The organism is Stutzerimonas stutzeri (assembly GCF_038561965.1).
In the GTDB taxonomy this organism is placed as follows: domain Bacteria; phylum Pseudomonadota; class Gammaproteobacteria; order Pseudomonadales; family Pseudomonadaceae; genus Stutzerimonas; species Stutzerimonas stutzeri_AA.
In genome coordinates this window covers 575,467-632,323 of record NZ_CP139348.1, presented here as the reverse complement: position 1 = coordinate 632,323, position 56,857 = coordinate 575,467, and the positions used below count along the sequence as shown (strand labels likewise).

The window sequence follows — 56,857 nt, the reverse complement described above, 5'->3', positions numbered from 1 at the left end:
GCGCGCGGCCGATGCCGGCGCAGCCACCGGTAATCACCACCAGCTTGCGGTTGAACACCTTTCGATCAAACACCTTGCGCTGCATACCCTCACTCCTTCATGCCGCACGCTCGTTTTGAGCATAGGTCGATATATGCGGACATTCCTCACGTCGCAGCACTATGGCACATGGACAAGCCGGCATTGCCTGCGCATCCTTGCTGGAACAGCGCAAGGCAGCGAACGATCCGTTGAAAGCACTTCTCTATCTGGCTCTGGCCACACTTCTGGGCGCACCTGCCGAGGCCATGGCCGAGGCCGCGCCGCAGCGAATTCTCAATGTCGGTTATTACGAATTCGCCCCTGCCATCTATACCGATGCCCAGGGCACCGCGCGCGGCGACTTGGCCGAATTGACGCGGCGCGTTGCCCGCCAGGCCGGCTATGACGTGCATTTCCGAGGGCTCCCAGGGGCGCGACTCTATGCGGCGCTGGAAAACGGTAGCATCGATCTCTGGCCTGGCGCCCAGGGCAAGCCGGAACTGGCGGCACATACATTGGAAGGCCGGCATACCCTCAGTCAGATCAATCTGAACCTGTATCACCGTACCGGCACACCGGCGCCACGAATTCCGCAAGACCTCGCAGGCAAGTCGCTGATTCTGATCGGTGGCTACAGCTACTGGCCGAACGTCAATGCACTGCTCGACGATCCCGAACTCGGCCTGCGCCTGCTGCGCACCAGCAATCATCTTTCTGCCCTGGAAATGCTGCGACGCGAGCGCGGTGACTACCTGCTGGATTATCAGATCCCGGTGGAGCAGGCCCGCCAGCGGCTGCAAATGGAGGAGCTGCCCTACCTGCGCCTGACTCAGATACCGATCCACTTCATTGTTTCGCGACATGCCCGCGATGCCGAGGCCGTCGTAGCCGCCCTGGACGAAGCCTACGAAGCACTGCGCGCAGCGGGCGAGGACATCAGCCTGCCATCGGACTGAGCTACTGCCCGCGTGGCTTGGCGCGTGCCGTGGGCTCGGCAATCAGCGGGTTGTCCGGCCAGTAGTGCTTGGGGTAGCGACCCTTCAAGTCCTTTTTCACGTCGATGTAGGTGTTGGCCCAGAAACTCGCAAGGTCCTGGGTGACCTGCACCGGACGGCGCGCCGGCGAAAGCAGGTGCAACTTGACGACCTGCCGGCCACCGGCGATGCGTGGCGTATCCGCCAGACCGAACAGCTCCTGCAAGCGCACCGCCAGCACCGGTGGCTGCTCGCTGTAGTCCAGCCGAATGCGTGAGCCCGACGGCACCGTGACGGCGACCGGTGCCTGCTCCTCCAGCCGCTGCGGCAACGGCCAGGGCAGCAGTGTGGCGAGCATTCCGGCAAGGTCGAGCTGCGCGAAGTGCGCCAGCCGCGTGACCTTGCCCAGATAGGGCAGCAACCAGTCTTCCAGACGTTCCAACAGTGAGGCATCGCTGACGTCTGGCCATTCGCTGCCGTTGCCGAGCGTCAGATCGAGCTGACGCAGTAGCCCGATGCGCGCCTGCCATTGACGCAGCTCCGGCGTCCAGGGCAACAGCTCCAGCCCCTTGCGCCGCACCAGACCGAGCAGTGCGCGGCCGCGAGCCTCTTGATCCAGTGAAGGCAGCGGCTCGCTGCTCAGCACCAGCTCGCCAACCCGCCGTTGCCGCTCGGCGCGCAGCACACCCTCACGCTCGTCCCATTCCAACTCGTCACGCAAGGCAACCTGCTCGGCCAGCGGGCCATCGAACAGCGCTGGGTCCAGCGCGACAGCGCGATAGATTCGCTCCTCGCGCTGGCCCTGGTGGCTGCCCAGCTCGGCGATTACCAGCCAGGACTCCTTCATCAAGGCGTCCGCCTCGCCGAACAGCGCCGCCCGCCCGTTGGCCAGACGGTAGCCACCACCGCCTTCACGACGCTGCCGGGCGACCCGGTCCGGATAGGCGAAGGCCAGCAGCGCAGCAACGGCGTGCTGCTCGTCGAGCTCGACAGAGCGCGTCGCTGATGCACCACGCAGCAGGCCGCGGAATTGCCGAGCCAACTGACGCACCCGCTGTACGCCTGCGCCGCGGCCATCCTGCAGCTGATGCAGGCGCAGCGCGAGATCGGCACCGCCGCCGCGCTGCCCGCCGGATTGAATGTCACGCTCGACCAGCAACGCCGCCACGTCGGCCGCCAGCGCAGCCATCCCCATGGCCTGCCCGCGCAACAGCATATGTGCCAAACGCGGATGTGCCGGCAGCTGCGCCATGGCCTGGCCGTGGCTAGTCAACTGCCAGCCGCCACGCTCGTTGCACAGCAGTGCACCGAGACGTTCGAGCAGCAACTGGGACTGGGCATAGGCCGCTGCCGGCGGGCGGTCGAGCCAGGCCAGCTCGTCCGGCTCGACGCCCCAGCGTGCCAGTTGCAGGGCGAGGCCAGCCAGGTCGGCCTGAAGAATCTCCGCCTCTCCATAGGCAGCCAGCTGCGCGTGCTGCTCCTCGGACCACAACCGATAGCAGACACCCGGCTCCAAACGTCCAGCGCGACCGGCGCGCTGCGTGGCCGAGGCGCGGGAAATGCGCCGGGTCTCCAGACGCGTCATGCCGGTCCCGGGATCGAAGCGCGGCACCCGCGCCAGCCCTGCATCCACCACCACGCGCACGCCTTCGATGGTCAGGCTGGTTTCGGCGATATTGGTCGCCAGCACCACCTTGCGTTTCCCGGCCGGGGCCGGCTCGATGGCAGCGCGCTGTTGCGCCAGTTCCAGCTCGCCATGCAATGGGCAGAGCAGGATGTCGCTGCGTCCTGACAACTGATCGGCAAGCGCTTCGTTGACCCGGCGGATCTCGCCCTGCCCCGGCAGGAACACCAGTACGCTGCCCGGCTCGTCCTCCAGCGCCTGCAGCACCGTTTGCACCACGCGCGGCTCGACGCGCTCGCCGGGAGGGAGCGCCCGTCCCCAGCGCTGCGCGACCGGGTGCATGCGCCCCTCGCTGCGCACCACCGGCGCATCGTCGAGCAGTGCCGAGAGGCGCTGACCCTCCAGCGTCGCCGACATCAGCAGCAGTTTCAGCGGCTCGTCGCGCAGCAGCTGCCGCGCATTGAGCGTCAGCGCCAACGCCAGGTCGGCATCCAGGCTGCGTTCGTGGAATTCGTCGAAGATCACCAGGCCAACGCCTTCGAGCGCCGGATCGTCCTGCAGGCGTCGTGCAAGGATGCCTTCGGTGACCACCTCGATGCGGGTGTTCGGGCCGACCTTGCTATCCAGGCGGATACGGTAACCGACGGTTTCACCGACCCGCTCGCCGAGTTCACTGGCCAACCGTTCCGCCGCTGCCCGGGCTGCCAGGCGGCGCGGCTCGAGCATGATGATGGTCTGCCCAGCCAGCCAGGCTTCGCCGAGCAGAGCCAGCGGTACGCGGGTGGTCTTGCCGGCACCGGGTGGCGCTTCGAGCACGGCTTCGTCGCGCTGCTGCAGGGCCTGGCGCAACGCCGGCAGGGCTTCATCGATAGGTAGGCTGATCATGTCGGCTCCGATTGCGGCGGACGATTATATCGAGGCGACCGCATTGAAAGCGGACCGGCGAGTTTTTGCGAACAGTGGCGCGGCTCGGGCGGTCTGATGTCGAGAAAACATCATCCAGCCCTTGTATAGTTGCGCCACTTTTCCAGGAGGTCCTTATGCGTACTCGTAACCGAATCATCGGCGGCGTGTTGGCCGTTTCCCTGTTCACCCAGCTGACCGCGTGCGGCACGCTGTTCTACCCGGATCGCCGCGGGCAGATCGAAGGCCGCATCGACCCGGCCGTCGCCGTGCTCAACGCCGTCGGCCTGCTGTTCTACGTCATTCCCGGGCTGATCGCCTTCGGTATCGACTTCGCCACCGGCGCGATCTATCTGCCCGACAACCAGTACTCCATGGCTCCGGAAAAACTGCAGGAAGCCATCGGTGCAGACGGCCAGATCGATCAGGCGCGCCTGAAAGCCATCATCGAGGCGGAGACCGGCCGCAGCCTGCCGCTGGACGACCCACGTCTGATCCAGCACAACGGCAGCATGGAGCAGCTGGCCGCCTTCGGTCTGCGTCCCGCAGCCTGATGACTCGCGAGGATAGCGGTCAACGATGAGCATCAACCGCGACCACGCCCGGCTCATGCGCCGGGCCACTGCCGCAGCGTTGGCGACGGCCATCGTGCTGGCGCTGAGCAAGGCGGTGGCGTGGTGGCTGAGCGGTTCGGTGAGTCTGCTCGCCGGCCTCACCGACTCGCTACTGGACGGCGCTGCCTCGCTGCTCAACCTGCTGGCGGTGCACTACTCATTGCGCCCGGCCGACGACGACCATCGCTATGGCCACGGCAAGGCCGAAGCGCTGGCCGGACTCGGCCAGGCCGCATTCATCTGCGTCAGTGCGATTCTGGTCGGTGTGCAAGGCGTCGACCGCCTGCTGCATCCGCAACCGCTGGGTGCGCAGGACGTGGGCATCGTGGTGATGATCTTTTCACTTCTGATGACCGCCATCCTGCTGAGTTACCAGCACCATGTGGTCAAGCTCACCGGCTCCACGGCCATCCGTGCCGACTCGCTGCACTACCGTTCCGACCTGCTGCTCAACAGCAGCATTCTCGTCGCGCTGATACTTGCCGGGTTTGGCTGGGAGCGCACCGATGCGCTGTTCGGTATCGGCATCGCCTTCTATATCTTCTGGAGCGCCATCACCATCGTCCGCGAGGCCGGTGCGGTGCTGATGGATACCGAGCTGTCGCCGGAAATCAGCGAGCAGATGCAGCAACTGGTCTGCGAGGTGCCCGGTGTGCACGGTTGTCATGACTTCCGCACGCGCATTTCCGGCACCCGCTGGTTCGTCCAGATGCATCTGGAGCTGCCAGGTGAGTTGCCGCTCTCCCAGGCGCATGATCTGTGCGTGGCGGTAGAGAACGCGATTCATGACCGCTATCCGAATGCAGAGGTGCTGGTGCATGCCGATCCGTTGGAGGTGGCGCCGCCGAAGCGGTGAGCACTTCGACTGGTGTTTGGCGTCAGCGTCAGGGCGATAGAGCCCTACCTGTATCGCTTGTAGGGTTTAGTAGGTCCGGCCTCGCCAAAGTTGGTTTTCCAGCACGGATTGCCGCCCTGTAAGTCTGCTTAGGTTCTTCGTCCTATCAGGCGACACCCAACGCCCCTTCAGGAGGGTGAACGGAGCCGTCGCGGAGTAACAGCCGCAGGCTGGCCCGAAGGGCGAGCGAAGCGAGTAACGAACCCGGAGCGAAGCGCAGGGCCGGATGCAGGAGCAAAGCGTTTTTGGTTACTTTTGAGGGGCCGGCCATCCGGGCGCCTGGAAAAAGTGACTCGCCCAGCAGGGCGAAACCAAGCCATCAGCCAACTCGACAACCGGCTTTGGCTCGACACCCAAACCACCACGACACCCAAAACGAAAAAGACCACGCCTGGGCGTGGTCTCTTCGATTCGTCGGGCCGATGGTAACGGCTTCTTCGCGCGGCGCCTCGTGAGCGCCGGAGGCCCGGACCGTCGACCTTGGTAAGGTCTTCGGTGGTCACGGCGGGGATCATGTGCCGTGTCCGTTTCTGCCGGGGGCTGAAGTTGAGATAAAGCTTACGCCGCCGCGTCCGACAGGGGATTGCGAAGATTGCTTAAATGACCATCACTTGCGCAACAGCAAGCCATTAATCCATCATCAAGCGCAATCATTACCCTTAAGAGTCGCAAGATGAGCAAACTCGACCGCTACGACCTGCGAATCCTTGCCGAATTGCAGCACGATGCCCGCATCTCCAACCAGGACCTGGCCGAGCGCATCGGCCTGTCGCCCTCGCCCTGTTCGCGACGGGTCAAACAGCTCGAGGACGATGGCTACATTGCCCGCCAGGTCGCCCTGCTCGACCGCAAGAAGCTCGGCCTGACCCTCACCGCCTACGTGCTGATCGGCATGGATCGCCATACACCAGAGCGTTTCGAGCACTTCGAGGGGGTGATCGGAAAATGCCCGGAAGTGCTCGAATGCAGCCTGGTCACCGGCATGGATGCCGACTATCAACTGAAGGTGGTGGTGCCCGACATGGAGCATTACCAGCAGTTCCTACTCGGCACCCTGACCCGTATCGAAGGCGTCTCCAGCGTGCGTTCCAGCTTCGTGTTGCGCCAGGTGTCGTCGAGCACTGAGCTGCCGTTGGAGCATTTGCGCAGCTGAGACACCGCTCACAGCTTTCACCCGCACAGTTAGCAGGGTTACTGCTTATAATCCGCCCCCTTCTGCACCGCCCTGCACACGGACGATCCCGGCCAGGGCGGACAGCCTAACCGCCTGCTACCCGCGGGCTTCGCTGTAAATGCCCTCGTGCAAGGGAACACCCATGAAAGACACCAACCGCGTCATGCAGAGCTACGGTCGCTGCTGCGCAAGCCCCGAATTCTTCGATGACTTCTACGCCTCCTTCCTCGCCAGCTCACCGGTGATAAAGGAAAAATTCGTGCGCACCGACATGACGGCACAGAAGCAGCTGCTGCGCGCCGGGATCCTCAATCTGGTGCTGTTCGCTCGGGGCATGCCGGATACCAAACTCCGCGCGTTGGGCAAGAGCCATTCACGCGAGCATCTGGACATCCGTCCGGAACTCTATGACCTGTGGATCGCGGCGCTGCTGAAAACCATCAGCCAGCATGACGGGGAACTGCAACAGCAGGACCTGCAGGCGTGGCGCGCCGTACTGAACAAGGGCATCGACGTAATCAAGGCGGGCTACTGAGCACAGGCGTGACATTTCGCCGCAGCATTGCCCGGCCTGGTCGATCCGAACGCTTTCTGAGCACTGCCGTCCAACCAGCCGTGGCACACGCGCCGTTTATTGGCGGCGTATACTGCGCCGCTTTCGCGCCCGGCCTGCCACGGGCGCCTTCGTAGATGTCAGTCAGGAGAGCCCTGTGGATCCAGAAGTTTTCGAAAAGTGGATGATGATCATCCTGGTCGGCGGGCTGATGGCCTTCATGGCGTTCATCATCTGGGACCTGGCCAAGAAGTCGAAAGCCGGACGTCTCGGTACCGCTATTCTTTTTCTCGGCCTTGGCCTATGCCTGTTCGCCTTCCTCGCCAAGCCGATCATCGGCTACGTCATCGAAGTGACCCAGGGCATCCCGCACTAAGCCGATACCACGGCCGGCATCACATTTGCGCCGGCACTTCCCGCCATTCCCCGGGCTGCAGACCGTCCAGTGTCCACGGCCCGATCCGCACGCGCACCAGCCGCAGCGTCGGCAACCCGACCGCCGCGGTCATGCGCCGCACCTGGCGGTTGCGCCCTTCGCGAATCACCAGCTCCAGCCAACTGGTCGGCACGCTTTTGCGAAAGCGCACAGGCGGGGTGCGCGGCCACAACTCAGGCTCGTCGAGCTGCCGGGCTTCGGCAGGCAGGGTCATGCCATCGTTGAGTTCAACGCCTGCACGCAACCGCTGCAGCTGCTCGGCAGTCACCTCCCCTTCCACCTGCACCCAATACGTCTTAGGCAGCTTGTGCTTCGGATCGGCGATGCGCGCCTGCAGCTGGCCGTCGTTGGTCAAGAGCAACAAGCCCTCGCTGTCACGATCGAGTCGCCCCGCCGGGTAGACGCCCGGCACCTGGACGAAGTCCTTCAGCGTGGCGCGGCCATCGGCATCGTTGAATTGCGTGAGCACGTCGAACGGCTTGTTCAGCACCAGTAAGCGCGGCTCGGCCGGCGGCGCTTTGGCGACTCGGCGGGGTGGTGTGCGCCCCGCGACGGCGCGCGGTGGGCGGGGACGAGAAGTGCGCGGCATGAAGGCTCCCAGAACAGGCCGGCCATGCTAGGGCGAGGCGGTGATGCTCGCAAGCGCGCCCGCCTTGGCACATCACTCAGCCACAGCCAATCCCCAGCGCGCGTTTCGCACCACAAACGTGCATTGCGCTGCCCCATGGTGTTTTGGCCGCCCCGTTTTCGCACCACGTCAACGCAGCGCCCCGTTAAAGCGCACAGGGCGCAATGCCAGCAAACCCCGAAGGCAGAGGGCTCCAACGAAACTGGCACGGATGCTGCGATAGCACTCCCAGTCCCGATGGACCAACCCCACAGTTGCGCATGGACAGCCAAGGAGCCGCCCACAATGAAACGCCGTCCCCTACTGAAGTCCACCCTCGCCGCCAGTGCCCTGATGCTCAGCGGTCTGTTCCCGTTCACCCTGCAGGCTGCCGAGACCATCAAGGTCGGCATCCTGCATTCGCTGTCCGGCACCATGGCCATTTCGGAAACATCGCTGAAAGACATGGCGCTGATGACCATCGACGAGATCAACGCAAAGGGCGGCGTGCTCGGCAAGCAGCTCGAGCCGGTGGTGGTCGACCCTGCGTCCAATTGGCCACTGTTCGCGGAAAAGGGCCGTCAGCTGCTGACCCAGGATAAGGTCGCCGTGACCTTCGGCTGCTGGACATCCGTTTCGCGCAAATCCGTACTGCCGGTCTATGAAGAACTCGACGGCCTATTGTTCTACCCCGTGCAGTACGAAGGCGAAGAACTGTCGCCCAACGTCTTCTACACCGGCGCCGCGCCAAACCAGCAGGCCATCCCGGCTGTCGAGTACCTGATGAGCGAAGACGGCGGCAGCGCCGAACGCTTCTTCCTGCTGGGCACCGACTACGTCTACCCGCGCACCACCAACAAGATCCTGCGCGCCTTCCTGATCAGCAAGGGCGTGCCGGAATCGAGCATCGAAGAGGTCTACACCCCCTTCGGTCACAGCGATTACCAGACCATCGTCGCCAACATCAAGAAATTCTCCGCTGGCGGCAAGACAGCCGTTGTGTCGACCATCAACGGCGACTCCAACGTGCCGTTCTACAAGGAACTGGCCAACCAGGGCCTGGAAGCCACCGACGTACCGGTCGTGGCCTTCTCGGTCGGCGAGGAAGAACTGCGCGGCATCGACACCAAGCCGCTGGTCGGTCACCTGGCCGCCTGGAACTACTTCCAGTCCGTGGAAAACCCGGTCAACGAAGCGTTCGTCAGCAAGTGGAAAGCCTATGCCAAGACCAAGAACCTGCCGGGCGCCGACAAGGCGGTAACCAACGACCCGATGGAAGCCACCTACGTCGGCATCCACATGTGGGCGCAGGCGGTCGAGAAAGCCGGCACCACCGATGTCGGCAAAGTCCGCGATGCGCTGGCAGGCCAGACCTTCAAGGCCCCAAGCGGCTACACCCTGACCATGGACGAGAAGAACCACCACCTGCACAAGCCGGTGATGATCGGCGAAGTCCAGGACGACGGTCAGTTCTCCGTGGTCTGGGAAACCGAAAGCCCGGTCCGCGCCCAGCCGTGGAGCCCGTACATCCCAGGCAACGACAAGAAGCCGGATTACGCGGTGAAGTCGAACTGACCACCGCCGTTGTGGTGGATGAATGAAGCGTCATCCACCTGCCGAGCACCGCCGTATGGCCCTGGATCCGTAGGGTGGTTCCGCTTCAGCCCACCATCTTCCCTCGGTGGGCTGAAGCCCACCCTACGCCCGGCTCACCTTTCGGCGCTGTAACGACGGATGGATGACGCCGTTTCATCTGTCCGTTGACCATCGCAAGCTCCACCAAGAGAGCAGGCGGGTCCCTAGGGAACGTAAATATGAACACTGCCCTGTACCGCATTTTCCTGCTGCTCCTGCTAGCCCTGCCCTGCGCAGCCCACGCCGGAGACGCGGCCGACTACGCCAAGGCGAGCCCGGCCAAACAGGCCAAGCTGCTGGAAGACTGGGCCAACGCGCCAGCCCCTGAGCGGCTTGAACTGATCGAAGCCCTACGCGCCAACCGCATCGCGATCGACGATAAAAAGACGCCCTTTATCGAAGAAAGCGGCGCCTACCGTGCCCTCGAAGGCGACGCCGAGCCCGTCGGCACGCCGAAGAAATTACGGTTGAACAACCGCCTGCGCGGCCTGCTCAACACAGCGCTGGCCACCCACCAGTTGTTTGCCGAAGACCCTTCCCAGCGCCTGAGCGCCGCCAAGCGACTGCAGCGAAGCGGGAAGCCGGAACAGCTGCCCCTGCTCGAACAGCGGCTGGAAGCCGAGGAAGATCCGGCTGTACGCGAAGCCCTGACACTCACCCTGGCGAACCTGCAACTGAGCGCCGAAGACCCGGCCGTGCGTCTGGCCGCGGTGCGCCTGCTTGGCGAAACCGGCGCGCCACTGGCGCGCGTCCGGCTGGAAAACCTGCTGACCGATGAAGCCGAGACTGATGGCGCCGTGCGCAAGGCGGCGGAGACCAGCCTGGTCCAGGTCAAACGCAAGCTGCTGATCGGCGAACTGCTCGGTCAGGCCTTCAGCGGCCTGTCGCTGGGTTCGATCCTGCTGCTCGCCGCGCTGGGACTGGCTATCACCTTCGGCCTGCTCGGCGTAATCAACATGGCCCACGGCGAAATGCTGATGCTCGGCGCCTATTCGACCTACATGGTGCAGGTGCTGATGGCGCGTCTCGCGCCCGAGGCCCTGGCGTTCTATCCATTGGTGGCGCTGCCGGTGTCGTTCTTCGTCACCGCTGTGATCGGCATGGCACTGGAACGCACCGTGATTCGCCACCTCTACGGCCGCCCGCTGGAAACCCTGCTGGCAACCTGGGGTATCAGCCTGATCCTGATCCAACTGGTGCGTGTGCTGTTCGGTGCGCAGAACGTCGAGGTCGCCAACCCGGCCTGGCTGTCTGGTGGGTTGCAGGTGTTGCCGAACCTGGTGCTGCCCTACAACCGCATGGTGATCATCGGCTTCGCACTGTTCGTGGTGCTCTTGACCTGGCTGCTGCTGAACAAGACCCGCCTGGGGCTCAACGTGCGCGCCGTGACGCAGAACCGCAACATGGCTGCCTGCTGCGGCGTGCCGACCGGGCGCATCGACATGATGGCGTTCGGCCTCGGCTCAGGCATCGCCGGGCTTGGCGGTGTGGCGCTGAGCCAGATCGGCAACGTCGGCCCGGACCTCGGCCAGAGCTACATCATCGACTCCTTTCTGGTGGTCGTGCTCGGCGGCGTCGGTCAGCTGGCCGGTAGTATCTTCGCCGCCTTCGGCCTCGGCATCGCCAACAAGATTCTCGAACCGCAGATCGGTGCAGTACTGGGCAAGATCCTCATCCTCGCGCTGATCATTCTGTTCATCCAGAAGCGGCCACAAGGGTTGTTCGCGCTGAAAGGGAGGGTGATCGATTGAACGCCATCCTCGTCCTTACAGCTCCCGCGGGAGCGGCCCTGGCCACAAATGTCGCCGCAGTGTCACGCCCCCTTTCGCGAGCAAGCTCGCTCCAGATCAATGAGGCTCGGCCATGAACCAGCCACTCACGCTCACGGCCGCGCAGAAAGCCGGTCCGAAAGTCACCGCCGTCGCGCTCGTCATCGTACTTGTCGTCCTGCTGGCCATGCCGCTGCTGCACCTGCTGCCCGCGGACAATGCCTTCCACGTCTCGGCCTACACGCTCACATTGGTCGGCAAGATTCTCTGCTACGCCATCGTCGCCTTGGCGCTGGATCTGGTATGGGGTTACGCGGGGCTGCTGTCCCTCGGCCACGGGCTGTTCTTCGCTCTCGGCGGCTACGCCATGGGCATGTACCTGATGCGCCAGAGCGCCGGCGAGGGTCTGCCGGCGTTCATGAGCTTTCTCGCCTGGAACGAGCTGCCCTGGTACTGGTACGGCACCTCGAGTTTCCTCTGGGCGATGTGCCTGGTGGTGCTGGTTCCGGGCGTACTGGCCTTCGTGTTCGGTTTCTTCGCCTTTCGCTCGCGGATCAAGGGCGTGTACTTCTCGATCATGACCCAGGCGCTGACCTTCGCCGGGATGCTGTTGTTCTTCCGCAACGAGACCGGTTTCGGTGGCAACAACGGCTTCACCGACTTCAAGACCATTCTCGGCTTTTCGATTTCGGCCCCGGCGACCCGCGCCACGCTGTTTTTCGCCACAGTGGTCCTGCTTGTCGGCAGCCTGTATCTCGGCTGGCGCCTGGCGCGCAGCAAGTTCGGCCGGGTGCTGACGGCGCTGCGTGATGCGGAAAACCGGCTGATGTTCTGCGGCTACGATCCGCGCGGCTACAAGCTGTTCATCTGGACCCTGTCCGCTGTGCTCTGCGGCTTGGCCGGGGCGCTCTATGTGCCGCAGGTCGGCATCATCAACCCCAGCGAAATGGCGCCGACGCAATCCATCGAGGCGGCCGTCTGGGTCGCCCTCGGTGGGCGCGGCACGCTGATCGGCCCGCTGCTCGGCGCCGGCATCGTCAACGGCATGAAGAGCTGGTTCACCGTGGCCTTCCCCGAATACTGGCTGTTCGCCCTCGGCGCGCTGTTCATCGTGGTCACCCTGTACCTGCCCAAGGGCGTCATCGGCCTTATCAAGCGGAGGGGCGAAGGATGAAAACCGTACCTTGCAGCGCCGTCATCGACGGCAGCGCCGTCATCGACGGCTTCGACCCCACCGGCGGCGGCCTGACCCGCGATGCCATCGGCCTTGGCCGAGTGGCCGAGAAAGGCCTGGACGTGCGCCACGGCACCATCCTCAGCCTGGAAGACATCAGCGTCAGCTTCGACGGCTTCAAGGCGCTGACGGACCTCAGCCTGTACATCGGCGTCGGCGAACTGCGCTGCATCATCGGCCCCAACGGCGCCGGCAAGACCACCATGATGGATGTCATCACCGGCAAGACGCGCCCGGTCAGCGGCAGCGCCTGGTTCGGCGAAACTCTGGACCTGACCCGCATGAGCGAGGTGGACATCGCCCAGGCCGGCATCGGCCGCAAGTTCCAGAAACCTACAGTGTTCGAGGCGCTCAGCGTGTTCGAGAACCTCGAGCTGGCGCAGAAAACCGACAAGTCGGTGTGGGCGAGTTTGCGAGCCAAACTCTCCGGCGAGCAGAAGGACCGCATCGACGAAGTACTCGAGACTATCCGCCTCAACCAGTCGCGCCATCGCCCGGCCGGGTTGCTGTCGCATGGGCAGAAGCAGTTCCTCGAGATCGGCATGCTCTTGATGCAATCGCCCCAGCTGTTGCTGCTCGACGAGCCGGTGGCGGGCATGACCGACGCCGAAACCGAATTCACCGCCGAGCTGTTCAAGTCGCTAGCACGTAAGCACTCGCTGATGGTGGTCGAGCACGACATGGGCTTCGTCGAAACCATCGCTGATCACGTCACCGTGTTGCATCAGGGCCAGGTGCTGGCCGAGGGTTCGCTGCAACAGGTGCAGGCGGATGAGCGGGTGATCGAGGTGTATCTGGGACGGTGATTGATCAGGAGGGTCGATAACGCGTTTTTTCCGCCTGTGGCAGTCCACGGTGGATGGGTAAAGCGTCATCCACCCTACGCCCGCCGAACGCCCATGCCCGCATCAACGCAAACCTAATCGTAGGGTGGATAACGCCAGCGGCTTATCCACCAAAGTGAAGGAGTCGCACATGCTGCAAGTCCAGCAACTGCATCAATACTACGGCGGCAGCCATATCCTGCGCGGGCTGTCGTTCGAGGCGAAGGTCGGCGAAGTGACCTGCCTGCTCGGGCGCAACGGCGTCGGCAAGACCACCCTGCTCAAGTGCCTGATGGGCCTGATTCCGGCCAAGGAAGGCGCGGTGAGCTGGGAAGGCAAGCCGATCACCGGCTTCAAACCGCACCAACGCGTGCATGCCGGCATCGCCTATGTGCCGCAGGGGCGGGAGATATTCGGCCGCCTCACCGTCGAGGAAAACCTGCTGATGGGCTTATCCCGCTTCAGCGCCAAAGAAGCCAAGGAAGTGCCCGAGTTTATCTACGAGCTGTTTCCGGTGCTCAAGGAAATGAAGCACCGCCGCGGCGGCGACCTCTCCGGTGGCCAGCAGCAACAATTGGCCATCGGCCGCGCCCTCGCCAGCAAGCCGCGCCTGCTGATCCTCGACGAGCCCACCGAAGGCATCCAGCCCTCGGTGATCAAGGAGATCGGCATGGTGATCAAGAAGCTCGCTGCCCGTGGTGACATGGCGATCCTTTTGGTCGAACAGTTCTACGACTTCGCCGCCGAGCTGGCTGATCAATATCTGGTGATGAGCCGCGGCGAAATCGTCCAGCAGGGCCGCGGCGAGACCATGGAAGCCGAAGGTGTGCGGGGATTGGTAGCGATTTAACACGGCCGTTCTGAGCGCAGCCTCGCTGCAGCCATAAAAAGCCCCGCACAAGGCGGGGCTGCTGCGTGCGGAGCACTGACCCAAGCGGCGCATATGCCGCGGACCGTACCTGATCAGCGACTCATACCAGCCAATCGTTGCGAAATTGCCTGCATGCCCTGGCCAAGCTCGCGCAGCGTGGCAGCGTCACGCGCGCCCTCCTCGCTGGCGGTGTGGATGCGTACGGCCAGCTCGTTGATTTCCTGGGTTACATGGCTTTGCTGCTGCGCAGCCACGGCAATCTGCTGCGCCCGTTGAACAATATCGTCGAAGCTGGTCACTGTATTGCCCAGCGTGCCTGCGACGCTATCGGCTTGCTGCACGGCCTCGTGCGTACGCTGGGCGCCGGCCTGCATGGTCGATACCGCTTGAGCGGACGCCTGGCGCAGCTGGGTGATCATCTGCTGGATTTCGTTGGCAGAACTCTGGGTTCGGCCCGCCAGGGTCCGCACCTCGTCGGCGACCACTGCAAAACCGCGGCCCTGCTCGCCCGCTCGCGCCGCTTCGATGGCCGCATTGAGGGCCAGCAGGTTGGTCTGTTCGGAGATGGATTTGATGACGTCCAGTACGCTACCGACCCGCTCGATGTCCGAGCCCAACTGAGTGATCGCCGAGGCGGCCTGGTTGATTTCGCCAGCCAGCCCCCCGATCACTTCGCTGTTGCGCTGCACCTGCCCCTGCCCCTGCTCAGCGGTCGCCAGCGAATGACGGGCCGTATCCGAGCAATCGGTAGTGTTATGCGCAACCTCCGCCGCGCTGGCGGACATTTCAGTGATAGCAGTTGCCAGCAAGGTGTTGTCCTGTCGCTGCGCCTCAGCTCGATCAGCCAGGCCGATCGACAGCCGCGCCAGATCATCGGCCTGCCGTTCGAGGCTCGCCGACTCGTCGCCAATGCGCCGCAGCATTTCGCGCAGCGAGCCCGCGTAGCGGTTGACCGCGGCCCGGAGCGCACCGAGCTCATCAGCGCGACGTACCTCGAGCTGCGCATCATCGCGTCCACCGCCCTGCCCGAGCCGCTCGATCTGGCCGGTAGTTTCGTCAAGCTGCGCCAGCAGGCGCCTGCCTGCCAACCAGGCGACGCCCAGCAGCACGGCCAGCAATGGAAGCAGGAGCAGCAGCATCTGCGTGGTCAGCTCGTCAGCAAGGCCGGTAACGTTCGCCTCAGGGGTGACCAGGCCAACGCGCCAACCCGTGCCCTCCATGGTTTCCAGCGTCACGTAGGCCGGGCCATTCACCAGGCCGTCGTGCTCGAGATACAGCGTGATATCCCCGGCACCGCGGGCGGCAATGGCGTCGGCAATGGGCCTTAGCCAAGGCTGCTCACGCACGCGATCGCCGATTGTCGGCAGGCCGCCGCTTGCCTTTACACCAGGAAAGAACAGCAGGTTGCCGGCCTGATCGAGTGCGAAGGCATAGCCTCCAGTCACGCCACCATTTGCTTCGAGGAAACTGGCCAGGCCATCCAGCTTGAGGTCGAGGGTGGCAACACCGGCAAAAGAACCCCCGCGCTTGTAAGGGACGCTGCAGGTGGTCATTGCCACGCCGCTGACCGTGTCCAGATAACCGTCAGACCAAACACAGCGTCCGGACGTTGCCGAGCGAGCATCGCTGTACCACGACTCGGCGTGGTAGGCCGGTGTCTGTAGCGCGTTGTATTCATTCGAATAGTCCAGCCCACCGCGGTCGTTACGTGCCCAGAAAAAACTGCGCCGCTCGACACCGGGGGTAAACGCATTGGGCTCCGGCCACAAACCGCCGCCTGCAATCGCCTCATCACCTTTGCCGTCAATGAGGTTCGGCAACACCGACATCGCCAGCGACGCTTCATTGGGCATTGTCTCAGCCAGGTGCGCTATGGCCGCGGTGGTCCCTTCGATACGGCTGAGTTGCACGGTCAGCTGCCGGGCCAGGGCACTGACCGACTGCTCGGCTGCGGCCGTTCCCGTGGCGACGAGCCGTGGTTTACCGCCCAATGTCATGACCGCGAAAATGGCCAGTGCCGTGAACAGCAGCAGAACGAGAACACCAAGCGTCATTCGCGAGGCGATACGGGTGGGAATAAAGGACATGCAACAACTCCGCGAGAACCTACGTTATGCAGGGTTACGGCCGGTCGCCCACAGCATTGAGTAGCAGAAGGAATGGTGCGACGGGCGGTCGGGCATCGAAGCGACCCGGCGCACCATAACTGGGCAAAACATCCACCACTGCGATGTGGCGCGCCAACCTGGTGCACGTCGCTGCGCACCAAGCACAGGTCAGCCTGCGGATCACATCGTTGATACCCGAAGGCCCGACGACTCTTCTGCACCGCAATGGCGCAGGAGGCACGACTATTGCTGAAGTCCAACCAACATCATCCAACGCGTGCCGATCATGACTGCAGCGAATTCGTCGTTCTCCCCATGCTGGGAAGCGGAGCTTAGCCTCCGCTACGCCGCGTTCGGGCAAACAACGCGTCCCGTGCTGCGTCGCCACAGCGGGCCGCTACGGGTGCAGAAACACCTTTACCCCGAAGGGCCGCAAGTCTGTCAGCACATCATCGTGCATCCGCCGGGCGGCATCGCCGGCGGTGATCGGCTGGATATCAGTGCCCATGTCGCAGCCGGTGCCTGGGCGCAGCTGACCAGCCCCGGCGCGGCCAAGTGGTATCGCGCGGCAGGCCCGGCATTTCAGGACGTGCACCTGCGCGTCGAAGCCGGTGCCACGCTGGAATGGCTGCCGCAGGAAACGATTGTTTACTCCGCGGCGCAGGCCGAATTGAATACCCGCATCGAGTTGGAAGGCGATGCGCGGCTGTTCTATTGGGATATGGTCGCGCTGGGGCGACCGGCCGCAGGCGAGCGCTTCGACGCCGGGCATTTCCAGGCGCGCCTGGATATCCGCCGCGACGAACAGCTGATCTGGCACGAACGCCAGCGCATCGCCGGCGCTGACGGCCTGCTGGATTCGCCGATCGGCCTCGACGGGCGTTCGGTGTTTGCGACCCTGATCGTCAGCGGCGAGATCGATGCCGAGCTGATGGAACGCTGCCGCGAGTTGCCCAGCCGCGTGCGCGGCGACCTGACCCAGCTACCCGGCCTGGTGGTGGCGCGCTGCCTGGCCGACGAAGCGCTGCATGCCCGCGCCTGGCTGATCGCACTGTGGCGGCTGTTGCGGCCGGCACTGCTGGGGCGCGAGGCCGTACCGCCACGAATCTGGAGTACTTGAACAATCGGTGGGCAAGGCTTGCGCCGTTGCCCACCCTACGCGGGCGCGCCTATGTGCACGCTGCCCTGAATAAAACGCTGCGTGGTTTGCCGCCACGAGCCGGTGGATGTGAAAGCGACATCCACCCTACGACTGGAGTTGTTATGGATTTGTCGCCAAGAGAGAAAGACAAGCTACTGATCTTCACCGCCGGCCTGGTGGCCGAACGCCGCCTGGCGCGCGGGGTGAAGCTCAATTACCCGGAAGCCATGGCCTATATCTCCGCCGCGCTGCTCGAAGGCGCACGCGACGGCCGGACGGTCGCCGATCTCATGCACTTCGGCACCACGCTGCTGACCCGTGAGCAGGTCATGGAAGGCGTGCCGGAAATGATTCCGGAAATTCAGGTCGAAGCCACGTTCCCGGACGGCACCAAGCTGGTCACCGTGCATCAACCAATCGCCTGAAATGTCGGTCAATGTCTACTGCGAAGACCCCAGACCCGCTTTGAAGGAACTCAACGTGCAGATACGTGACGCCATGGATGCCGACCTCGAAGGCATCCTGCATATCTATAACGACGCGGTGCTGAACAGCACGGCGATCTGGAACGACCACACCGTCGACCTCGACAACCGCCGCGCCTGGCTGGCCGAGCGCCACGAACAGAATTACCCGGTGCTGGTGGCCATTGACGAGCTAGGCCAGGTGGCCGGCTATGCCTCGTTCGGCCCCTGGCGTCCGCACGACGGCTTCCGCCACACCGTGGAGAACTCGGTGTACGTCAGCCCCGACCACCGCGGCAGCGGCATCGGCCGCAGCCTGATGAAGGCGCTGATCGAGCGCGCGCGGCAACTGCAAAAGCACGTGATGGTCGCCTTCATCGAAAGCGAGAACCGCGCCTCGGTGCACATGCACCAGCAGCTCGGCTTTATCCACGTCGGCCAGATGCGCCAGGTCGGCTGCAAGTTCGGTCGCTGGCTGGACCTGACCATGATGCAACTGACCCTGAACAGGACGTCCAACCCATGATTCCCGGCGAATACCAGATCAAGGACGGCGAGATCGAGCTCAACGCCGGCCGCCGCACGCTGCAACTCAGCGTTGCCAACAGCGGTGACCGGCCGATTCAGGTCGGCTCGCACTACCACTTCTTCGAAACCAACGATGCGCTGGCCTTCGACCGCGCTGCTGCCCGCGGCATGCGTCTGAACATCCCCGCCGGTACCGCGGTGCGCTTCGAACCGGGACAGAGCCGCGACGTCGAGTTGGTCGACCTCGCTGGAGATAGGCGCGTGTTCGGCTTTGCCGGCCGGGTGATGGGCGGGCTCTAGAAGCCCCTCACTCCAGCCCTCTCCCAGGGGGAGAGGGAGAAAAGCAGCCCGCTGCGACGGGATGGACAAACGCCGATCAGCCCCCTCTCCCTCCGGGAGAGGGTTGGGGTGAGGGCAGAGCCAATACAGGGACCGAACAGGGAGCCCCGATGAAGATCAGCAGACAAGCCTACGCCGACATGTTCGGCCCCACCGTCGGCGACAAGGTGCGCCTAGCCGACACCGAGCTGTGGATCGAGGTCGAGAAAGACTTCACCACCTACGGCGAGGAGGTGAAGTTCGGCGGCGGCAAGGTGATCCGTGACGGCATGGGCCAAGGTCAGCTGTGTGCCGCAGACGTGGTCGACACGCTGATCACCAACGCGCTGATCCTCGATCACTGGGGCATCGTCAAGGCCGACGTCGGGCTTAAAGACGGTCGCATCGCCGCCATCGGCAAAGCCGGCAACCCGGACATCCAGCCGGACGTGACCATCGCCATCGGTGCCGCAACCGAAGTCATCGCCGGCGAAGGCATGATCCTCACTGCCGGCGGCATCGATTCGCACATCCACTTCATCTGCCCGCAGCAGATCGAAGAGGCCCTGATGAGCGGCGTCACCACCATGATCGGCGGCGGCACCGGACCGGCTACCGGCACCAACGCCACCACGGTGACACCCGGCCCCTGGCACATGGCGATGATGCTCAAGGCCGCCGACGCCTTCCCGATGAACATCGGTTTCACCGGCAAGGGCAACGCCTCGCTGCCAGAGCCGTTGATCGAGCAGGTCAAGGCCGGCGCCATCGGCCTCAAGCTGCACGAAGACTGGGGCACCACGCCCGCCGCCATCGACAACTGCCTGAACGTGGCCGACCAGTACGACGTGCAGGTGGCTATCCACACCGACACGCTGAACGAGTCCGGCTTCGTCGAGACGACGCTGGGCGCCTTCAAGGGCCGCACCATCCACACCTACCACACCGAGGGAGCCGGTGGCGGCCATGCGCCGGACATCATCAAGGCCTGCGGTTTGCCCAACGTACTGCCCAGCTCGACCAATCCGACCCGGCCCTTCACCCGCAACACCATCGACGAGCACCTGGACATGCTCATGGTCTGCCACCACCTCGACCCGAGCATTGCCGAGGACGTGGCCTTCGCCGAAAGCCGTATCCGCCGCGAAACGATTGCCGCCGAAGACATCCTGCATGACCTCGGCGCGTTCTCGATGATCAGCTCCGACAGCCAGGCCATGGGCCGCGTCGGTGAGGTGATCACGCGCACCTGGCAGACCGCCGACAAGATGAAGAAGCAGCGCGGCGCCCTGCCCGGCGATGGCGCCGGCAACGACAACTTCCGCGCCAAACGCTACATCGCCAAGTACACCATCAACCCGGCGATCACCCACGGCGTCAGCCACGAGGTGGGCTCCATCGAAGTCGGCAAGTGGGCGGATCTGGTGCTCTGGCGCCCGGCGTTCTTTGGCGTGAAGCCGACGCTGATCCTCAAGGGCGGCGCCATCGCAGCGAGCCTGATGGGCGACGCCAACGCCTCGATCCCGACACCGCAACCGGTGCACTACCGGCCGATGTTCGCCAGCTACGGCGGCTCGCTGCACGCCTCGAGTTTCACCTTCATCAGCCAGGCCGCCTTCGAGGCCGGCGTGCCCGAACAGTTGGGGCTGAAGAAGAAGATCGGTGTGGTGAAGGGCTGCCGCGCCGTGCAGAAGAAAGACCTGATCCACAACGACTACACGCCGGACATCCAGGTCGACCCGCAGAACTATCAGGTCCGCGCCGACGGCCAGCTGCTCTGGTGCGAGCCGGCCGACGTGTTGCCGATGGCGCAGCGCTACTTTCTGTTCTGATTCGTAGACGCGGTGCTGCAGCCATGCCTGCGGCACAGTCATACGACATGCGCCTTCGCGGGCGCATTCAGCCTATCCGAGCGCCTTGGAAACAAGGCGTTCGAGCATCTCCTCACGACGAACCATCGCGGTGCACTTCGTCGGTTCACGAATGAATCAACCGTTCGACGGATTGGGAATACGAGGCAGGTCATTACCTTCTGCGTACCCCAAGCGCGACGCCCTGCTCAAGGACGCACGGATGCGAAGCGGCCACCGGCGCCAAAGCTCAAGGTAGGCATTGCTGGTACCGCTCTCGGGAGGGTGTGCGTTGTCGGGTAACCGCGCTAGCTGACACGGCTGTGCGACTGACTGAATCCTACGGAGAAACATCGATGTTCAAAATCAACGCGCTTTTCGCTGCTGTACTCGCTGTATCCGCTACCCAGGCTTTTGCGGCCAGCAGTGAAGCGGTTATCGAACAAAATGGTTTTGACCAGATCGCCGACGTCTATCAGGAAGGTGTCGGCCAGGCTTCGTACATTTACCAGACCGGTGCATCGCAGCAGAACGCTGCCAACACCACCCAAACGGGCCAGGACAACTTTGCCGAGGTGACGCAGCAGGGCGCACTGCACCAGGCGGACGTCATCCAGACCGGTGTGGAAGGCCGGGTGATCATTAGCCAGTACGACGTCAACAACAGCGCTATCGTCGAACAGGCTGGCTTTGCGAACACTGCCGACATCACGCAGGACGGGATGAACAACGATGTCGTGCTGATCCAGGACAACGCGTTCAACGACACCATCGTCGATCAGTTCGGCGAAGGCAACGAGGCGCTGATCACCCAGACCGGCCAAGAGGGCATCATCGACGTGAGCCAGGTCGGCAACATGAACGTGGCCGATATCGCTCAAGGTGGTCTGGGCAACTCGGTTGACCTGGTGCAGCAGGGCGACGGCAACCTCGCACTGGTCGACCAGATCGGTGAATCGAGCCAGGCCGTCGTTCTGCAGAGCGGCATGGACAACTTTGCCAACGTTAGCCAGGCGGGCTTCGCCGATTACGCCAATGTCAGCCAGACCGGCAGCAACAACATGGCGATCATCACGCAGCAGTAAGCCGTACCCGGTCGCCAAGACCGCAACAACCTGGGCCGCCACGCACGGCCCGGGTTGCTACCGATGGGCTTGTCGCCGCCGCGGGGCCGAACGACTGGCCAGATTTCTCGCAGCCTCGTTACCTCAATATGTCGAATTCCCTCCCCCCACGCACCTGATACAGCGCAGCACCTGCTGTGTCCTTCCACTTGGTCATTCTGACCGACGCGCAGAGCACCTTGTCGGTGCACCGGATCCCTGAGTGCATACAAGTGATGCATCAGGAAAGCTGAACAGCCAGCACTTAATGATCATAATTACCGATCAATTATGTATACAAAATTCCAGGCATGAGGCACCAAGCCGCCTAAACTCCAGGCTTCGGTGGTGAGACCAACATGGCTCACGGCCAGAATATCGCGAGCCCTGTCGTACGCGGAACAAGAACTGCATACAAAAATCCACAGTCTTGCTCAGAGCGCACTCCAATGAAACACGACGACTACAAGATCAAGCGGATCGATCCCAGCCTGTACAACGCCGACCTCGCGCCCCTCGCACCTGCCGAGCGCAAATGGGGCTGGTTCGAGATATTCAATGTGTGGTCCAACGACATCCAGAGCCTGTTCGGCTACACACTGGCCGCCACGCTGTTCATCAGTTATGGCCTCAACGGTTGGGCGGTACTGGCCGGCATCGTCGTCGCCGGCTTCATTGTCATGGGCCTGGTGCATCTCACGGGGAAACCCAGCGTCAAATACGGTATCCCGTTTCCGGTGATGGCCCGGGCGAGCATGGGCGTGCGCGGCGCGAACTTCCCGGCCGTGGTACGCGGCATCGTCGCGATCTTCTGGTACGGCGTGCAGACCTACTTCGCCTCGACGGCGGTGGCGCTGCTGATTCGTGCACTCATGGGCAGCGATCCACAAGCGGCGACCCTGCTCGGTCTGACTGCCATTGACTGGGTTGCCTATGTGATCGTCTGCGTGTTTCAGGTGGCGCTGTTCGTCCGCGGCGTCGACTGGGTGACGCGCTTTCTCAACTGGGCCGGCCCGCTGGTGTATCTGGTGATGATCGTGCTGATGATCGCCATCTGGTATCAGGCGGGGCCAAGCCTGCTCGGCGCCCTGGGCAGCATCTTCAGCGGCAGCGGTGAGCATGCCGGCGGGCCAATTGCCGCATTCGCGGCGGTGGTCGGCACCATGGTGGCCTACTTCGCCGCGGTGGTGATCAACTACGGCGACTTCGCCCGTTTCGTGAAGAGCGAACGGCAGATGCGCATCGGCAATTTCCTCGGCCTGCCGGTAAGCCTGGCGATCTTCTCGCTGATCGCGCTGGTGATCACCGCCGGAACCGTTGTGGTATTCGGGGAAACACTGACCAACCCCACCGACATCGTTGCGCGTATCGACAACGTCACCCTGACGGTAGTCGCTGCCATCACCTTCTTTGCGGCCACGGTCGGCATCAATCTGGTCGCCAACTTCATCCCGCCGGCCTATGACATCGCCAACCTGGCGCCTGCCAAGATCAGCGCGCGCACCGGCGGCTTCATCACCGCGGCCATCGCGTTCTTCATCGGCGCGCTGTGGGTGGCCTTCATCAGCGAAGTGGGTATCGCCGCCTTCGTCGATACGCTCGGTGCGGTGCTGGCGCCGCTCTACGGCATCATCGTTGCCGACTATTACCTGGTACGCCGTCAGCACCTCGATCTGCAACAGCTGTTCTCCGCCGAGCGCACCGGGATCTACAACTTCAATGCCGGCTGGAACCGTAAGGCGATGATTGCCTTCGGCGTCAGCGCGGTGTTCTCGGTGGCCTCGGTCTGGATGCCTGGGCTGGAAAACCTGTCCGGTTTCGCCTGGCTGCTGGGTGCACTGTTCGGTGGGGTACTGCACTACATACTGATGCGTAACCAGCACCTGGCGGCCAGCCCGGTGCAACCCGCTCCGCTGGGCTGACGGAGCCTTCGCAAGAGGTCGGACATGTTAGAGTGTCCGGCCTTTTTTCATTGTTCAGAGCCTGTAGATGGTGCAATCCATCCTCGACGACCTGCTCACCGTCCAGCGCATCAGCGCCGTCCCGGCCATCCTGCAAGTCGTCAGCGAAACGACCGGCTTGCGTTTCGCTGCGGTCGCCCGGGTTACCGAAACCTCCTGGACAGCCTGCGCCGTGCTCGATCGCATCGAGTTCGGCCTGAAGGTTGGCGGCGAACTCGACGTCACTACCACGCTATGCAGCGAAATCCACACCTCGCAGCAGCCGATCATCATCAGTCAGGTCAGCGCCGATCCCGACTACTGTGATCATCACACGCCACGGATGTACGGCTTCGAAAGCTATATCTCGGTGCCGGTGCTGCGCGTCGACGGCAGTTTCTTCGGCACGCTCTGCGCGCTCGATCCCCTGCCGTGCGATCTTTCCAGCCCGACGACACGGGCGATGTTCGAATCCTTTGCACGCCTGCTGACATTGCAGATCGATGCCGAGGAGCAGCAGCAGGCCACGCGCGCGGCACTTTCCAACGAGCGCACCACCGGCCACCAACGCGAACAGTTCATCGCCCTGCTCGGTCACGATCTACGCACGCCCCTGGCTTCGATCCTGGCCGCCAGCGATCTGTTGGTACGCCGCTCCAGCGAACCGGGCACGCAGCAGCTCGCCGAGCATGTGCGTGCGTCCAGCCAGCGCGCTTCGCGGATGGTCGACGACCTGCTGGATTTCGCACGCGGGCAACTGGGCAACGGCATACCACTGAACTGGACGGCCGCAGCCAACCTGCACCTCACGCTGTTGCAGGTGGTCAACGAGCTGCGTACCGCCCACCCGCGCCGGGTGCTGCTCGAACGTCTGCCCGAACTGGAACTGTTTGACTGCGACCCGGACCGCATTGCCCAGCTGCTGGCGAACCTGATCACCAATGCACTGCACCATGGCGCCAGCACGGGACCGGTGATAGTGACCGCGCAGACCCACGACAGCCGATTCGAACTGACGGTGCACAACTGCGGTACGCCGATACCGCCGGAGCGGCTCGAGCGGCTGTTTCACGCTTACTCGCAAGAAGATGACACGTCGCGCAACGGGCTGGGGCTCGGGCTGTTCATCGTCGATCAGGTGGCGCAGGCCCATGGCGGCAGCATGCACGTCAGTTCCAGTGCCGAGGCAGGCACGACCTTCACCTTCTCGATGCCGATCCGTCGCGACTGATCAACGCAGCTGGCTGTCCTTGCTGCCACGTCGGTTGTAGCCGCTGAACTTGGCGTCTTCCTTGTCCCGCTCGACCTGGCACTTGATGCACAGCCGGACGCCCGGTACGGCCTGACGCCGAGCCTCGGGGATCTTCTCTGCGCACTCTTCGCAGTGGCTCAGGCTCTCACCATGCCCCAGCCGACTGCGCGCTCGCTGCACGGCATCTTCGACGGTGCTGTCGATCTGCTCTTGTACCGCGCCCTCGTTTGCCCACCCGGTGGCCATCGCAACCTCCTCCGCCTGTCCAGACCGCTGCCGCGGGATATGCACATTCGAACCATATCCGCGCCAAGCGTTTCAACGATGCGACCAGAGCGCGCCGGATTTCCGCCTCGCCAGCGCGCCGGCACCGCCTGTCGATCTACTGGCGCCAAATCGACGAGTGGGGCTCGCCGGCAGACTGCTTTGACTATCCTTCGGCCCGAATACCGGGAAGGCCGTGCCTGCCGCTGCGCTGGAGCGCTCTGGCCTGGCCTTTCCAACTCGCGGTCGTCACTGGTCGGCCTGCCACACATCACCAGTGAAGCGGTGTATGGACAACAGATATCTGATAGCGCTGGCCATCTTGCTTGGCGGCTGTGCCAGCCAACCGGAGGTGGTCGAGCGCGAGATCGGCCAATTCGATCTCAAGCTCGGCACGGCGCCCACCCGCAGCATGGCGCAGGGCCTGGTACAGCCGACGACCGCCAGCACCTTTCGCGGTGGCCTGGATCTCACCCATGACAGCGGCGTGTATGTCGGTCAGTGGTCGCCTAGCGTTGGGATTTTCGACGGCAGCCAGCTTGAGCTCAACAGCTACGTCGGCTATGCCCAGCCACGCCTCGACGGCTCGGCGGGCTATGAGCTGGGGGTGATCCGCTACAGCTTCCCGGAAGTCGAAACGCGGAATCGCGAGGAGTACTACGCCGGCGTCAACCTCGGCGGCAGCCGTCTGGGCGGGGCGATGAGCAGTTCGCTGGGACGAACGGACAGCACGCTGTTTCTCGAGCTAGGAGCGCTGCGGCCATTCGATGTCGGGGTACGGATGAAGTACGCCAGCCACTCGATGGACAGCCCCATGTACCACCCCGGCGGCAGCGTGCGGGTATTCAACGACTGGTCGCTGAACCTTTCCCGCTCGCTGCTGGGCATGCAGATGGACCTGTCCTACAGCGACTCGAGCCTGCGCGGCGCGCAGTGTGGCGTCTACTCGGGGCAGAACGCCTATTGCGAAGGTTTCATGATGTTCAAGGCCGAACGCTCGTTCTTCTGAGCGCCCGAACTGCTTCAGCCCTGGCGGAAACGCAGCTGTGCGTGACCGACGGCCAGCAGGAAGGCGGCCGCAGCGAAGCCGTAGAGCAGGCCGAGATTGCCGTCCTGGAACAGCCAGGAGCCCAGTACCGGCCCGGTGGCCATGCCCATGAAGCGGAAGAAGTTGTAACTGCCCACGGCAGTCGCGCGGTTCTCTGGGTAGAGGTCCATCAGCAGGCTGGTCTGCACCGGCAGCGATAACCCGAGAAACAGGCCGAAAGCCGTCACTGCCACCACCAGCGCGCCGAGCGATAACTGTGCGACGGCCAGGAACAGCAGCAGGCTGAGCGCATTGAACAGCGCGGTGAGCAACAGCACCGGCCGCGGCTGCCAATGGCCTAACAGCCGCCCACCGACAAAGCTGCCAAGCACCACCGCAATCGACAACGGCAGGAACACCAGCCCCTTCTCACTCGCGCTCAGGCCGTAGCTGCTGTCGAGCAACCTCGGCATGAACACCAGATAGTTATAGAAGGCGTAGTACTGCACGAAGCTCAGCAGCATGATCGCCAGACCCTGACGATTGCCCAGCACTTCCAGATACTGCACCGGATGGAAAGCACGCGGCTCAACCCCGGCCGGGCGGGTTTCCTTGAGCCAGATGGCATTGCTCAGCAGGGCCGCCACGCCGACACAGGCCAGCAGCAGGAACACATAATGGAAATCCACATGCTCGCCGACGAAACCGCCCACCACCGGGCCGAGCACCGGGCCCAGCGCCACCATCATCTGGAACGAGCCCATCGCCCGGCCGCGCTCGGCACCTTCGAAGCGGTCGCCAATCACCGTAACCGCCACCACCGCACCCGCTGCGATCCCCACTGCCTGCAAGGCGCGAAAGGCCAGTAGCGTCTCGATGCTGTTGGCCAGAAAGCAGCCCAGCGACGCGACGATGTAGATGGCCAGGCCAGCCAGCAACGTAGGCTTGCGCCCCGTGCGATCCACCAGCGGGCCGTAGACGATCTGCATGAAGGCGAGCACGAAGGTGAAGATCGAGATGCTCAGGTTGATCAGGAACGGCGTGGTGCGCAGGGCCGCACCAAGCTCCGGCAGGATCGGCGCGTAAACCGTCTGGGTGAAGGGCCCCAGAAAGGCAGCGAAGGCGACCATGAAGGTCAGTAGACGTGGGCTCATCAGGGCTCCGTTGGCAACAATGGCGCTGCGGCTCGCGGCGCCGCAGCCGACGGTCGTTCACTCCGTCCGGCAGCGGCAGCGGCAGCGCAGCTACGGTTACTCCTTGACCTGCATGTACTCCTCGGCCCAGACGACGTATTCGTCCGCGGTGGAGTATTTGACCGACAGCTGCGAGGCGTTCAGGTCCAGCGCATCGACTTGGCGCTGCTCGCGCAGGCAGTCGTAGGTCGCCTTGATCGCCGCGAAGTAGGCGGCGTGGCCGTTGACCACAATGCGCACGCCGAGCGCTGCCAGCCGCGCGTTGTCGCGCAGGTTGGGGTTGCCGTAGGTGACCAGCATGAGCGGTTTGCTGAGCTGGCTGGCGATGCTTTCCAGGTGGTCGAAATCCTCGATGCCAACCAGGCAGATGGCATCGGCACCGGCCTTTTCATAAGCCTGGGCGCGCGCGATCACTTCCTCGAAGCCGATCACCCCGGCGTTGGTACGACCGATGATGGCCATTTCCGGGTCGACCCGGGCTTCCAGCGCCGCACGAATCTTGCCGACTGCCTCGAACATGCCGATGAGGTCGGTGGAGCGGCGACCGAATTTGGGCGGCAGCAGGGTGTCCTCGATGGTCAGCGCGGAGATGCCGGCGCGCTCCAGTTCGGAGACGGTGCGCATCACGTTCAGCGCATTGCCGTAGCCATGGTCGGCATCGGCCAGCACCGGCAGCTGGGCGACGCGGCAGATGCGCGTGGCCTGTTCGACGAACTCGCTGAGGGTGATGAGGTTGAAGTCCGGCGCGGCAAGTACCTGCAGCGAGGCCACCGAACCACCGAGGATGCCGACTTCGAAGCCGAGGTCGGCGGCAATTCGCGCGGACATCGGGTCGAACACCGAAGCGGTGTGGAAGCAGCGGTCGGCGTTCAGCAGCTCGCGAAAGTTGCGGCGCAGGTCGTTGTGGGAAAGTCGCGGCATATAGGCTCCATGGGTGCACGCAAGGGTCGAATCGCCCTGTCTTTTCATTTCAGTATTGTTGAGAAGCTGTCTGGCCGGTCGAATGGCACATGCTGGCTGCTTATCCTTCGACCGGGCCCTGGCGGCGCTGCACATAGGCCATGCACAGGCCGCTGGCGATGATCACCGCCATACCGAGCAGCGCACCGGCATCCGGTGCGTGATCGAAGACGACATAGCCGACCACCCCGGCAAAGACGATCTGGCTATAGGTGAACGGTGCCAGGGTCGCCGCACTGGCGAAGCGAAACGCGTTGGTCAGCAGCAGATGCCCAAGCATCGCCATGCCGCCGAGGCCCGCCATCATCAGCGCATCGTGCAGCGTTGGCGTCTGCCAGTTGAAGATCACCAGCACGCTCATGGTCACGCAGCCGACCAAGCTGGTCAGGTAGTTGCTGGTTACCGGGTGATCGGTACCGGCCAGGCGTCGCGTCACCAGCTGGTAGACGGTGAACGACAGCGCCGCGCCCAGCGGCAAAAGCGCAGTCGGGGTGAACAGCGCCGAGCCCGGTCGAACGATGATCAACACACCAAGCAGGCCGAAACCCACCGCGATCCACTGGCTGGGGTTGATCCGCTCGCCCAGCAGTGCCGAGGCGATGGTGACCAGCACCGGGGTCAGAAAGATCACCGCGGTCGCTTCGGCCAGCGGAATGTAGTGCAGCCCGCTGATGAACATCAGGCTCACGCTGACCAGGCTCAGGCCGCGCAGCAGCTGCGGCCAGGGTCGCAATGTACGGAATACCCGCTGGCCCATGCGCGGCGCGAACAACGCGGTCATCAGCACGGTCTGCGCGACATAGCGCGCCCAGATGACGAGAAACACCGGATAGATTTCCGAGAGATGCTTGGCCAGCCCGTCATGGCTGGCCAGCAGCAGACACGACAGCAGTATCAGCAGGACGCCATAGAGCGGGTGGTGGTGATCGTTCAACGCAGGCCTCGGTCCACTTGTTAGCAGGCTAACCATTATGCCTGTCATGGCTTCGCCCTGCTGTACCAATTAGCTGAACGCCCTCGCATCCGAGCTGCTTGTCAATGCGTCACTAAGCCTCCCGAGCCGCTCGATGGTAAGCAGTGCAACGCCGCTTCGCGTATGATCGCCGGCTTTTTGCCGAGCCGCGCGGCGTTTCGCGGCATTCGAGTGAAGTCGTGATGTACCAGTTGAGAGCGATGCAGGAACGCGATATCCCTGCCGTCCTGGCGATCCAGGAACAGTCGTATGCCGCTGAGGTCCTGGAAGACGAGGCGGTGATCCGCTCACGCCTGGCGGCGTTCGCGCAGCTGGCGTGGGTGGCCGAGGATGCCGAGGGCGTCTGCGCCTACCTGTTCGCCTATCACTCGCAACTGGGCAAGGTCACCCCGCTGGACGGCGAGTTCTGCACTGACGGCGAAGCCGACTGCCTTTATCTGCACGACCTGGCCGTAGCCGGACGCGCAGCGGGCCGCGGCATCGGCCCGGCGCTCGTTCGGCACAACTTGCAGCAAGCCAGCGCGGCACGCCTGCGCTATTCGGCGCTGGTCTCGGTGCAGGATTCCACGGGCTTCTGGTCGCGCCTGGGCTACCAGGCCCACGACGAACTCGACCCGCCGCAAGCCGGCAATCTGGCCAGTTACCAGATCCCTGCGGTGTATATGGTGCGCAGCCTGCACCAATAAGGCGCACAGCCTTTCACCCACCTTGGCGAGCGCACCTTAATGGTGCGCGAACAGCCCCAATATCAGGCACGCTTGCCCGCCAGCCGCCGCCAGCGGTGCGCGCGGCATGGGTTGGCAAGCCACTTGCTCTTGTTCCGGAAACGATCCGACCGGAACTCTGCTCATGCTGGTGATTCGCCAACGCATCGACGCCCGCCCCGAATGGCAGGCTGAACTCGAACTGACCTACGACGCACGCAGCAAGAGCCGCCTGCGCTGCTTCAGCAGCGCAGGTGAGGAAGTCGGCCTGTTCCTCGAACGCGGCCAGGCGCCATTGCGCGACGGCGAATGCCTGCTCGCCGGTGACGGTCGCGTTGTGCGCGTGCGGGCTCGGCCCGAACAACTGCTCCACGTCACCTGCGCCAGCGCGTTCGAGCTGACCCGCGCGGCCTATCACCTGGGCAACCGCCATGTCGCCCTGCAGGTCGGCGACGGCTGGCTGCGTCTGCTCGACGACTATGTACTCAAGGACATGCTGCTGCAGCTGGGCGCCAGCGTCGAACACATCGAAGCGCCGTTCCAGCCCGAGCATGGCGCCTATGGCGGCGGCCACCATCATTCCCATGCCGGCGAGGCGGAGTTCAGCTACGCACCACGCTTGCACCAGTTCGGCGTGCGTACGTGAGCACGCAAGCTTCCCCTGCTGTTATCAGCCCGTTGAACCTGGCCTGGGCGCTGCTCAGGCTGGCCAGCCCGCAGCTGCCCATCGGCGGCTACAGCTACTCACAGGGCCTGGAAATGGCGGTGGAGAACGGCCAGGTAGCAGACCCGGCCAGCGCGCGCCGTTGGCTGGAAGATCAACTACTGCTCAACCTTGCGCGCTTCGAGGCGCCACTGCTGCTTGCGCATTGCGAAGCCGCCGCACAGGACAACTGGCCACGCCTGTTACAGCTCGCCGCGGAGCACCGCGCCAGCCGCGAAACCCGCGAGCTGCAGCTGGAAAGCCGGCAGATGGGTTATTCCCTGACGCAGCTGCTCGATGGCCTGCCGGAACTCGACCAACCGGCACGTGACTGTTTTGCCGCTGCCGGCGAGCCGGGCCTGGCCATGGCCTGGGCACTCGCGGCCCGTGCCTGGCAGATCACACCGGCCGATGCGCTGGCCGCCTGGTTCTGGGGCTGGCTGGAAAACCAGCTGGCGGTTCTGATGAAGACGCTGCCGCTGGGACAGCAGGCGGCGCAGCGATTGACCTCGCAGCTGGTGCCCACTCTGACTCAGGCGCAGCAGCTCGCCAGGGAGTTGCCGGAGCGGGACTGGGGCAGCGCGCCGTTTGGACTGGTGCTGACCAGCATGGCGCATGAGCGGCAGTACAGTCGGTTGTTTAGGTCATGAGCGGATCGAGTCCGGCTTTGCCGTGCGCGTCTGTAGGAGCGAGCGCTGCTCAAGAACCCGATGGTCACTCGTGGCGCACGGTGTTCACCGAACCAATGCGAAGGAATCTTGGCCGCGAAACTGTTGGCTTTCTGCTTGAGTGCCGGAGCGCCGCACTTTCCTCGGCGCAACCTGTAGTCCCAGCCGAGGAAAGCGCGGCGCCTGACAACGCTGCGTACGCCACCATCCAAGCCCGAAATTTATCCAAGGCGCTCTGCGCCTTGCGCGGCGCTACGCAGAGCGCGGCTACGATCATCACCCTCACCCAACGAATCCCCCCTGCCCCGATCGGCAGCAGCACCCCCTTCGCATCAACCCCAAGGCAGCTACACCGCCTTCCAGAGGAGAACATCCATGAACACCCAACCCCTGCGCGTCGGCATCGGCGGGCCGGTCGGCTCCGGCAAGACGGCGCTGACCCTCGCCCTTTGTCTGGCCCTGCGCGACCGCTACAACCTCGCCGTGGTCACCAACGATATCTACACACAGGAAGACGCCCAGTTCCTGGTGCGCAACGAGGCCCTGGCCCCGGAGCGCATCATCGGCGTTGAGACCGGCGGCTGCCCACACACGGCAATTCGCGAAGACGCCTCGATCAACCTGGAAGCCGTCGAGCAGCTCAACCGGCGTTTTCCCGGGCTGGACCTGATCATCGTCGAATCCGGTGGCGACAACCTTTCGGCGACCTTCAGCCCGGAGCTGTCGGACCTGACCATCTACGTGATCGACGTATCCGCTGGCGACAAGCTGCCGCGCAAGGGTGGTCCAGGCATCTGCAAATCAGATCTGCTGGTGATCAACAAAGTCGACCTGGCGCCCCTGGTCGGCGCCTCGCTGGAGGTCATGGACCGCGACACCCGCAAGATGCGTGGCGACAAGCCTTTCGTCTTCAGCAACCAGAAAGTCGGCCAAGGTCTGGACGAGATCATCGCCTTCATCGAGAAACAGGGAATGCTCAGCGCCGCCTGACCCGCGCTCACTCAAGGGCGAAGACGCGTGGCTTCGCCTACCAAACGGAACCTGACCGAGCGACGACTCGGCCCCGCTATTAACCATGCAACCAGAGGGAATCGCATGAACGCTCAGAAAATCCTCGTTACCTCCGCCCTGCTGCTCAGCCCTGCTCTGGCCCTGGCCCACCCTGGCCATGACCACGCGGGCGTGATGTCCGGCATTGCCCACCCCATCTTCGGCCTCGATCACTTGCTGGCCATGCTCGCGGTCGGCTTGTGGGCAGCCCAGCAGACCGGCAAGGCCCGCTGGGCGCTGCCGCTGACCTTCGTCGCCACCATGCTGGTTGGTGGACTGGTTGGCTTCGCGGGCATCGAGATGCCATTGATGGAAACCGGCATTGCCGGATCGGTGCTGGCCCTCGGCCTGCTGGTTGCGCTGGCGGTACGGCCGCCGCTGGTTGTTGCTGCCGCGCTGACCGCACTGTTCGCCGCCAGTCATGGTGTCGCCCACGGCCTGGAACTGCCGGCACTGTCCAGCCCATGGGGTTATGCCGCTGGCTTCGTTGCTGCCACGGCCGCATTGCATGCCGCCGGTTACGCCATGGTGCGTTACCTGCCGCAGGCCGCCGCACCGCTGGTACGCATCGCCGGAGCGGCATCGGCGCTCACCGGCGCGTGGTTGCTGGCTGCCTAGGCCAACGTCCGCTTGATCGGCGCTGGGTTAGGTCATCGAATCGCGATGCCAACGGAACCCTGAGCGACATCGCGACCACAAACAGAGTGGCAGCGTTCTGCGGTGCGGCTTCAAACGCACCGCAGAGCCAAACTCCCAACTGACAAGGGGAGCAACTCTGATGACAACTCATCCTGCTCGCGGCTTTGGCTACTGGTCCCTGAAGGTATTCGCCGTAGCCCTCGCGCTCTTTGGCCTGGCGATGGCGGCGGGCGGCCTGTGGCTGGTCGCGCTTGGCGGCTCCTGGTATTACCTGCCTGCCGGCATCGGCATTCTTGCCTCCGGCGCCATGCTGTTTCTTCTGCGCATTCAAGGTGTCTGGCTCTACTGGCTGGTATTCCTGGCCACGCTTGCCTGGGCGCTGTGGGAAGTGGGCGCTCAGCCCTGGCCGCTGGTGCCCCGCCTGGTAGCCCCCACGGTCATCGCGCTGCTCACGCTGCTGTACGTCCCTACGCTTCGCCGCCACTCTAAGTGAGGTACAACCATGCGCCTCTGGTTTGCACTTGCCGCGCTAACATTTGGCTTGTCCAACATCCCCGATAGCCGTGCCCAGAACAGCCCCACCACCGTGCGGGCTACGGCCGCTTCCCCAGCGCCTTCGGACTGGACCTCGTACGGCCGGGACAATGCAGCGACCCGCTACTCGCCACTGCGAGAAATCACCCGCGAGAACGTCGATCAGCTGGAGCCAGCCTGGGTGTACCGCACCGGTGATATGCCTCCGGAACAGGTGGATGACAAATGGGCGCCGGAAACCACGCCGCTGAAAGTAGGCAACTCGCTCTATCTCTGCAGCGCCATGAATATCCTGATCGGCCTCGATGCAGCGAGCGGTCGCGAACGCTGGCGCTACGATCCAAAAGTACCGATCGATCACATTCCCTATTCGGCCGCCTGCCGGGGCGTGGCCTACTACGAAGTGCCTGATCCAGCGCCCGCGCAGGCCTGCGCGCGCCGGGTCATCGAGGGTACGCTGGATGCGCGACTGATAGCCGTGGATGCCAACACCGGCCAGCCCTGCCAGGACTTCGGCAACGCCGGCCAAGTCAATCTGCTCGAAGGCATGGGCGAAGCGGCGCCAGGCTATGTCGCCGTGACCTCGCCGCCCACCATCGTGCGAGACGTCGTGGTGGTCGGGCATCAGGTGCTCGACGGGCAGAAAGAGGACGCACCCTCCGGGGTGATCCGCGGCTACCACGCCGAAACAGGCGCGCTTGCCTGGGCGTGGGACATGGGCCGCCCGGGCGAGACCGGCCTGCCGCCGGAAGGCGAGCAATACACGCGCGGCACACCCAACGCCTGGACGATTTTTTCCGCGGACGACGAGCTGGGCCTGGTTTACATACCCATGGGCAATTCGGCTGTGGATTACTTCAGCGGCAACAGAGAAGAGTACGAACATCCGTACTCCACTGCGCTGGTCGCGATCGATGTAACCAGCGGCGAGGTCGCCTGGGTCTTCCAGACCGTGCACAACGACGTCTGGGACTACGACCTGGGCTCCCAGGGAACCCTTGCCGACTTCCCGATGGGTGACGGAACGAGCGTACCCGCCGTTATCCTGCCGACCAAGCAGGGCGATATCTACGTTCTGGACCGTCGAACGGGTGAGCCCCTGACCGAAGTCGAGGAGCGTCCAGTACCGGCAAGCAAGCTGCCGGATGAACAGTTATCTGCGACCCAACCCTTCTCGGTAGGCATGCCGACGCTCGCCAAAGCCAAGCTCACCGAGCGCGACGCCTGGGGCTTCTCGCCTTTGGATCAGCTCTGGTGCCGGATTCAGTTTCACCTGTCCGACTATGACGGCATCTACACGCCTCCGAACGTCGAGCGGCCCTTCATCCAGTATCCCGGATACAACGGCGGCAACGACTGGGGTGGTGGCTCGCTCGACCCCGAGCGCGGCATCTTTGTCGCCAACTACACCGACATCCCCATGCGCAATCAGCTGATTCACCGTGAGCAAGCCGACGAGCAGGGCATGGTTCCGCTGGGCGAGCCGGGCGGGACGACCGATTCCGGCGGGCCGGTGCCTCAGGCGGGGGCACCCTATGCGGTGTCGATCAAACCATGGCGCAACGGCTTGACCGGTATTCCCTGCACCCGGCCACCCTATGGCGGCATCATGGCAATCGACCTCGCCAGCCGGAAGGTGCTCTGGGACAAGCCACTGGGCACCGCGCGCAACAACGGCCCGTTTGGAATCCCATCTCGCCTGCCCTTCACAATCGGCACGCCCAACAACGGCGGAGCGGTGATCACGGCCGGCGGACTGATCTTCATCGCAGCCGCGACCGACGACCTTATCCGCGCCATTGATATCGATACGGGTGAAGTCGTTTGGCAGGACGTGCTGCCCGCTGGTGGGCAGGCCACGCCGATGACCTACGAGACCAACGGCCGCCAGTACCTGGCCGTTTTTGCCGGCGGCCACCATTTCATGGAAACCAAGATTGGTGACTACCTCGTGGTCTACAGCCTGCCCACCAAAGGCGACTCCGACGTGACTGAAACCCTGGAGGATTGATCAGCGGAACGGCGGCTCGTCGAAGCTGCGCAGCTTGCGCGAATGCAGCGAGTTGAGCTGACTGCGTAGCAGATCGAGCGCGGTGATGCCAATTTTCAGATGCTGGGTCACGGCCCGCTCGTAGAACGCATTGGCCGAGCCAGGCAGCTTGATCTCGCTGTGCAGCGGCTTGTCCGACACACAGAGCAAGGTGCCGTAGGGCACCCGCAGGCGGTAGCCCTGGGCGGCGATGGTGCCGCTTTCCATGTCCACGGCCACGGCACGCGACAGGTTGATCAACGGTCGCTCCTGCGCCCAGCGCAGCTCCCAGTTGCGGTCGTCATAGGTCAGTACGGTGCCGGTTCGCAGGCGCTTCTTCAGTGCTTCACCCTGCTCGCCAGTAACCGTGGCGGCGGCCTCCTGCAACGCCTGCTGCACCTCGGCCAGCGCCGGCAGCGGAATGTGCGGCGGCAGTACGCGGTCGAGGATGCCATCGCGGCGCATGTAGGCATGGGCGAGCACGTAGTCGCCGATCGACTGCGACTGCCGCAAGCCGCCGCAGTGGCCGATCATCAACCAGCAGTGCGGGCGCAGCACGGCGAGGTGGTCGGTGATGTTCTTGGCATTGGATGGCCCGACGCCAATGTTGACCAAGGTGACGCCATGGCCGTCGTCGGCCATCAAGTGATAGGCCGGCATCTGGTAGCGGTGCCACATCACGCCGCCGATGATCGCCTGCGCCTCGCCCTCCTCCATGCTGCGATCAATGATCACATTACCCGGCAGCACCATACGCACGAAGCGCGTGTCGTCACGCAGCATGTCGAGGCCGTGGCGGATGAACTGGTCGACGTAACGGTGATAGTTGGTCAGCAGGATCCACGGCTGCACGTGGCGCCAGTCACTGCCGGTGTAATGCACCAACCGGCGCAGCGAGAAGTCCACCCGCGCGCCGTCGAACAGCGCCAGTGGATAGGGGTCTGCGTGTTCCCAGTCGTAGAGCCCGTCGGCGATGTCATCAGTGGCGGCCGACAGGTCGGTGCTGGGGAAAACCCGCGCCAGCTCTGCAGCGGTCACACCGGTGCCGGCCAGCTCATCGCCCTGCTCGATCACATAGGGATAGGGAATATTGCGGTCGCTCATGCCGACCTCAACGGTGACGTTGAAGTCCTGGATCAGCGGTTTCAGCTGATCGAGCAAATAGGCACGGAATGCTGCCGGATGGGTCACGGTAACGCTGTATACACCGGGCGCCTGCACCTTGGCGTAGGCACGGGTGGAGGCGGGCACTTCGCCGTGGCACTCGTAGATCAGCCGCAGCTGCGGGTAGCGGAACAGGTTGCGTTCCTGGGCGCTCGGCTCGGTGCGGCTGGTCACGTAGCGTTTCAGTGCCTGGTTGAGCGCCCCCGTGGCGCGCTCGTGGAGTTCGGCAAGGTAGTCCACCGCAGCTTCGGCGCTGGTGGCAATGCGGAAAGTATCACCGGCTGGATTCATGCTGGATTCCTTGTTCATTCGTTGGAAACATCTTGCCTGCTCATCGATGACAGCGATAGCGCCGCGGGCGGGCCGTCATCCTTTGGAGTCGCGGCCAGCCGTTCGGCAAGTGCCTGCAGCGCACGTTGCAACACCACCAATCCAGGGGCCGCGCTGAGGCTCAGGCGTATGGCATCCGGCGCACCGGGGCCGACGGCGAATACGTCCGCGGCCGCACATTCGATGCCCGCCGCTAGCGCGATGCCTGCCAGCCCGGCTTCGCCGTCACCTGCGGTCAGCCACAGATGCGGCGAGGCGGTCCCCGATACCCTTGGTCCTAGCAGCTTGCGCGCCATCTTCCAGCGTCGCTCGACCTGCTGGCGTTGCCAGGCCAGCCGACGGGCTGCCGTGCCGTCCTCGAGCCACTCGCTCGCCAAGCGCAGGCACAGCGGCGAAAGCGCCCAGCCGGTGGCCTGTGCTTCCGGATCAATACGCACCAGCCATGGCTCAGGGGCCGCGATGAAACCGAAGCGCAGCCCCGGTGCGACGGTTTTCGACAGGCTGCCGACCAGCACGCTGCGCTCGCCCAGCAGCGCAGCCAGCGGCGGCTCGGCGCCGAGCGCACCGTAGACGTCGTCCTCGATGATCAGCAAGTCGTGTCGTCGAGCCAGCGCAGCAATCGCTTCGCGGCGAGAGCGGCCCATGCTGACGCCAGTGGGGTTCTGCATGCACGGCGTCAGCACGGCTACCCGCGCACCAGTGGCGCGGGCCAGACGATCGAAGTCCTCGGGCAGGACGCCCTGCTCATCCATCGCCACACCATGCAACGGCAAGCGCAACTGGCGAGCCGCGGCCTTGATCCCAGGCGAGGTCAGCGCCTCAACCAGGGCCGGTGCGCCCGGCTCGCATAGGCCCAGCAAGGCGGCGAAGACCCCTTGCTGTGCACCAGCACAGAGCAGCAGGCGTCCCGGCGGGATTTCCAGGCTGCGCCCGCGCAGCCAGCGACTGACCGCCAGGCGCCCTCGCTGCATGGATGCGGGCGAGGCGTAGCCCTGCAGTTCGGCGAGGTCAGTCGAAACGCCAAGCGCCAGCAGGCTGCGCGGCAGATCATGGTCGTGCGCATCGAGCACTGGCAGATTGGTCGAGAGATCGAGCCGTGTCGGCTGAGCATCCGGCTGTTTGAGCAGAAACAGGCTGGCCTCGCGGCTGCCGGCCAGCACGTAGGTGCCGCGACCGACCTCACCGCCCACCAGATGGCGCCGCGCCGCCTCCCGATACGCCTGCATGGCGGTACTCGGATTGAGCCCGAGCGCCCAGGCGAGTCGCCGCTGTGGCGGCAGGCGGTCACCGGGCTTGAGCACGCCACGCTCGATAGCTTGCGAAATGGCGTCGACCAATGCCAGGTAGCGCGGCTGATCGTTGTCGATGAGTTCAGGAAGCCACATTGCCTGCCATGCAATATAAGAATTTACCCACACAATGACCGCGCTCTAGGCTGTCGTCAAACAACCAGGAGCCGCCCATGTTCGAACTCACCGCCTTGCGCCAGGCCGCCGAGCTAATTGGCCGTCACGTCCCGCCAACCCCTCAGTACAACTGGCCGCTACTGAGCCAGCGGCTCGGTTGCGAGACGTGGGTCAAGCATGAGAACCACACGCCAACCGGCGCTTTCAAGGTGCGCGGCGGCCTGCTTTACGTCGACGAACTGCTCAAGCGTGAGCCGCAGCTGCGCGGCCTCATCAGCGCCACCCGCGGCAATCACGGTATCAGCCTGGCGATGGCTGCCCAGCGGGCCGGCGTGCCGCTGAAGCTGCTGGTGCCAGAGGGTAATTCGACGGAAAAGAACGCAGCAATGCGTGCCTGCGCGGCCGAAGTCATCGAATACGGTCGCGACTTCGACACCGCGCGCCAACACGCTGCCGACCTGGCCGCCCAGAGCGGCTGGCACTTTGTTCCCGCCCTGCATCCCGACCTGATCCGCGGCGTCGCCACCTACGCGTTGGAGCTGCTGGAAGCGGCACCGCCCCTGCGCCGTGTTTACGTGCCCATCGGCATGGGGTCGGGCATCTGCGGCATGATTCGCGTGCGTGATCTCCTGGGCCTGGATACCGAAGTCATCGGCGTCGTATCCCGTGCGGCGGACGTCTATGCGCAGAGCTTCGAACAGCGCCGAATCGTCTGCACCGAGACCGCCGACACGTTCGCCGATGGCCTGGCCTGCCGAATGCCGGCAACGGAAGCGCTGGCAATCATCAACCGGGGGGCGACCCGCATCGTGCGGGTCGATGATGTGGAGATTCGCCAGGCGATCGTCGCGTTGCACGAAGACACCCACAACACCGCCGAAGGCGCCGGGGCCGCCGCTCTGGCCGCCGCCATGCAGGAGCGAGAAGGCAACCGTGGACAACGCATCGCCGTGGTGCTCAGCGGAGCGAACATCGACCGCACGCTGCTCGCAGGAATACTGGCCAGCTAACGCCGATGCGATCAGTTGGTCGAAATGCACGCCTTGGCTGCTTCGTCGCGCATCCGTGCAGCCTGCAAGGCCCCGTGACTATCGACGCCATCAGACGCTGATCGAGACCGAAACCCCCGACAGGGGCGCCGCGGCGAAACCGCTGCCGAGGCCCCGTGCGATCTTCTCGCTGTCGTCGAGCTGCGCTTTTACTTCCGAGATACGCTCGCGGGAATCGGGATCGTCCGTATCACGGACGCTTTTGACGAGAGCCAGCAGAGCCTTGAGACGGCGTACGGCATCCTCGATCAGCTCCGCATCGGCGCCGCGCTGGCGCGTTTCAGCGGCGCTCGGCTGCTCGTCCTGCCGTGCCTGCTGCAGATTTTCCAGGTACAACTTCAGGGTCATCGCCGTTCGCGACGCCGCCTCGTCGACACCGTCTTCCTTCGTTGCTTCGGGCTGCTTGTCGGCGTCATCTTCCTGTGCGGCCTCCTGCGGCAGCGATGCCGCCTCCCCCTGCAGTCCGGACTGCTCAGCGGAACCCGCAGTGGCAGGCGCCGCGCCCTCCCCGGTGCCCGCTTGCTTGGTATCACCGCCTGAATCGCCGAGCACCTTGGCAGCCTGGCCTAGCGCCTTCGCCAATTCGCGAATTTCCCGCAGGACGCCTTTCGAGGCCAGCCCGCCGCTGACCAGCATCCGCAGCATCTTGATGCGCTCTTTGATGTCCTCGATGCGCCGACGCGCCGCTTCCTTCTTCGCGCTATCGGCCTCACGCATTGAGTTCGAAAGCGAGCGGGTGGCCTTGGCGGCCGAGAGCAATCGTTCGCGCGAGCGCTCGTTGAGCAACGTTCGGCTGGGCGACTCAGAGACCTGCTCCGCTTCGGCCGCAGATCGGGCTGGCACCCCGGTACGCGCGGTGTGGCGTGCAGCAGCGATCGAGGCGGAGATGGGCAGCGTCATGGCAAACCTCTGGGCAATGCCAGCTTGTCGGCCAGGGGCACGACAAACTTGAACCGCGCCGACCCTAGAAGGCCACGTACAGCGCGACAGCCGTTATCGGTACTTCTGCGCGGCGCCGAGCAACGGCCCGGCCGGTATCTCGTCACCAACGACGCCTGCCGTTCGAACCTCTGTCAAACCGGGAAACGATCCGGCTGAGGGAGCCACTTCCCCACGCCGACCTTCGCCGCCATACTCGCGCCCGCCCGGTACAGTGCTCAGACAGTAGAGCCCTGCGGTCCCGGAGCAGGACAATGACGGATACAGACAGGTAGGCATCATGCAGCTAACACGCCCAGAGACGAGCGCTCGTAGTCGCCTGGAACATTTCATCGAACGGCCAGCCGTTCAGCGCAGCATCCTGCTGCTGATCGTGATCAACGCCGTGATCCTCGGCATGCAGACTTCGGCTTCGCTGGTGGCAAGCTGGGGCGAGCTACTCCGTGTACTCGACATGCTGATCCTGGGCGTGTTCGTGGTGGAGATCGCCGCGCGCATCTACGTCCATCGTGCGGCTTTCTTTCGCGATCCCTGGAGCCTGTTCGATTTCATCGTGGTAGCCATCGCGCTGGTGCCCGCCAGCGGCCCGTTCAGCATCCTGCGCGCCCTGCGCGTGCTGCGGGTGATGCGCATGGTCACCATGGTGCCGTCGATGCGCCGCGTGGTGGGTGCGCTGTTGTCGGCAATTCCCGGCCTGGGTGCGATTGCAATGGTGCTGGCGCTGGTCTTTTACGTCTCCGCCGTGATCGCCACTGGCCTGTTTGCCGCCGAATTCCCCGAGTGGTTCGGCAACCTCGGCCGTTCGGTGTACACGCTGTTCCAGGTCATGACACTGGAAAGCTGGTCGATGGGCATCGTGCGTCCGTTGATGGAGGTATTCCCCTACGCCTGGGTGTTCTTCATCCCGTTCATCCTGATCGCCACCTTCACCATGCTCAATCTGTTCATCGCCATCATCGTCAACGCCATGCAGACGGTCACCGATGCAGATCATGAAGCCACCCAGGCGACCATCGAGGCGGCGCGCGAGCACATCGAGGCCGACCTGCATGAGGAGGTCCGCGCGTTGCGCGGCGAGATAGCCGAGCTCAAGGAACTGCTACGCGAGCAGACTCGCCGCTAGGCGAAACACCACCTGCTCCCGAATCACAGCTGCGGCGCGCTGCGCGCAAGCAAGGCGCCGATATCCAGCCCGCGCGGCAAAGTGCCATAGACGCGCCCAGGCCCTTCCAGGCGGCTGGCAATGAACGCATCCGACACGGCGGCGTTGCCCGCTTCGAGCAACAGCTTGGCCTGCAGGCCGATGGCGATATCTTCGGTCAGCTGGCGGGCGCGGTACTGGATGTCGTCGGTATCACCGAAGGCGCGCTGCAGCCGCTGGATATGTGCCCTGAGCCGAGCATCACCGTGTCCGTCGCCGAGCTCGGCGAATAGCACTTCGGGCACGCCCGGCTCCTTCGACAGCGCACGCAGCACGTCCAGGCACTGCACGTTGCCCGAGCCTTCCCAGATGGAGTTGACCGGCGCCTCGCGGTACAGCCGCGGCAGGATGGTTTCCTCGACATAGCCGGCGCCGCCCAGGCACTCGCTGGCCTCGGCGATCATGTTCGGCGCGCGTTTGCAGATCCAGTATTTGCCGACGGCGGTGACCAGCCGGGCGAACTTGTCTTCCTGTTCGTCCTGGCGGTTGTCCTGAGCACGGCCCATGCGCAGGGTCAGCGCCAGCGCCGCCTCGCTTTCCAGCGCAAGATCGGCCAGCACGTTGCGCATCAGCGGTTGTTCGAGCAGCACACGACCACCGACGCTGCGGTACGTGCAGTGATGCAGAGCCTGAGTCAGCGCCTGACGCATCAGCGAGCTGGAACCGATCATGCAGTCGAAACGGGTCGAGGAAACCATCTCGATGATGGTCGGCACGCCGCGCCCTTCTTCACCGACCATCCAGGCCAGCGCACCGCGGTATTCGACTTCGCTGGAGGCGTTGGCCCAGTTGCCCAGCTTGTTCTTCAGGCGCTGGATATAGAAGGCATTGCGCGTGCCGTCCGGCCGATGACGCGGCACCAGGAAGCAGGACAGCCCCTTGTCGGTCTGCGCCAGCGTGAGGAAGGCATCGCACATCGGCGCGGAGCAGAACCACTTGTGGCCGACCAGTTCATAGGCCTGCCCCGGCCCCGCGCCGCCGACCGGATGAGCGTGCGTAGTGTTGGCGCGCACGTCCGTTCCGCCCTGTTTCTCGGTCATCGCCATGCCGATGGTGACACCGGTCTTCTGCTCCATGGGCAGGTTGCGCGGGTCGTATTCACGGGCAAGGATCTTCGGCAGCCAGCGCTTGGCGAGGTCCGGCTGCAGGCGCAGCGCCGGCACGCTGGCGTAGGTCATGGTCAGCGGGCAGCTGCTGCCGGCCTCGGCCTGGTTGTGCAGGTACATCAGGGCGGCACGTGCCACCTGTGCGCCGGGCTGCGGCTCGCTCCAGGGCAAGGATGGGATACCGTGCTCGACGGCGGCGCGCATCAGCTCGTGGTAGGCCGGGTGAAACTCCACCAGGTCGATGCGATGGCCATAGCGGTCATGGCTCTTGAACACCGGCTTATGCTCGTTGGCGAGAAAGCCGGCCTGCATCAACGGACCGCCGGCGAGCGCACCGTAGCTATCCAGCCGCCCCTCCGCCCAGCCGGCGTGGTAGCGCTGCACCCATTGCTGCAGCGGCAGGTCGACACGGTAGAGGTTGGCACCGTCGAGAGGTGGCACCTGATTGGTGACCTCATGGGTTTCGGCGCAGGTCTGCAGGCTCATCTGAACGTTCCTCCTTCGATACCGAGGCCGCGGCGGCTGTCAGCAAGCGTAGTCGGCGCGCGCGATGGATCAGCAGTGAAACACGCGCTGCCGCGACGATTGAAGCGAGGTATCGGCCAAAAAGCTCCGCGCGTCAGGCAATCGGCGCGGATGGCGGAGTGGCTGGCGCCGAGCCGGCGGCCAGCCCGTCAGCAGGGTGCAGTGCAAAGCGCACGTGAATGCCGAAGCGGCTGCCCATGCCCGGTCGTGACTGCTGCTCGAGTTGCCCGCCGAGCAACTGGATCAGGCCGCGGCTGATCGCCAGGCCAATGCCGAGACCGCCATAACGGCGCGTCATCGAGCCATCCACCTGGCGGAACTGGTGGTAAAGGAAGGCCTGATCGGCATCGCTGAAACCGATGCCACTGTCGACGACCTCGACATTCAGCTGCAGCTGGCGCTGCTCGACCGCACCCGTGAAGCGCAGGTTCACGGCGCCACGTGAGGTGAACTTGACCGCGTTGTCGAGCAGATGGCAGATGCTCTGCTCCAGTTTTTCGCCGTCGCCATACACGCGATCAGGCAGCTGTTCGTCGAACTCGAGCTCCAAGGCCAAGCCTTTGTCCCTGGCCAGGCCATCGAACTGCTGGTGCAGCCGCCCCGCGGTCTGCCGCAGGCTGAAGCGCTGATCCTGCAGACGCAGCTTGCCGGCACGCAGTTCGCTGAGGACCAGAATATTGTTGACCAGGCGCATCATGTCGCGCGCCGAGCCGGTGGCGATGTGCTGATACTGCTGCAGTTCCTCCGGCGTTTCGGAGGCAGGCAAAAGCTCCAGCGCGCCCATCACCCCCATCATTGGCGTGCGCAGCTCGTGGCTGATGTTGGAGAGGAATTCATCCTTCAGGCGATTGCTCTCGGCCAGCTCGGCGTTGAGCTGCTGCAGCTCGGAGCGCGCACTTTCGAGGATCGTGGCGCGCTCGTCCTTCAGCGCGTTGATGCGATCGGCCAGTGCCATCGACAGCAGCACCACCTCCAGCGCGGCACCCAGCTGGCTGGCGTACATCGTCAGGAAGTTGTGCGGCAGATGCCCCAGCACCATCAGCGTATTGATCTGCCCACCGATGAGCAGTGCGCTCCAGGCGATGATGAAGTAGCGCGCGACACGCATGCCGCGCAGCCAGGCGAGGATGCCAGCAGCGAACACCGCCAGGGTGAACAGCAATGCCAGGGCAGTGGCCAGGCGCAACGAAAGGCCGTAGTCGGTGGTCAGCGCCAGCACCATCACTACCACGGAGAACGCGATGATCAGCCCGAGCAGCCGATTCATCCAGCGGCTGTGCTCGGCGGTGCGCAGGAAGCTGCGGGTGAACAGGCAACCGAACAGCCCGGTGGCACCTATCAGCAGCGGCGTCGCGGCGTTGGCCCACCAGGGCCGATCAGGCCAGAGAAACTGCACCCCCGCACCGTTCACCGAGACCTGATAGAGGCCAAACGCAGCGATGTAGAGGATGTAGAACAGGTAGCTGGGGTCCCGAATGCTGAAATAGATGAACAGGTTGTAGACCAGCATTGCCAGCAGCACACCGTAGATCATGCCCAGCACGTAGATGCGCCCCGGCTGCGCTTCGAGGTAGGCGTGCTGCGACCACAGACTCAGCGGGACCTGGATCGACCCTTCGCTCTGCACGCGCAGATAGGCCCGCTGCGGCTGGTTGGGCTGCAGTTCGATCTCGAACAGATAGTTGCCTTGGCGGATTTCGCGGCTGGCCCAGGGCTTGGTGTCGCCGGTATCGCGGGCCAGGCGGTAGCCGCCCTCGCCGTCGGTCAAGTAAAGCTGCAGGCTGTCCAGCGGTGGGTAGGCCACCTCCAGCAACCAGCGTTTCGCATCCTGTGCCAACCGGGGCTGGTAGTGCAGATCAACGCGCACCCAGTGCACGGAGCGGGAATACCCGGCGTTGAATACGGCGGCCTGATGCGTCTGAAAGCGGTTCTCGAAAGCCGCCGAGGCGATGTCTTCTATGCGCGCATCGCCGCGCGGGTCCTCGAACACTTGCATGACCTGGCCAAGCGGCAGGTGACGGGTGTGCTCGTCGAGTTCGACAGCAGCAGCCACGGCAGGCAGCAAAGCCAGAATGAGAAAGAAGACGTACCGCATGATGCCTCGTGCAGCCGGGCGGCGAATACGAATTCACGCCCCGTGAACCCTGCCACCCAGTCCGAAAACCAAAGTGCCAGCAATCTACCACAGCGGCGGTTGCCGCCGGAAAAGCGAATCGCTGGAGCCGTGACTAGCCGATAGCCGGCGACCGCAGCGGTGGCGGATCGACGCACAACTGCCGCGTCCCGCCAGCGCCGTTTGGTGATAAGCTCGCACGCCATGAAAAACCCTACTTCACGACCAGTCGTCCTCTGTCTTTCCGGCCATGATCCCAGTGGCGGCGCCGGTCTGCAGGCGGACATCGAAGCCCTGCTGGCGCAGGCCTGTCACGCTGCGCCGACCGTCACCGCACTGACCGTGCAGGACACCGTCAACGTCTCCGACTTCCGCGTGCTCGACCGCGAATGGGTGCTCGCCCAGGCCAATGCGGTGATCGCCGACCTGCCCGTCGCAGCGGTCAAGCTGGGCATGCTCGGCTCGGTGGAGATGGTCGAGACCGTCATCGAGATCATGAGCAAGCTGCCCGGTGTGCCGCTGGTCTGCGACCCGGTGCTGCGTGCCGGCGGTGGCGGCGCGTTGGGCAAGGGCGATGTCGGCTACGCCATGCGCGAGCGGCTGTTCCCGGTGTCGACCATCGCCACGCCGAACCTGCCGGAAGCCCGCATTCTTGCCGATCTGCCCGATGGCAGCGCCGATGAATGTGCCGAACGCCTGCTGCCACATATCCGCCACCTGCTGATTACTGGTGGTCACGGCGACGAAAGCGAAGTGCATAACCGACTCTATTGCAGTGACGGCAGCCGCCACGATTTCACCTGCGCACGCTTGCCGGGCAGCTACCACGGCTCCGGCTGCACGCTGGCCAGCGCCCTCGCCGGCCGCCTGGCACTTGGCGAAGCGCTGACCAGCGCGGTCAGGTCTGCGCTCGATTACACCTGGCGCACCCTGCGCGATGCCGAGGCGCCCGGCCACGGGCAATTCATCCCGCGGCGGTTGCCGCTGGATCTGGCCTGACTGGAGAGCAGCGCATGAAGGAATCGACTCGCCTGCGCGGTCTGTACGCCATCACCGACAGCAAGCTGCTCGCCGAGGGCCGCCTGCTGCCGTATGTCGAAGCTGCCCTGAAAGGTGGCGCCCGACTGCTGCAGTACCGTGATAAATCCAGCGATGAGGCGCGCCGATTGCGCGAAGCCGATGCGCTGCAAGAACTTTGTGCCCGCCATGGCGCGCAGCTGATCATCAACGACGACGCCGAACTGGCTGCCCGGCTGGGCGTCGGCCTGCACCTTGGACAGGAGGACGGCTCGCTCGCCGTCGCCCGCGCCCTGCTCGGCCGCCAGGCGATCATCGGCGCCACCTGTCATGCGCAGCTGCCACTGGCCGAGCAGGCCGTGCGTGACGGCGCCAGCTATGTCGCCTTCGGCCGTTTCTTCCAGTCACAGACAAAACCGGGGGCGCCCTCGGCCGATCGCGAGCTGTTGCGCGAAGCTCGCGCGCGTATCGGCCTGCCCATCGTCGCTATCGGTGGCATTACGCTGGAAACAGCGCCAAGTCTGATCACCGACGGCGTGCAAATGATCGCCGTGGTTCACGCCCTGTTCGCCGCCGACAGCCCGGCCGAGGTCGAACGCCGCGCCCGCGCGTTCAGCCAGCTGTTCATCACCCCCTGATTCCGCCACGGCGGACCGCAGCACGGCGGTCCGCCCTTGTTTTGCGAGGCCCGCATGTCCCGTTCCGAAACCCTGTTTGCCAGCGCCCAGACCCACATCCCGGGCGGCGTCAATTCACCGGTTCGCGCCTTCCGCAGCGTCGGTGGCACCCCGCTGTTCCTCAAGCACGCCGAAGGCGCCTATGTGATCGACGAGGACGACAAGCGCTATGTCGATTACGTCGGCTCCTGGGGCCCGATGATCCTCGGCCACAGCCATCCAGAGGTACTCGATGCCGTGCGTCGCCAGCTCGAACACGGGCTGTCCTACGGTGCGCCGACCGCCATGGAGACCGAGATGGCCGAGCTGGTCTGCCGCCTGGTGCCGTCCATGGAGATGGTGCGCATGGTCAGCTCCGGCACCGAAGCGACCATGAGCGCGATCCGCCTGGCCCGCGGCTATACCGGCCGCGATGCCATCATCAAGTTCGAAGGCTGCTACCACGGCCACTCCGACAGCCTGCTGGTGAAAGCCGGCTCCGGCGCCCTGACCCAGGGTGTGCCGAGCTCAGCTGGCGTGCCAGCGGACTTCGCCAAGCACACCCTGACCCTGGCCTATAACGACCTCGCCGAAGTCGAGGCCACGCTGAAAGAAAAGGGCGAGCAGGTCGCCTGCATCATCGTCGAGCCGGTGGCAGGCAACATGAACTGCGTTCCGCCGGCGCCAGGCTTCCTCGAGGGCCTGCGCAGCCTGTGTGACGAGCACGGCGTGGTGCTGATCTTCGATGAGGTGATGACCGGTTTCCGCGTCGCCCTCGGTGGCGCCCAGGCTTACTACGGCGTGATCCCGGATCTGTCGACCTTCGGCAAGATCATCGGCGGCGGCATGCCAGTCGGCTGCTTCGGTGGCAAGCGCGCCATCATGCAGCACATCGCCCCGCTCGGCCCGGTCTACCAGGCCGGCACCCTGTCGGGTAACCCGCTGGCGATGGCCGCCGGCCTGACCACCCTTGGCCTGATCAGCCGTCCCGGCTTCCACGATGAACTGAGCGATTACACCAGCCGCATGCTGCAGGGCCTGCAGGACCGCGCCGATGCAGCCGGTATCCCCTTCGTCACCACCCAGGTCGGCGGCATGTTCGGCCTGTATTTCAGCGGCGCCGACGATATCGTCACTTTCGGTGATGTCATGGCCAGCGATGCTGATCGCTTCAAGCGCTTCTTCCATCTGATGCTCGAAGGCGGGGTCTACCTGGCGCCCAGCGCGTTCGAGGCTGGTTTTACCTCCATTGCCCATGGCGACACCGAGCTGGCAATCACCCTGGAGGCGGCCGAGCGCGCCTTCGCCAAGCTCAAGTGAGCGGGACGATGGAATTGCTGCAAGCGGTACTGCTGTTCCTCGCGGCTGGCGCCAGCGCAGTGCTGATCGGCCGCGCTCGCCGCCGTTACGGCGAAGCGCACCAGCCAGCGCTGTTCAGCGCGATGCTTGGTTTCATCCTCGCATCGGCGAGCGGCGCGTGCGGCGCCGCGAGCCTGATCGGCATAAATCTGGACGAAGCCCACCAGTGGCTGGAGCGCGCCAGCCTGTTGCTCGGCCTGCCGCTGATTGCAGTGGCGGCGCTGACCCTGGCACGGCGCTGGACCTGGAGCCGGCCGAACTGGGGCCGCGTGGTGCTGGGGTTGTGCGTGTTCTTCGAACTGGCTCGACAGCTCGGCTGGAGCGAGCCCTACGCACTCGGTCTGATGCTGATCAGTGCGCTGTTGGTCATCTACGCCGGCGCGCTGCAGTGGCCGGCGAGCCTGCCGACCGCTGCCGGACTGGCCGCTGGGGTCCTCTTACTGGGCTCGGCGCCGTTGCCGGCAGGCGTGCTGACGGACAACCCGCTCAGCGAGCTGCGCCCGCTGCTGCTCGCCATCGCCAGTCCGCTTATCGTCGCGTTGCTGGTACGCCTGCCCGGCAGCATTGGCGAGGATCGCCCCGCGGTCGCATAAAAAGCCGATCGCAGGCCGTTAAAGGCTTTGTAAGCAGACTGCAGCTTATCCATAATGTGACGGCTGGCTCGTTCCAGCCTTTCATTACCGCCCTGCTCCTCGAGGCGCCAGATTTTCATGATCCGCACCGGCCGCATCCTGTCTTTGGGCTGTCTGCTGCTTCTCTCGCCTCTCACGGCCATGGCCGGCGGGAACACTTTGCTGATCCCGGCGACTGCCCGCTGCGCGCTCGATACGCTCCCCGAAGAACTGCCCGAAGCCCTGCGCAACTGCCAGCTCGCCGCCAGCGAAGGCGATGTGCAAGCCGCCTACGAGCTGGGCGAATTCCATTACGACGGTCGCCGCGCGCCGCGCGATCTGCCCAAGGCGCTGTACTGGTTCGAGCAGGCATCGTTGCGTGGTCATGCAGCAGCGCAGCACCGACTCGGCGTGATGTTCTTCCGTGGCGAGGGCGTCAAGGCCAACAACGTGCAGGCCTATATCGTGCTGAAGATGGCCGCCGTCAACGGCGAGGATGATGCACTGGATACCGCCGACCGGGTCTCCGCACAGATGCGCCGCGACGAACTGGAAATCGCTACCCAGGTACTCGGCCAGATCTTCCGCGACTACCTGATGCAACTGCAGGCTGCCGACGCGCCGCTGATCCCCTGAGCCCGGCGAAACCCTAAGTGTCCGCCCGTGCTTTCCCCTGCTCGGCCGTGGGCATATAATCGCCGGTCATTTTTTGCACAACGCCGGCCCGTAACATGACCCGCAAGCTTTTCATCGAAACCCATGGCTGCCAGATGAACGAGTACGACAGCTCGCGCATGGTGGACCTGCTGGGCGAACACCAGGCCATGGAGATCACCGAGAACCCGGCTGAAGCCGATGTGATTCTCCTCAATACCTGCTCGATTCGCGAAAAGGCTCAGGAAAAGGTCTTCTCGCAACTGGGTCGCTGGCGCGAACTGAAACTGGACAACCCGCAGCTGGTAATCGGCGTCGGCGGCTGTGTGGCCAGTCAGGAAGGCGCAGCCATTCGCGACCGCGCACCGTACGTCGACGTGGTCTTCGGCCCGCAAACGCTGCACCGCCTGCCGGAAATGATCGACGCCGCGCGTACGACCAAGCAGCCGCAGGTGGACATTTCCTTCCCCGAAATCGAGAAATTCGACCGTCTGCCCGAGCCACGCGTCGACGGCCCGAGTGCCTTCGTTTCGGTCATGGAAGGCTGCAGCAAGTACTGCACTTTCTGCGTGGTGCCTTACACCCGCGGCGAGGAAGTCAGCCGACCGCTGGCCGACGTACTGGCAGAAATCGTCCACCTCGCCGAGAACGGCGTGAAGGAAGTGACCCTGCTGGGACAGAACGTCAACGGCTACCGCCACGACGGTCACGACTTCGCCGACCTGCTGCATGCCGTCGCAGCCATCGACGGCATCGGCCGGATTCGCTACACCACCAGCCACCCGCTGGAGTTCTCCGACGCCATCATCCAGGCCCATGCGGAGATTCCGCAGCTGGTCAAATACCTCCACCTGCCCGTGCAGGCCGGCTCCGACCGCATCCTCGCGGCGATGAAGCGCAACCACACCGCCCTGGAGTACAAGTCGCGCATCCGCCGGCTGCGGGCAGCGGTGCCGGATATCGTGATCAGTTCGGACTTCATCGTCGGTTTCCCCGGCGAGACGGACAAGGACTTCGAGCAGACCATGAAGCTGATCGAAGATGTCGGCTTCGACTTCTCCTACTCCTTCGTCTACAGCTCCCGGCCAGGCACGCCAGCCGCGGACCTGGTCGACGACACGCCGGATGAAGTGAAGAAGCAGCGTCTGGCCATCCTGCAGCAACGCATCAATCAGCAGGGCTTCGAGAACAGCCGACGGATGGTGGGCACTACCCAGCACATTCTGGTCAGTGACTACTCTAAAAAGGACCCAGGAATGCTGCAGGGCCGTACCGAGCACAATCGCATCGTCAACTTCCGTTGCGACAATCCCCGGCTCATCGGTCAGTTCGTCAAGGTCCATATCGATGACGCCCTGCCGCACTCGCTGCGTGGCACATTGCTATCTTGAGAACCGCGGTCGCTGGCCCCATCTGATTGCATCGGGGCCGCGACCAACTCCGCATCCGCGCTTTTCGCTTTGCACATGCGGCGCTATTCTTTCCTCACCACTTCGCCGATTACGGCCATATATAAAAGCCCTTGAACGCACCCATAGAACCGCATCGTTTCACCCTCGAACCCTTTGAAGCCCGTCGCTTCGCCAACCTCTGTGGCCAATTCGATGAGCATCTGCGCTTGATCGAACAGCGCCTGGAACTGGAAATCCGCAATCGCGGCAACCAGTTCGAGCTGATCGGCCCGACCGACGCGGCCAAATCCGCCGAGCAGCTGCTGCGCCGGCTGTACCGCGAAACCAAGAACGCCGAGCTTTCCCCCGACATGGTGCATCTGTACCTGCAAGAGTCCGGGATGGAAGAGCTAGCCAATCCGAATGCGCACCAGGGCGTCGCCCTGCGCACCAAGAAGGGCATGATCCGCCCGCGTGGCGCCAACCAGCAGCGCTACGTCAAGGCCATCCTGGACAACGACATCAACTTCGGCGTCGGCCCGGCCGGTACCGGCAAGACCTACCTCGCCGTCGCTTGCGCAGTGGATGCGCTGGAGCGCGAACAGGTGCGCCGCATCCTGCTGGTGCGCCCGGCAGTGGAAGCCGGCGAGAAGCTCGGCTTCCTGCCCGGCGACCTGGCACAGAAGATCGATCCCTACCTGCGTCCACTGTACGACGCCCTCTACGAGATGCTCGGCTTCGAGTATGTAGCGCGGCTGATCGAGAAACAGGTGATCGAGATTGCCCCGCTGGCCTACATGCGCGGCCGCACGCTGAACAACAGTTTCATCATCCTCGATGAAAGCCAGAACACCACCCAGGAACAGATGAAGATGTTCCTCACGCGGATCGGCTTCGGCTCCACCGCGGTGATTACCGGCGACATCACCCAGGTCGACCTGCCGCGCGGGACCAAGAGCGGTCTGGCGCATGTCATCGAGGTGCTCAAGGACGTCAACGGCATCAGCTTCACCCACTTCAAGCCCAAGGACGTGGTCCGTCATCCGCTGGTGCAGCGTATCGTCGAGGCGTACGAGTCATTCGAAGATCGCCAGCTGCCACCTGGCAAGCGCGCCGGGCAGGACACTGCCGGTGATTGAACTTGACCTGCAGTGCGCCAGCACGGGCGCTGCGCCGGCGCTCGCCGATCTGCAGCGCTGGTGCGAATTGGCGCTACGCCAGCGCAGCGGTGACTCCGAACTGACCATTCGCCTGGTCGACGAGCAGGAGGGTCGCGAGCTCAACCGCACTTGGCGGCAGAAGGATTATGCGACTAACGTGCTGTCATTCCCGGCAGACGTCCCGGACGAACTCTTGGATATCCCGCTGCTCGGCGATCTGGTCATCTGCGTGCCGGTGGTCGAGCGCGAGGCGGCGGAACAGGGCAAAGTGCTGACGGCACATTGGGCGCACCTGGTCATTCACGGCTGCCTGCACCTGCTCGGCTACGATCACATCGATGATGACGAAGCCGAGGAGATGGAAGACCTGGAGCGTCAACTGCTGGCCGAACTGGGTCATCCCGACCCCTATGCTGAAGAATCGCCCGTTTCGGGCACTTGCAAGGACTCTTGAGTCAACGACATGAGCGAAGATCGATCGATCAGCGGGCAAAAGACCTGGCTGGAAAGAATCACCCAGGCTTTTGCCCATGAACCCAAGAATCGCCAGGAGCTGCTGGAAGTCCTGCGCGAAGCCCATCAGAACAAGCTGCTCGACAACGAAGCGCTGGCCATCGTCGAAGGCGCCATCCAGGTCGCCGACCTGCAGGTACGCGACATCATGGTCCCGCGCTCGCAGGTGATCAGCATCCGGGCCGATCAGTCGCCACGCGAATTCCTGCCGGCCATCATCACCGCCGCGCATTCGCGCTATCCGGTCGTTGGTGAAAGCCTGGACGAAGTGATCGGCGTGCTGCTGGCCAAGGATTTGCTGCCGCTGATCCTCAAGGAAGATCAGCAGAACTTCGACATCAAGGACCTGCTGCGCCCGGCCACTTTCGTGCCCGAGTCCAAGCGCCTCAACGTTCTGCTGCGCGAGTTCCGCGCCAACCACAACCACATGGCCATCGTCATCGATGAATATGGCGGCGTAGCAGGGCTGGTGACCATCGAGGACGTGCTGGAGCAGATCGTCGGCGACATCGAGGACGAGCATGACGTCGAGGAAGATAGCTACATTCGCCCGTTGCCCAGCGGCGACTTCCTGGTCAAGGCACTGACGCCAATCGATAGTTTCAACGAGTACTTCGGCAGCACCTTCCCCGACGACGAATTCGATACCGTTGCCGGTCTGGTGATGAGCACCTTCGGGCACCTGCCCAAGCGCAACGAAGTCACCGAGATCAATGGCTTCCGCGTGCGCGTGCTCAACGCTGACAGCCGCCGCGTACATATGCTGCGCCTGAGCCGCACCGAAAGCGCGTAGAAGACCGAGTCGCTCCGTGCAGCCCAGCTGCGCGGGGGGGGGTTCCGCCGAACCGACTTGCCCGCCCGCACTCATTGCCCTTAGCCTCCCCCGCACCCGTTGCGCAAGGAACCTCGATGCATTGGATCACCCGCCCCGGCTGGCCGGGCAACCTGCTGGCGCTGGTCGCCGGCACGCTGACCACACCGGCACTGGCGCCGTTCGACATCTGGCCATTGGCGCTATTGTCCGTGGCACTGCTCTATCTCGGTCTGCGCGATAGCACAGCGAAGCAGGCAGCGCAGCGCGGCTGGTGCTACGGCTTCGGCCTGTTCGCCTCAGGCGTCAGCTGGGTCTATGTGAGCATCCATGACTTCGGTGCGGCCTCGCCGGCACTGGCTGGCCTGCTCACCTTGGGCTTCGTAGCAGGGCTGGCATTGTTCTTCGCGCTGCTCGGCTGGCTCTGGGTACGCCTGCTGCGCAATCGCCATTCCGCACTCGGCGATGCGCTGGCCTTCAGCGCACTCTGGCTGGCATTCGATGCCCTGCGCGGCTGGATTCTCACCGGCTTCCCATGGCTGTATGTCGGCTACAGCCAGCTCGACGGTCCGCTGGCCGGCTTGGCGCCGCTCGGCGGTGTTTGGCTGCTGAACTTTGCCATCGTACTGAGCGCGACACTGCTGGTGGCGCTACCGAGGCTGCGTACCGAGAAACCACGCCTGGCCCTTGCCATAGCGCTGCTAGCGGCGCCTTGGATCGCCGGACTGCTGTTGACCGGGTATGCCTGGACCACCGCCAAAGGCGAGCCGCTCAGCGTCACCGCGGTACAGGGCAACGTCGCACAAAGCATGAAGTGGGACCCGAAGAAGCTGGAAATGCAGCTGCTGCTGTACCGCGACATGACCTTTCGCAGCCGCCCGGCGGACCTGATCGTCTGGCCGGAAACTGCCGTACCGATTCTCAAGGAACACGCCGAGGGCTATCTGAAGATGATGGCCGGCTTTGCCGAACAGCGCGACGCGGCACTGATCACCGGTGTACCGGTGCGCCAGCCCAATGCCGACGGCGAACTGCGCTATTACAACGGCCTGACCACGGCTGGTGACGCTAGCGGCACCTACCTCAAGCAGAAACTGGTGCCTTTCGGTGAGTACGTGCCACTGCAGGATCTGCTGCGCGGCCTGATCGCTTTCTTCGACCTGCCAATGTCCGACTTTGCCCGCGGTGAGTCTGGCCAGCCGCTGCTGCAGGCCAAGGGACTGCAGATTGCACCGTACATCTGCTACGAAGTGGTCTACCCGGAGTTCGCTGCCGGACTAGCCGCGCAGAGCGATCTATTGCTTACGGTAAGCAATGACGCCTGGTTCGGCCATTCCATCGGCCCGCTGCAGCATTTGCAAATGGCGCAAATGCGTGCTCTGGAGGCGGGACGCTGGATGGTCCGCGCGACCAACAATGGCATTACCGTGCTGATCGACCCTTACGGGGATATCACCGAACAGATCCCGCAATTCGAGCAAGCCGTGCTGTATGGCGAGGTCACCGCGATGCAGGGCCTGACGCCTTATCTGCGCTGGCGCTCATGGCCGTTGATAGCGGTATGCGTGCTGCTACTCGGCTGGGCGCTGATCAGGCCTAAGGCAAAGGCCTAAGACGCAGCAGGATCGGCTTCAGCCCACACCACCGCTGGCGGTGGGCCGAGGCCACTCGACGAGAGCCCTCAAGCAGGCATCTGCAACCGACTGAACGGTACGTTGCACCTGCGGCTCGATGCCAGCTCAATCACCCGCTGACGCATAGACCAGCGGATAAACCGCCATCCCCACGACTTCGTTGAGCAACATGCCGTTCTGCCAGAACGCCTTCGCCTCCGGCAGCCAGCCATTCAAGGGCCGGTCGTTGACGACCCCCATGAACCCCACTGGCGCCGCGATGACCTCGATACCGTTCTGCTCGAAGCACCAGCGCGAACGCGGCATATGCGACGCCGAAGTGACCAGCACCACCCGCTCGACACCGGCGGCACGCAGCATCTCGGCGCTGTAGACCGCGTTTTCCCAGGTGGTGCGGCTGCGCTCTTCAAGCCAGCGCGTGGTGACGTCCAGATCACGCTGCAATACCTCGGCACCGAGCATTGCCTCGCTGGGCGGCTCACCGAAATGCAGGCCGCCGCTGGTGAGAACCGGCAACCCGGATGCTTTCGCTACGCGCGCCGCATAGCGCAGCCGCTCGAGGGCTACGTAGCCAGGCTGATCGCCACCCCAGGCCGGATCGTTCTGCTCGCGCCCCGCGCCCAGCACCACAATCGCACCCGCCTGCTCGGCCAACCCTGGCCACTGCGACTCGACCAGGGCCGGCTCACGCTCGACCAGACGCGCCGTCCATTCGGCCACGACCGGCAAACTCATCAGCCAGAGCCCGCCGAACCCAGTGATGAAGCAGAACGCGGCCAGCTTCGGCGCACGTCTACGCAACCACCATCCGAGCAGCAGCAGAAGCAGCAGCACGCCCGGCGGCAACAGCAGTTGCTTGAAGAAATAGCGAATCGGCATCCGAGCACTCCGGCAAAGGCCGCCACTCTAGCGGCTGTCGACGGATTTGTCGGCGCTGGTTTGGCTCAATGGCGTGGATAGGTATGCAAACGTTGTCGCGCTCGCAGCAGCTGCGAGCCGCAAGCTGGGCACGCCGCAGGCCCGGCGCCGTCCGGCCAGTTCACTTCGGCGCGACATAGCGCGCAACTCAACGTCTGCTGAAGCGCCAGAGGCGCGTGCCTGGTGCGCGCCCCGTGCCGCTGCCGGCTAGCGCCGCGCGCCGTGGGGCGCAACGCTTGCCGGGTCAGGTGGGCCTGCTCTTCAGCGGCTGCGTGCCAGCCCGAAAGCCATTGCGAATCGCGCTGTAGATAGGCACGGATCAGCTCGAATTCCGCGGGTGTCAGACCACGCACCTCCAGCTCGGCAGAAGCCCCGGGATCCGCCATGTGGTTCCGCTCTGCCTCCTGCAATGCCGAGCTCAATCGCTGCAATACCCGGGCATATAGACTGCTGTCCTCCGACTGCGGCTCTCTGTTCATCAAACTCACCTCTTATTCATCCCGCCCCTGGATCAAGCGTAGCTCAGCCTGACTCGCTCAAGCCGCGCGCGACGGACGGAACCCCTGCCGGCTGCGGCAAATCCGGTTTCCCTAGGCCGCGGGGGGTCATGTATGCTACGGCGCTTCCATGCCTCCGCCCGCTACCTGCGGGGCCGCGTTTGTGCCAGGTCCACCGGACCTGCCAGCCGAGCCTGCGACAGCGTTTTTGCGGAGAGCCA

General features: G+C 64.2%; 54 protein-coding genes (1 of these 54 cut by a window edge). 39 read left to right on the top strand and 15 right to left on the bottom strand.

The window, feature by feature from the left end:
* A protein-coding gene (locus SM130_RS02775) for an SDR family oxidoreductase (RefSeq protein WP_102824309.1) crosses the window boundary here: on the bottom strand, positions 1-85 show its 5' portion. Its footprint begins 746 nt before the window's first position; only the first 85 of its 831 coding nucleotides appear in the window; the start codon lies at positions 83-85; the stop codon falls past the left edge of the window.
* A gap of 76 nt (positions 86-161) precedes the next feature.
* On the opposite strand from SM130_RS02775, the gene SM130_RS02770 reads away from it, so the two are divergent.
* The gene (locus SM130_RS02770; RefSeq protein WP_102824308.1) at positions 162-977 is read left to right on the top strand and encodes a substrate-binding periplasmic protein; all 816 of its coding nucleotides are present in this window, start codon (positions 162-164) and stop codon (positions 975-977) included.
* Position 978: 1 nt separating this feature from the next.
* Here the strand turns inward: SM130_RS02770 and hrpB are convergent, their stop codons facing one another.
* Positions 979-3,504: an ATP-dependent helicase HrpB gene (gene hrpB / locus SM130_RS02765; protein ID WP_102824307.1), complete on the bottom strand. Its 2,526-nt coding sequence runs from the start codon at positions 3,502-3,504 to the stop codon at positions 979-981.
* A 155-nt stretch (positions 3,505-3,659) separates the two neighbouring features.
* On the opposite strand from hrpB, the gene SM130_RS02760 reads away from it, so the two are divergent.
* From SM130_RS02760 to SM130_RS02740, 5 genes are all read left to right on the top strand, one after another.
* Entirely contained in the window at positions 3,660-4,076 is a 417-nt protein-coding gene (locus SM130_RS02760; RefSeq protein WP_102824306.1) for a polyribonucleotide nucleotidyltransferase, read from the top strand.
* A 25-nt stretch (positions 4,077-4,101) separates the two neighbouring features.
* Positions 4,102-4,992: a cation diffusion facilitator family transporter gene (locus SM130_RS02755; protein ID WP_102824305.1), complete on the top strand. Its 891-nt coding sequence runs from the start codon at positions 4,102-4,104 to the stop codon at positions 4,990-4,992.
* A 712-nt stretch (positions 4,993-5,704) separates the two neighbouring features.
* Complete coding sequence (locus tag SM130_RS02750; protein ID WP_058065057.1) at positions 5,705-6,184, top strand: Lrp/AsnC family transcriptional regulator; 480 nt, start codon at positions 5,705-5,707, stop codon at positions 6,182-6,184.
* A 163-nt stretch (positions 6,185-6,347) separates the two neighbouring features.
* Positions 6,348-6,740: a globin gene (locus SM130_RS02745; protein WP_102824304.1), complete on the top strand. Its 393-nt coding sequence runs from the start codon at positions 6,348-6,350 to the stop codon at positions 6,738-6,740.
* Between the two features lie 175 nt (positions 6,741-6,915).
* Entirely contained in the window at positions 6,916-7,134 is a 219-nt protein-coding gene (locus SM130_RS02740; RefSeq protein ID WP_102824303.1) for a DUF2788 domain-containing protein, read from the top strand.
* Between the two features lie 19 nt (positions 7,135-7,153).
* Here SM130_RS02740 and SM130_RS02735 read toward each other — a convergent pair whose 3' ends face one another.
* Positions 7,154-7,783 carry a pseudouridine synthase gene (locus tag SM130_RS02735; RefSeq protein ID WP_102824302.1) on the bottom strand — a complete coding sequence of 210 codons (630 nt, stop codon included), beginning with the start codon at positions 7,781-7,783 and terminating at the stop codon, positions 7,154-7,156.
* 324 nt (positions 7,784-8,107) lie between these two features.
* Here SM130_RS02735 and urtA point away from each other — a divergent pair, with 324 nt between their 5' ends.
* The 5 genes from urtA (at position 8,108) to urtE (ending at position 14,113) form a co-directional block, all read left to right on the top strand.
* Complete coding sequence (gene urtA / locus SM130_RS02730; RefSeq protein WP_102824301.1) at positions 8,108-9,376, top strand: urea ABC transporter substrate-binding protein; 1,269 nt, start codon at positions 8,108-8,110, stop codon at positions 9,374-9,376.
* Between the two features lie 239 nt (positions 9,377-9,615).
* Complete coding sequence (gene urtB, locus SM130_RS02725) at positions 9,616-11,187, top strand: urea ABC transporter permease subunit UrtB (RefSeq protein WP_102824300.1); 1,572 nt, start codon at positions 9,616-9,618, stop codon at positions 11,185-11,187.
* A 112-nt stretch (positions 11,188-11,299) separates the two neighbouring features.
* The gene (gene urtC, locus SM130_RS02720) at positions 11,300-12,379 is read left to right on the top strand and encodes an urea ABC transporter permease subunit UrtC (protein ID WP_102824299.1); all 1,080 of its coding nucleotides are present in this window, start codon (positions 11,300-11,302) and stop codon (positions 12,377-12,379) included.
* The gene (urtD, locus tag SM130_RS02715) at positions 12,376-13,245 is read left to right on the top strand and encodes an urea ABC transporter ATP-binding protein UrtD (RefSeq protein WP_102824298.1); all 870 of its coding nucleotides are present in this window, start codon (positions 12,376-12,378) and stop codon (positions 13,243-13,245) included. Before urtC ends, urtD begins: the two co-directional genes overlap by 4 nt.
* A 169-nt stretch (positions 13,246-13,414) precedes the next feature.
* Positions 13,415-14,113 (top strand): urea ABC transporter ATP-binding subunit UrtE, encoded by a 699-nt coding sequence (gene urtE, locus SM130_RS02710; RefSeq protein WP_102824297.1) that lies wholly within the window; start codon positions 13,415-13,417, stop codon positions 14,111-14,113.
* Between the two features lie 113 nt (positions 14,114-14,226).
* Here the strand turns inward: urtE and SM130_RS02705 are convergent, their stop codons facing one another.
* Positions 14,227-16,221, bottom strand: coding sequence for a methyl-accepting chemotaxis protein (locus SM130_RS02705; RefSeq protein WP_102824296.1), 1,995 nt, complete (start codon positions 16,219-16,221; stop codon positions 14,227-14,229).
* Between the two features lie 307 nt (positions 16,222-16,528).
* On the opposite strand from SM130_RS02705, the gene SM130_RS02700 reads away from it, so the two are divergent.
* The 8 genes from SM130_RS02700 (at position 16,529) to SM130_RS02665 (ending at position 24,817) form a co-directional block, all read left to right on the top strand.
* On the top strand, positions 16,529-17,362 hold the full coding sequence (locus SM130_RS02700) for an urease accessory protein UreD (protein WP_102824295.1): 834 nt from the start codon (positions 16,529-16,531) through the stop codon (positions 17,360-17,362).
* A gap of 143 nt (positions 17,363-17,505) precedes the next feature.
* Entirely contained in the window at positions 17,506-17,808 is a 303-nt protein-coding gene (locus tag SM130_RS02695; RefSeq protein ID WP_102824294.1) for an urease subunit gamma, read from the top strand.
* 1 nt (position 17,809) lies between these two features.
* The gene (locus SM130_RS02690) at positions 17,810-18,373 is read left to right on the top strand and encodes a GNAT family N-acetyltransferase (protein WP_146029728.1); all 564 of its coding nucleotides are present in this window, start codon (positions 17,810-17,812) and stop codon (positions 18,371-18,373) included.
* Complete coding sequence (locus tag SM130_RS02685; protein WP_102824293.1) at positions 18,370-18,675, top strand: urease subunit beta; 306 nt, start codon at positions 18,370-18,372, stop codon at positions 18,673-18,675. Before SM130_RS02690 ends, SM130_RS02685 begins: the two co-directional genes overlap by 4 nt.
* A gap of 149 nt (positions 18,676-18,824) precedes the next feature.
* Complete coding sequence (gene ureC, locus SM130_RS02680) at positions 18,825-20,525, top strand: urease subunit alpha (RefSeq protein ID WP_102824292.1); 1,701 nt, start codon at positions 18,825-18,827, stop codon at positions 20,523-20,525.
* Positions 20,526-20,899: 374 nt separating this feature from the next.
* Positions 20,900-21,628, top strand: a complete 729-nt coding sequence (locus tag SM130_RS02675; RefSeq protein WP_102824291.1) for a hypothetical protein — start codon at positions 20,900-20,902, stop codon at positions 21,626-21,628.
* Between the two features lie 467 nt (positions 21,629-22,095).
* The gene (locus SM130_RS02670) at positions 22,096-23,568 is read left to right on the top strand and encodes an NCS1 family nucleobase:cation symporter-1 (RefSeq protein ID WP_102824290.1); all 1,473 of its coding nucleotides are present in this window, start codon (positions 22,096-22,098) and stop codon (positions 23,566-23,568) included.
* Positions 23,569-23,635: 67 nt separating this feature from the next.
* Positions 23,636-24,817 carry a GAF domain-containing sensor histidine kinase gene (locus SM130_RS02665; protein WP_102824289.1) on the top strand — a complete coding sequence of 394 codons (1,182 nt, stop codon included), beginning with the start codon at positions 23,636-23,638 and terminating at the stop codon, positions 24,815-24,817.
* Here the strand turns inward: SM130_RS02665 and SM130_RS02660 are convergent, their stop codons facing one another.
* The gene (locus SM130_RS02660; protein ID WP_102824288.1) at positions 24,818-25,084 is read right to left on the bottom strand and encodes a DksA/TraR family C4-type zinc finger protein; all 267 of its coding nucleotides are present in this window, start codon (positions 25,082-25,084) and stop codon (positions 24,818-24,820) included.
* 307 nt (positions 25,085-25,391) lie between these two features.
* Between SM130_RS02660 and SM130_RS02655 the strand changes: the two genes are divergently transcribed.
* Entirely contained in the window at positions 25,392-26,111 is a 720-nt protein-coding gene (locus SM130_RS02655; protein ID WP_102824287.1) for a TorF family putative porin, read from the top strand.
* Between the two features lie 14 nt (positions 26,112-26,125).
* Here the strand turns inward: SM130_RS02655 and SM130_RS02650 are convergent, their stop codons facing one another.
* From SM130_RS02650 to SM130_RS02640, 3 genes are all read right to left on the bottom strand, one after another.
* Positions 26,126-27,283: an MFS transporter gene (locus SM130_RS02650; RefSeq protein ID WP_102824286.1), complete on the bottom strand. Its 1,158-nt coding sequence runs from the start codon at positions 27,281-27,283 to the stop codon at positions 26,126-26,128.
* A gap of 96 nt (positions 27,284-27,379) precedes the next feature.
* Positions 27,380-28,243 (bottom strand): isocitrate lyase/PEP mutase family protein, encoded by an 864-nt coding sequence (locus SM130_RS02645; protein ID WP_003283022.1) that lies wholly within the window; start codon positions 28,241-28,243, stop codon positions 27,380-27,382.
* Positions 28,244-28,343: 100 nt separating this feature from the next.
* On the bottom strand, positions 28,344-29,216 hold the full coding sequence (locus SM130_RS02640; RefSeq protein ID WP_102824285.1) for a DMT family transporter: 873 nt from the start codon (positions 29,214-29,216) through the stop codon (positions 28,344-28,346).
* 239 nt (positions 29,217-29,455) lie between these two features.
* Here SM130_RS02640 and SM130_RS02635 point away from each other — a divergent pair, with 239 nt between their 5' ends.
* The 7 genes from SM130_RS02635 to SM130_RS02605 all read left to right on the top strand — a co-directional run bounded on the left by SM130_RS02635 (position 29,456) and on the right by SM130_RS02605 (position 35,564).
* A complete protein-coding gene (locus SM130_RS02635; RefSeq protein WP_102824629.1) occupies positions 29,456-29,941 on the top strand; it encodes a GNAT family N-acetyltransferase in 486 nt (161 codons plus the stop codon).
* Positions 29,942-30,104: 163 nt separating this feature from the next.
* The gene (gene ureE, locus SM130_RS02630; RefSeq protein WP_102824284.1) at positions 30,105-30,605 is read left to right on the top strand and encodes an urease accessory protein UreE; all 501 of its coding nucleotides are present in this window, start codon (positions 30,105-30,107) and stop codon (positions 30,603-30,605) included.
* Positions 30,606-30,637: 32 nt separating this feature from the next.
* Positions 30,638-31,312: an urease accessory protein UreF gene (locus SM130_RS02625; RefSeq protein WP_102824628.1), complete on the top strand. Its 675-nt coding sequence runs from the start codon at positions 30,638-30,640 to the stop codon at positions 31,310-31,312.
* 393 nt (positions 31,313-31,705) lie between these two features.
* The gene (gene ureG / locus SM130_RS02620; RefSeq protein WP_102824283.1) at positions 31,706-32,320 is read left to right on the top strand and encodes an urease accessory protein UreG; all 615 of its coding nucleotides are present in this window, start codon (positions 31,706-31,708) and stop codon (positions 32,318-32,320) included.
* Between the two features lie 105 nt (positions 32,321-32,425).
* Positions 32,426-32,998, top strand: coding sequence for a HupE/UreJ family protein (locus SM130_RS02615; protein WP_102824282.1), 573 nt, complete (start codon positions 32,426-32,428; stop codon positions 32,996-32,998).
* A 160-nt stretch (positions 32,999-33,158) separates the two neighbouring features.
* Positions 33,159-33,512 (top strand): glucose dehydrogenase, encoded by a 354-nt coding sequence (locus SM130_RS02610; RefSeq protein WP_102824281.1) that lies wholly within the window; start codon positions 33,159-33,161, stop codon positions 33,510-33,512.
* A 9-nt stretch (positions 33,513-33,521) separates the two neighbouring features.
* The gene (locus tag SM130_RS02605) at positions 33,522-35,564 is read left to right on the top strand and encodes a pyrroloquinoline quinone-dependent dehydrogenase (protein ID WP_102824280.1); all 2,043 of its coding nucleotides are present in this window, start codon (positions 33,522-33,524) and stop codon (positions 35,562-35,564) included.
* Here the strand turns inward: SM130_RS02605 and amn are convergent, their stop codons facing one another.
* Entirely contained in the window at positions 35,565-37,037 is a 1,473-nt protein-coding gene (amn, locus tag SM130_RS02600; RefSeq protein WP_102824279.1) for an AMP nucleosidase, read from the bottom strand.
* Positions 37,038-37,051: 14 nt separating this feature from the next.
* Entirely contained in the window at positions 37,052-38,461 is a 1,410-nt protein-coding gene (locus tag SM130_RS02595; protein WP_102824278.1) for a PLP-dependent aminotransferase family protein, read from the bottom strand.
* Between the two features lie 77 nt (positions 38,462-38,538).
* Between SM130_RS02595 and SM130_RS02590 the strand changes: the two genes are divergently transcribed.
* Entirely contained in the window at positions 38,539-39,492 is a 954-nt protein-coding gene (locus SM130_RS02590) for a threonine dehydratase (protein WP_102824277.1), read from the top strand.
* 90 nt (positions 39,493-39,582) lie between these two features.
* Here the strand turns inward: SM130_RS02590 and SM130_RS02585 are convergent, their stop codons facing one another.
* A complete protein-coding gene (locus SM130_RS02585) occupies positions 39,583-40,431 on the bottom strand; it encodes a hypothetical protein (RefSeq protein ID WP_102824276.1) in 849 nt (282 codons plus the stop codon).
* A 319-nt stretch (positions 40,432-40,750) separates the two neighbouring features.
* Between SM130_RS02585 and SM130_RS02580 the strand changes: the two genes are divergently transcribed.
* Positions 40,751-41,593: an ion transporter gene (locus tag SM130_RS02580; RefSeq protein ID WP_102824275.1), complete on the top strand. Its 843-nt coding sequence runs from the start codon at positions 40,751-40,753 to the stop codon at positions 41,591-41,593.
* A gap of 23 nt (positions 41,594-41,616) precedes the next feature.
* Here the strand turns inward: SM130_RS02580 and SM130_RS02575 are convergent, their stop codons facing one another.
* Both SM130_RS02575 and SM130_RS02570 read right to left on the bottom strand, forming a co-directional pair.
* On the bottom strand, positions 41,617-43,263 hold the full coding sequence (locus tag SM130_RS02575; protein WP_102824274.1) for an acyl-CoA dehydrogenase family protein: 1,647 nt from the start codon (positions 43,261-43,263) through the stop codon (positions 41,617-41,619).
* A 133-nt stretch (positions 43,264-43,396) separates the two neighbouring features.
* Complete coding sequence (locus tag SM130_RS02570) at positions 43,397-45,397, bottom strand: sensor histidine kinase (protein WP_102824273.1); 2,001 nt, start codon at positions 45,395-45,397, stop codon at positions 43,397-43,399.
* Between the two features lie 222 nt (positions 45,398-45,619).
* Between SM130_RS02570 and SM130_RS02565 the strand changes: the two genes are divergently transcribed.
* From SM130_RS02565 to lnt, 10 genes are all read left to right on the top strand, one after another.
* Positions 45,620-46,414, top strand: coding sequence for a bifunctional hydroxymethylpyrimidine kinase/phosphomethylpyrimidine kinase (locus SM130_RS02565; RefSeq protein WP_102824272.1), 795 nt, complete (start codon positions 45,620-45,622; stop codon positions 46,412-46,414).
* 14 nt (positions 46,415-46,428) lie between these two features.
* Complete coding sequence (gene thiE, locus SM130_RS02560; RefSeq protein ID WP_102824271.1) at positions 46,429-47,070, top strand: thiamine phosphate synthase; 642 nt, start codon at positions 46,429-46,431, stop codon at positions 47,068-47,070.
* A gap of 54 nt (positions 47,071-47,124) precedes the next feature.
* Positions 47,125-48,408: a glutamate-1-semialdehyde 2,1-aminomutase gene (gene hemL / locus SM130_RS02555; RefSeq protein WP_102824270.1), complete on the top strand. Its 1,284-nt coding sequence runs from the start codon at positions 47,125-47,127 to the stop codon at positions 48,406-48,408.
* Between the two features lie 8 nt (positions 48,409-48,416).
* Positions 48,417-49,040 carry a hypothetical protein gene (locus SM130_RS02550; protein ID WP_102824269.1) on the top strand — a complete coding sequence of 208 codons (624 nt, stop codon included), beginning with the start codon at positions 48,417-48,419 and terminating at the stop codon, positions 49,038-49,040.
* Positions 49,041-49,157: 117 nt separating this feature from the next.
* Positions 49,158-49,694, top strand: coding sequence for a tetratricopeptide repeat protein (locus tag SM130_RS02545; RefSeq protein ID WP_102824268.1), 537 nt, complete (start codon positions 49,158-49,160; stop codon positions 49,692-49,694).
* Positions 49,695-49,789: 95 nt separating this feature from the next.
* Entirely contained in the window at positions 49,790-51,103 is a 1,314-nt protein-coding gene (gene miaB / locus SM130_RS02540) for a tRNA (N6-isopentenyl adenosine(37)-C2)-methylthiotransferase MiaB (protein WP_102824267.1), read from the top strand.
* A 131-nt stretch (positions 51,104-51,234) separates the two neighbouring features.
* Positions 51,235-52,242 (top strand): PhoH family protein, encoded by a 1,008-nt coding sequence (locus SM130_RS02535; RefSeq protein ID WP_102824266.1) that lies wholly within the window; start codon positions 51,235-51,237, stop codon positions 52,240-52,242.
* Positions 52,235-52,717: an rRNA maturation RNase YbeY gene (ybeY, locus tag SM130_RS02530; RefSeq protein ID WP_102824265.1), complete on the top strand. Its 483-nt coding sequence runs from the start codon at positions 52,235-52,237 to the stop codon at positions 52,715-52,717. The genes SM130_RS02535 and ybeY overlap by 8 nt, the downstream gene beginning before the upstream one ends.
* A 9-nt stretch (positions 52,718-52,726) precedes the next feature.
* A complete protein-coding gene (locus tag SM130_RS02525) occupies positions 52,727-53,569 on the top strand; it encodes an HlyC/CorC family transporter (RefSeq protein ID WP_102824264.1) in 843 nt (280 codons plus the stop codon).
* 116 nt (positions 53,570-53,685) lie between these two features.
* A complete protein-coding gene (lnt, locus tag SM130_RS02520; protein WP_102824263.1) occupies positions 53,686-55,200 on the top strand; it encodes an apolipoprotein N-acyltransferase in 1,515 nt (504 codons plus the stop codon).
* Positions 55,201-55,326: 126 nt separating this feature from the next.
* Here lnt and SM130_RS02515 read toward each other — a convergent pair whose 3' ends face one another.
* Together SM130_RS02515 and SM130_RS02510 are read right to left on the bottom strand one after the other, a co-directional pair.
* Positions 55,327-56,100: a YdcF family protein gene (locus SM130_RS02515; protein ID WP_102824262.1), complete on the bottom strand. Its 774-nt coding sequence runs from the start codon at positions 56,098-56,100 to the stop codon at positions 55,327-55,329.
* 65 nt (positions 56,101-56,165) lie between these two features.
* Entirely contained in the window at positions 56,166-56,618 is a 453-nt protein-coding gene (locus tag SM130_RS02510; RefSeq protein WP_102824261.1) for a hypothetical protein, read from the bottom strand.
* Positions 56,619-56,857: the final 239 nt, after the last annotated feature.

Bases quoted from the DNA above. Each gene is read 5' to 3' on its own strand.
- SM130_RS02610 (WP_102824281.1), top strand. From the start codon at position 33,159: ATGACAACTCATCCTGCTCGCGGCTTTGGCTACTGGTCCCTGAAGGTA.
- hemL (WP_102824270.1), top strand. From the start codon at position 47,125: ATGTCCCGTTCCGAAACCCTGTTTGCCAGCGCCCAGACCCACATCCCG.
- SM130_RS02770 (WP_102824308.1), top strand. From the start codon at position 162: ATGGCACATGGACAAGCCGGCATTGCCTGCGCATCCTTGCTGGAACAG.
- SM130_RS02675 (WP_102824291.1), top strand. From the start codon at position 20,900: ATGTTCAAAATCAACGCGCTTTTCGCTGCTGTACTCGCTGTATCCGCT.
- urtD (WP_102824298.1), top strand. From the start codon at position 12,376: ATGAAAACCGTACCTTGCAGCGCCGTCATCGACGGCAGCGCCGTCATC.
- SM130_RS02635 (WP_102824629.1), top strand. From the start codon at position 29,456: ATGCAGGAACGCGATATCCCTGCCGTCCTGGCGATCCAGGAACAGTCG.
- urtA (WP_102824301.1), top strand. From the start codon at position 8,108: ATGAAACGCCGTCCCCTACTGAAGTCCACCCTCGCCGCCAGTGCCCTG.
- urtE (WP_102824297.1), top strand. From the start codon at position 13,415: ATGCTGCAAGTCCAGCAACTGCATCAATACTACGGCGGCAGCCATATC.
- SM130_RS02515 (WP_102824262.1), bottom strand. From the start codon at position 56,100: ATGCCGATTCGCTATTTCTTCAAGCAACTGCTGTTGCCGCCGGGCGTG.
- SM130_RS02705 (WP_102824296.1), bottom strand. From the start codon at position 16,221: ATGTCCTTTATTCCCACCCGTATCGCCTCGCGAATGACGCTTGGTGTT.
- SM130_RS02545 (WP_102824268.1), top strand. From the start codon at position 49,158: ATGATCCGCACCGGCCGCATCCTGTCTTTGGGCTGTCTGCTGCTTCTC.
- ureC (WP_102824292.1), top strand. From the start codon at position 18,825: ATGAAGATCAGCAGACAAGCCTACGCCGACATGTTCGGCCCCACCGTC.
- urtC (WP_102824299.1), top strand. From the start codon at position 11,300: ATGAACCAGCCACTCACGCTCACGGCCGCGCAGAAAGCCGGTCCGAAA.
- SM130_RS02645 (WP_003283022.1), bottom strand. From the start codon at position 28,243: ATGCCGCGACTTTCCCACAACGACCTGCGCCGCAACTTTCGCGAGCTG.
- SM130_RS02750 (WP_058065057.1), top strand. From the start codon at position 5,705: ATGAGCAAACTCGACCGCTACGACCTGCGAATCCTTGCCGAATTGCAG.
- SM130_RS02615 (WP_102824282.1), top strand. From the start codon at position 32,426: ATGAACGCTCAGAAAATCCTCGTTACCTCCGCCCTGCTGCTCAGCCCT.
- miaB (WP_102824267.1), top strand. From the start codon at position 49,790: ATGACCCGCAAGCTTTTCATCGAAACCCATGGCTGCCAGATGAACGAG.
- ureG (WP_102824283.1), top strand. From the start codon at position 31,706: ATGAACACCCAACCCCTGCGCGTCGGCATCGGCGGGCCGGTCGGCTCC.
- SM130_RS02660 (WP_102824288.1), bottom strand. From the start codon at position 25,084: ATGGCCACCGGGTGGGCAAACGAGGGCGCGGTACAAGAGCAGATCGAC.
- lnt (WP_102824263.1), top strand. From the start codon at position 53,686: ATGCATTGGATCACCCGCCCCGGCTGGCCGGGCAACCTGCTGGCGCTG.
- SM130_RS02510 (WP_102824261.1), bottom strand. From the start codon at position 56,618: ATGAACAGAGAGCCGCAGTCGGAGGACAGCAGTCTATATGCCCGGGTA.
- SM130_RS02665 (WP_102824289.1), top strand. From the start codon at position 23,636: ATGGTGCAATCCATCCTCGACGACCTGCTCACCGTCCAGCGCATCAGC.
- SM130_RS02575 (WP_102824274.1), bottom strand. From the start codon at position 43,263: ATGAGCCTGCAGACCTGCGCCGAAACCCATGAGGTCACCAATCAGGTG.
- SM130_RS02595 (WP_102824278.1), bottom strand. From the start codon at position 38,461: ATGTGGCTTCCTGAACTCATCGACAACGATCAGCCGCGCTACCTGGCA.
- SM130_RS02670 (WP_102824290.1), top strand. From the start codon at position 22,096: ATGAAACACGACGACTACAAGATCAAGCGGATCGATCCCAGCCTGTAC.
- SM130_RS02650 (WP_102824286.1), bottom strand. From the start codon at position 27,283: ATGAGCCCACGTCTACTGACCTTCATGGTCGCCTTCGCTGCCTTTCTG.
- SM130_RS02655 (WP_102824287.1), top strand. From the start codon at position 25,392: ATGGACAACAGATATCTGATAGCGCTGGCCATCTTGCTTGGCGGCTGT.
- SM130_RS02590 (WP_102824277.1), top strand. From the start codon at position 38,539: ATGTTCGAACTCACCGCCTTGCGCCAGGCCGCCGAGCTAATTGGCCGT.
- hrpB (WP_102824307.1), bottom strand. From the start codon at position 3,504: ATGATCAGCCTACCTATCGATGAAGCCCTGCCGGCGTTGCGCCAGGCC.
- SM130_RS02695 (WP_102824294.1), top strand. From the start codon at position 17,506: ATGGATTTGTCGCCAAGAGAGAAAGACAAGCTACTGATCTTCACCGCC.
- SM130_RS02585 (WP_102824276.1), bottom strand. From the start codon at position 40,431: ATGACGCTGCCCATCTCCGCCTCGATCGCTGCTGCACGCCACACCGCG.
- SM130_RS02735 (WP_102824302.1), bottom strand. From the start codon at position 7,783: ATGCCGCGCACTTCTCGTCCCCGCCCACCGCGCGCCGTCGCGGGGCGC.
- SM130_RS02570 (WP_102824273.1), bottom strand. From the start codon at position 45,397: ATGCGGTACGTCTTCTTTCTCATTCTGGCTTTGCTGCCTGCCGTGGCT.
- SM130_RS02760 (WP_102824306.1), top strand. From the start codon at position 3,660: ATGCGTACTCGTAACCGAATCATCGGCGGCGTGTTGGCCGTTTCCCTG.
- amn (WP_102824279.1), bottom strand. From the start codon at position 37,037: ATGAATCCAGCCGGTGATACTTTCCGCATTGCCACCAGCGCCGAAGCT.
- SM130_RS02700 (WP_102824295.1), top strand. From the start codon at position 16,529: ATGACTGCAGCGAATTCGTCGTTCTCCCCATGCTGGGAAGCGGAGCTT.
- thiE (WP_102824271.1), top strand. From the start codon at position 46,429: ATGAAGGAATCGACTCGCCTGCGCGGTCTGTACGCCATCACCGACAGC.
- SM130_RS02745 (WP_102824304.1), top strand. From the start codon at position 6,348: ATGAAAGACACCAACCGCGTCATGCAGAGCTACGGTCGCTGCTGCGCA.
- SM130_RS02565 (WP_102824272.1), top strand. From the start codon at position 45,620: ATGAAAAACCCTACTTCACGACCAGTCGTCCTCTGTCTTTCCGGCCAT.
- SM130_RS02525 (WP_102824264.1), top strand. From the start codon at position 52,727: ATGAGCGAAGATCGATCGATCAGCGGGCAAAAGACCTGGCTGGAAAGA.
- SM130_RS02580 (WP_102824275.1), top strand. From the start codon at position 40,751: ATGCAGCTAACACGCCCAGAGACGAGCGCTCGTAGTCGCCTGGAACAT.
- SM130_RS02685 (WP_102824293.1), top strand. From the start codon at position 18,370: ATGATTCCCGGCGAATACCAGATCAAGGACGGCGAGATCGAGCTCAAC.
- SM130_RS02605 (WP_102824280.1), top strand. From the start codon at position 33,522: ATGCGCCTCTGGTTTGCACTTGCCGCGCTAACATTTGGCTTGTCCAAC.
- ureE (WP_102824284.1), top strand. From the start codon at position 30,105: ATGCTGGTGATTCGCCAACGCATCGACGCCCGCCCCGAATGGCAGGCT.
- urtB (WP_102824300.1), top strand. From the start codon at position 9,616: ATGAACACTGCCCTGTACCGCATTTTCCTGCTGCTCCTGCTAGCCCTG.
- SM130_RS02550 (WP_102824269.1), top strand. From the start codon at position 48,417: ATGGAATTGCTGCAAGCGGTACTGCTGTTCCTCGCGGCTGGCGCCAGC.
- SM130_RS02755 (WP_102824305.1), top strand. From the start codon at position 4,102: ATGAGCATCAACCGCGACCACGCCCGGCTCATGCGCCGGGCCACTGCC.
- SM130_RS02690 (WP_146029728.1), top strand. From the start codon at position 17,810: ATGTCGGTCAATGTCTACTGCGAAGACCCCAGACCCGCTTTGAAGGAA.